The sequence below is a fragment of the Alcanivorax sp. genome (assembly GCF_040118815.1).
Classification (GTDB): Bacteria; Pseudomonadota; Gammaproteobacteria; order Pseudomonadales; family Alcanivoracaceae; genus Alcanivorax.
Map to the genome: position 1 here is coordinate 1 of NZ_JBEDTC010000022.1, position 57,671 is coordinate 57,671.

Below are 57,671 nucleotides of genomic sequence, written 5' to 3' on the forward strand. Positions count from 1 at the left end.
CGGCGCTTGGAGCCGCCATGAGAAAGCTGGTGCACATCGCTTACGGCGTACTGGCGCACCAGAAAGAATATGAACCACAACCCATGTGAGAGGGTTGTAGTTCATTAGGAGAGACGGTATCTACAAGCGTAATCCGACATTGGCCTGAAACGAAAGACGCCCCAACAGGTGGGGCGTCCAGCCGATGACAATATGTAGATCAGCCAGCCATTACACCGGCTTCACATCCCCGCTGTCGTCTCCGTTACCGTCACCGCCTTCATCGGGCTGACCGCGCAGCAGATCATCGTGCTCCGCCATTTCCCAGGGCAGTTTGCCCGGCGCCACGTTCAGGAAGTGCAGATAATTTTCGAACTGGTCGAGCATATCGCGGATGATATCCACCTCATCGTAGCCGAACACATCGTAGGAACGGCCACCGCGGCGCAAGAATACCTCTGCCCGGCAATACTCATGGGCATCGCTCACTTTCGCCTCGCGGCTGCTGTAGGCGTATTCCGGCACCGGCGTGGTAATCAGGCGAATATCATAGATAAAGCCCACATGCTCATCGCGGTTTACCACCAGCTCGGCGCGAATCAGCTGCTCATCGAAATCCACCGCTGCGTCCCAGCCTGCCTTGCGCAGTTCCTCAACCACCTTGGTCATGCTGGACATGGCCGCCTCACGGATAAAGGACTCAACCTCATCGCGAGTGGGATAACGGATCATGGCCGTCAGGCGATGGCGCCACTGGCTGCCGGTCATATGGCGACTATGGGCCATGTGTGCCTGCAAACTGGTTTCCCGATGCCCCTCAATCACCAGTGCCCGCCACATACCTACGGCCGCCAGCAAAATGATGACCGCAAAGGGTAACGCGCTCACCATGGTCATGGTCTGCAGCGCACCCAGGCCGCCAGCCACCAGCAGCACCGATGCAATGGCGCCTTCCAGCACCGCCCAAAAAATCCGCTGCCAGGCCGGCGTTTCCAGCACGCCACCGGATGCCAGGGAATCCACCACCAGGGAGCCGGAATCCGACGAGGTCACGAAGAACGTCACGATCAACAGAACCGCCAGGAAAGACACCGCTGTGGACCAGGGCAAATGATCAAACAGCTGGAACAGCGCCACCGCCTTATCCGCCTGCACCTGGGTCACCAGCTCGGTATAGCCCTGCTCCATGATCGCATTCAGCGCTGTATCGCCAAACACCGAGAACCAGAGGAAAGTAAAGATACTGGGCACCAGCATCACCCCGACCACAAACTGGCGAATGGTCCGGCCACGACTAATTTTCGCGATAAACAAACCAACAAACGGCGCCCAGGCGATGGTCCAACTGAAAATAAACAGCGTCCAGTTACCGATCCAGTCGCTGTGGGTATAGGCCTGCAGGTTAAAGGTTCGCTCGACAATATTGCTCAAATAGCTGCCGGTATTCTGCACAAAACTTTCCAGAATATGGACGGTCGGGCCGACCACGAACACAAACAGCATCAGTGCCACGGCCAGCACCATATTCAGAATCGACAACCGCTTCACGCCCTTGTCCATCCCGGCGACCACCGACACCGTCGCCATCGCCGTGACAATGGCAATCGCGGTGATCTGCACCGTATTACCCACCGGCACATCCCACAGGTAATTAAGCCCGGCATTGATCTGCGCCGCTGACAGGCCCAGCGTGGTAGCGATACCGAACATGGTACCGAGAATGGCAAACACATCGATGGCATGGCCGATAGGCCCGTAAATCTTCTCACCGATGAGCGGGTAGAAGGCCGAACGCATGGACAGCGGCAGACCATGACGGAAGGCAAAGTAGGCCATCACCAGGCCTACCAGCCCGTAAATCGCCCAGATATGAAAGCCCCAGTGGAAAAACGCAATCTGCATGGCTTGCTTGGCTGCCGCCACCGTCTGCGGATCAGCCACCGGCGGCTCGGCATAATGCAGCACCGGCTCAGCCACACCGAAAAACAGTAACGCGATGCCGTAACCCGCCGAGAACAACATGGCGAACCACTCCGGAAACGAATATTCCGCCTCGCAATGGTCTGGCCCCAGCTTGATATTGCCCCAGGAAGTCAGACTGATACCGACGATAAAAATAAAGAACAGCGCCACCACCAGCATATAGAACCAGCCGAAATTCACGGTGATCCACGACTGGGCAGCCGAGAACGCCTCCCCCGCCATTTCCGGGTCACTGATGGTGCCAATAATCAGCAATAAAGAAACGATAACCGCCGGCACAAACACCGGCACAAGAATGGTTGAGTTTCGCAATACAGCATTCTTCGCCATACATAACATCCCTATTCGGCAAACAGACTGGTCCGCGGTGCCCGCACAAACCCCAAGCTCTCTATGACCATACAGGCCGCCACCCGGCCTTGCCAACAAACCAAACTCAGCTCATCGCCTACCCTTGCGCCATGGCTGCACGTCTAACCATCTAATAGCGCTTCAAGCAGATCATCAATCTCCGCCTTGAGTTCTTTGTCTTCAATCTTGTTAGCGCTAATTTTTGCCTCTTGCAGGTTTTGTATCGCGGCATCCTTTTGGCCTATATCCACCTGCAATTTCGCCATGGAGAGCGCGATGGACGACAGGTGATCTTTAGAGTTAATCGCACGGGCCTTGCCCCTGGCTTTTTCATAACCCTCCAGCGCCATTTCCAGATCTTCTGTAAAATCTGCCAGCGTCTCCCATTGCTCCGGATGGTCTTTATCGGTTTTTTCATTGTCGGTGCAAATAGCCTTAAGCTGGGAATAAAGGGCATCAAATTCCTTTTTATTGCCCTTGCTGTCAGCCTCCATCAGCTTTTCTGCCAGCCCATATACTGCCTTATATATCTTGGTATTAATCATGTTACTCCAGCTCCGACCGATTCGAGGACACGCATCCATTCATTCTAGCAGGAATGCTCGTAATGCAGGCCGTGACGCCCGGCAACATATGAAAATAACGCACCCTCACCATTGAGCACTCTGACTTGCCCATGACAACAAACACCACACAAAAAGGCAGGAGAATCGATTCCCAGAGATAAGACTAGAATCGTATCAGTGTCACCTCCAATTGAGGCACGTCTAATTTTACCAGGCATTACAGACTTAACAGCCATACCTAACCCTGCTCTTCACGAGCGCCCACCCGATTAACCTCTTAACAGTGATTCCAAGAGGCAATTACACACGATCACTATAAGCCCTGATGACTTTGCGCTAATCTTTGGCATAATTTTTCTGCCACTTAATGCGACACCTGCCACCATGCGCCAGTCAATTCTGATTCCCTTCAGCCTTTTCTTCATGATCTCAACGGCCCATGCCTCTGAACAGGACTGCACGCTCGACATTCTTCACAGCGCCATAGGCTCCAGCCACAGCTTTAACCTGAAAGTGACCTGTGATGGCCGCTACAACACACTGACCTATTTACTTCGGGCAAAACAAAACAAGAGTGGCGCCACACTGATCGATAGCGAAAGCGGAAACCTCTACATTCGCGGCGACAGCCAGACCACCGGAGACATTACACTGGAGATGAAAGAAGGAGATCACGTCGTCGTTGAAGCCAGAATCCTTCAGGCCTGCGAAGTTTTGGGGGAAACCACACTGGAATACACGCACAATAAAAAACGTTAACGCCACCCGCCAGGCCTTAACAACATAACCTTGCCGACAGAGGCCTGCTCAGAGAAAAACGCGGATCCAACAGGCTTGCTGCCCCTCTCCACTAAGAAGGAAACACCACCACATCATCGCCCTCACGCCACGGACGATGCTTGATCATGGCCTGCAGAAAGAAAGGATGCTCCAACCAGCCATTCAGCCATGCCTGCAAATGGGGGTAAGGCAGAGCATAAAACGTATCGCGATCCACATGGGCGAATTGACGAACAAACGGCATGATTCCGATGTCCGCAAGCGTCGGGCGCTCACCCAGCAGGTAGGGGCGGTTAACCAGCAACGCCTCTAAATCCCCTAAAAAGGCTTCCCCTTTTTGCCGATAGTCTTGTTGCGACATTTCCGGATGCCGGTCGGCATATTTATAGCGATCCAGCCAATGCTTAAATTCGCTATCGTTACGTTCTATCAAGGCCTCCGCCTGCCCCAGGCTGTCAGCATCCAGCAACCCCTGCGGGTCCTGCTGCTCAAGCGCCCAGATCATTATTTCCCGGCTTTCCTCAATCACCCCGCCATCCGCCAGGGCCAAAACCGGCACCGTACCTTTTGGGCTAATCGCTAACATTGAAGCCGGTTTGTTTTTCAACTCCACCTCACGCAGCGCCACGGCCCTCTCAGCAAACAACAAACCCAAGCGGGCACGCATGGCGTAGGGGCAACGGCGAAAGGAGTACAGGCAGTGAACAGATAGCGTCATGGAAATTATTAACTTGCTAAATGGCTGGATTGTAAGAACGACAGCAAGCGTAGCCTCATTAACGCTCCGGCTCAAACAAACCTCACATCTCTACTTTACGCAGCCCATTAACTGTTTCAATCTGAAGATAGAGCTTACCCTCAGAGCGGATATATTCTACGCTCCCAGCACCTTTCAACCAAAGCTGGTGTGAAACTGTTTGTTGCAGATCACTCCCAACATTAAAGGATGCACCGTTTATTTGTATGTTGCATTCTGTACGATACATTCGCAGAACTGGGCTATCTGGGTAGTACCAGAAATCCACATATGAAAAAGTGGAACCATCATTTGAGAGGTACCCCCCAGAATAGCCACTAGGTTTGTATTCCGTGGTCCACGCTGGCTGTACATTGGGAGCAGGTGGAGACAAGTAAAAACCCTTGTATATTTTTAGAACCCACTCATCTTCCCTGCGCTCTTGCGCATTGCCTTTTGGGTGAACGATAGCACTCCATTGCTTGTTTTCAGACTGCACAGAAAACTCACTCCAATCTGGAGGCTGATCGGCAAATGAAATTGCTGACAGACTAAGAAGAAGATACAGAAACCTATTCATCAGTAAACCTAACGCCGCCAACAGCGGCCGAGCGTAGCGAGGTCCAGCGCACGTAGTGCGCGATGCTGCTTGGCCTTGTTAACTTTTTCGTATTTGCTGATTATAGAATTCAATTCGATCCTCTAAGCCCATAGACTTTGCAGCCTCTTTGAGCTTTACCCAAATTTCTTCTGGAGGCTTACTTGTTGCCTCGAGTGCAGCTCCTTCTAGCATATCCAGCGCTAGCTCTAACTCGTTGTGATCAAGGTATTCATCATACTCGGCGATATATTTGCCAACACCCTGACATTCACAAAGAACTGCGCGAGCCTCGCTCAACAAGGCGATAGTAATCTTCCACTTTTTCTCTAATTCTTCTTTGAAGCTCATATGACAGTTAACGCCCAAAGCAGCGGCGCGCGTTAGCGCGTCCAGCCCGCAGGGCGATGCTGCCTTTGTTTGTTATGTGTTTACTTGACTTCGTTGACATAGATTTTGTATTCCTTTCCACGATCATCGAAAGCCAACATATACTTTCGCTGGCTTGCTGGCCATATGAACTTTAGTGATTCAAGCTTTTCTAACTCTACATTGTGTGATGCCAAGTGCTTATTTAGTGAATCACCCCAATAGCCTATAGATTTCTTAATCCGTTCAGTTGCCATTGTGCTAGGCGTGAATTTTCTTGTTTTCCAATCTACTTCGATGTCATAGCCCTTGCGATGAATATTTTCCATTTCATCAATCACGTAGTCGCTATCCACGTAGTTCATGAGGCTCGTGAAACTATGGCCAAAATTATGGATTGCTGAGTAGATGTTCTTGTACTTCATCGATGCTCTTTACACATAACGCCCGCCATCATGCGCTTGTCGAATGCATGGCATTGTTAGCTTTTCCAGCTCTGAAAAAATGCACGAGAGCCACAGCCACAGCAACAATATTAATGTGCCAATACTCAAAGTTATGCGACGGGTTAATATGCAGGTGCCACGACCCCATAACCCCTTTTAACACCTGAAACCCATCAGGAGAAGATGCCAACACAAAATGCGCTCCTGCATAACATCTAAAAAGAAGAGCACTATTGGCCAAAGATATCATTTGAGGAAATTGATACCAAAACCCCATCCATTCGCCTCTCCCATGAAATAACCTAAAGGCGATGCAGTAGCCATAGATAAAAAACCCCATTCCCAAAAAGAATGAAGCAATAAAGAAAACACCATAGCCAAAGAAATCTCCTGCATTCAGGACAAGAGCAATAAGACCCAGAGTAGAACCAACGAAGTAGTATAGAGCCAGAAATATATTCATAAGCTAACGCCTTTGTAACGGGCCGCGTTGTGGCGAAGCCACGCTTTTAGCGGTCCAGCACGAAGTGCGTTCGTTGACAAACTTGTTAAATGTTTCTTGGCACTTACTTAGATGCATTAAACCCATTTGCAAGTGCTCCTTGGTATTGTTGTAGGCTAAAACCTGATATACGACGCTTAAGCTCATCTGTAATTTCTGGGCAGTCTGAAATACGAACATTCATACCGCCAATATGATTCCATTTACCATCACGAACTTCTTCGGCAAGTTTATAAGCCTCTCGTTGAAGCTCACTATCGCTATTTTTATTCATACTCATAAGACATTTAACGCTGCCAACACAGGTGCGAGCTAGCGAGCATCCTAGTGCTTAGACTTGTTAGGCGAACTGACTCAGATTGACAGAAATAGGTTGGCATAGCCTGTGTTCTCATTTAGGGAATTTCGTAAACCCACTAAATATTGCTGAAGCTGCTCTTCAGGAGCATTACCGCCAAACTCTTCGATTCTCGACCATGGCACAACCACATCAGTAATGCTGCTTTCACTCAGTTCTTTAATCTTATCTTGCAGCTCTTCAGGGAAGGACAAAATAAATGCTTCACCTTCTGGGGGATGAACTGGTTGAAAGCCCTTCATTAGCTCTTTGTATGTAGAGACACCAAGCATTTCACCGAGCTGCGATAACGGAATCATGTCAATATTTTTAGCGCTGAACCAATTGCCGAATAAATAAGGATTTTCGCTGTTCGCAACCTCTTCGGGATCATTCCCTTCTAGGAATACTACATCTGAAACTGGCATCAATATCTCCGTTTAATTTTCGCCTAACGCCCGGCACACGTGCCGATTTGTAGCCGCGGAGCGGCGGAGAAGCGATCACCGTGCTGCCGCTTGTTATGTTTCTACCCACACTACTGAGCCCGATGTGAGCGTATCCATAAGCGGGATCTTCGCTAGTTCAAGAAGCATCGTTTCAAAGAGCTTAACCTGGATGAACGCGGTCTTAGCAAACTCTGGAGTCAGATGCTCGTCCCACGGGCTTGCCATTGCGTGTCGCAACGCCTCGCGGTCGGATATCTCAGCCTTAGTTACAATTGGCTTCCCATGCGCCATCTGATCTCGGATAGTCTTTAAAATCTGGAGCGTGCTATAGGGTTCTGTAGAAGGATCAAATTCGAAACCGAGATTCTTCCCGAGAACTGCCATCTTCTCTTTATAGGAGGCTCGCTCGTTCCATTCAGCAATACTTTTAAAGCCTACAAAATTGGCGATTGCTTCAACCGAGAAGGCCAGTGCAATGAGGCAGCTCATGCAATCTAACCCAATTGCCTCGCTATTAGACTCGGCTTCCTTCTTCTCAACGACACCTTTATGGTAGTAGGCAAGGTTTAGCAGATCGTTGTGCGGGTAAACCTGCGCTTGATGGCCCACGATTCAATTTCTCCCAGAAACATAACAGCGTATTCAGTCGAACGATTCGACATATCTTTTTTCGACATAATTCTTAACAGGCTACAGCATGTAATGCTGAAAAACCCATAACCCTTAGCAACTTACCCCAAAAGTGAGAACCCTTCCCATCTGACAAAACTCGAACGAGCGGCCTATTTCCGGGGCTTCGTTGCACATTTAAGTCGCAACCCGAACCAAAGATCAACGGCTTAGCGAATTTTGCGATATCTCCTACGGCTATTTACGCCCCGTTCTGTTGAGCACGGGGCCTCCCCTGCTCCAGCCTGCTATGAGCAGGGAGAATATGATGAACAATAGAACCAGAGATATTCCGGTTTCCATTCCTGATAAGCCTGTAAGGCTACTGGATCAATTCCGCGCTTGGCTGCGCACCAATCATTATCGTTATCAGACTGAGCGAACCTATGTTCATTGGGTGGTTACCTATATCCGCTACCATGACCGCAAGCATCCTCGCGAAATGAGCTCCCCGGAGATACAGGCTTTTCTGACTTATCTCGCTACCCAGCGACATTGCAGCCCCGCCACGCAGAAAATAGCCTTGAATGCATTGAACTGCTTCTATCGTAAGTTTCTCAAGATTGACTTTCCTGCTCTGGAGTTTCGCCAATCACGCAAGCGTCGCAGACCACCCGTTGTTTTTACCGACGAGGAGGCGCTTGCCATCATTAAGCAACTAGCAGACCCATTCAAACTGATGGCTGAGCTTATGTATGGTTCCGGATTGCGAGTTTCCGAAGCCTTGAGGCTAAGAATCAAGGATATTGATTTCGGCCAGGACCAGCTCATTGTTCGTGAAGGAAAAGGAAACAAGGATCGCGTCACGGTACTTTCCAGCCAGTTACATGGGCGCTTGAAGCTTCAGATTGACCTGGCCACCAGTTATTACAAACAGGACAGGGAGAACGGGGTTGGCCCCGCATGGATGCCCTATGCGCTGGCGAGAAAGTACTCCGGCCAAGCATCACAGCTGGGCTGGCAATTCATTTTCCCTTCCCGCGAGCCCGCCCGGGACCCACAGACTGGCATTATTCGCCGCCATCACCATCATCCAGACACCATTCGCAAGCAGATCAAGCATGCTGCGCAGGAAACCGGGATTGTTAAGCTCTGCGGCCCACATACTTTCCGGCACTCATTTGCTACAAGGCTACTGGAGAGCGGCTACGACATTCGCACAGTGCAGGAACTACTGGGCCACAGCGATGTGTCGACCACCGAGCGTTATCTGCATGTGATGAATAGGGGTGGGCTGGGGGTGATTAGTCCGCTGGATCGGGGTTAGGTTTCTGTTTCTCGTCTGGCTTTAGACTTGGTTTCTCGCATAAAAAAACCCGGCTTTCGCCGGGTTTTAATCGCTTCAGACGTGTTGCATGAAGCGTGTTTCGCGCTGCGTCTTTTATTCGCTCCAGGTGAGGTCTAACTCTCTGGCTGCCTTCACGTCATCCAGGCGACGCACCGGTTGGGTGAAGGGAGCTTCTTTCACCATGTCAGGTTCGTTTCGCGCTTCTTCCAGGATGGCGGCCATGGCATCGACGAACTCGTCCAGGGCTTCCTTGCTTTCGGTTTCGGTGGGCTCAATAAGGAAACACTCCGGCACCAGCAGCGGGAAGTAGGTGGTGGGCGCGTGCTGATTGTAGTCCAGCAGGCGCTTGGCGATATCCATGGCGGTGACACCCAGCTCTTTCGCTTCTTTTGCAAAAGTGAGAATGAACTCGTGGCTGGCACGGCGATCCGGATAGGCAGCGGTGCAACCCACCGCTTCCAGACGCTTGAGCAAGTAGTTGGCCGCCAACGTGGAGAATTCGCCTACACGGATCATCCCTTCGCGACCCAGCGAGCGGGCGTAGAAATAAGCGCGCAGTAACACACCGGCGTTGCCCATAAAGGCACTGAGGTGACCGATGCTGTTATCCAGGGTGTCGGTATCGATCCAGTGATAACTGCCGTCATCGCGCTGGCCGGCCATCGGGGTCGGCAAGTAAGGCAGCAGACGCTCCGATACACCCACGGGGCCGGCACCAGGACCGCCGCCGCCATGAGGGGTGGCAAAGGTCTTGTGCAGATTCATGTGAATCACATCAAAGCCCATGTCACCGGGGCGCACCTTGCCAAGGATAGCGTTCAGGTTGGCGCCATCGTAATAGAGCAGGCCACCGGCTTCGTGGACGGCCTTGGCGATGTCTTCAATCTGCCGCTCGAACACGCCACAGGTGGACGGGTTGGTCATCATCAAGCCGGCGGTCTGCGGTCCGCAGGCAGCCTTGAGCGCTTCCAGATCCACGTCGCCGTCTGGACCAACCGGGACTTCACGCACCTTATAGCCACTCATCACCGCGGTGGCCGGGTTGGTGCCGTGGGCGGCGTTCGGGATCAGGATTTCGGTCCGCTGATCATCGCCACGGGCATCGTGGTAGGCACGAATCATGGCCACACCCGCGAACTCGCCCTGGGCGCCAGCCATGGGTGCCAGCGATACGCCTTGCATGCCTGTCACTTCTTTCAGGAAGTTCTGCAGTTCGAACATACAGCTGAGGAAACCCTGGCTGTGGCTTTCCGGTGCCAGCGGATGGCGATTCAAAAAGCCCGGTAGCATGGCGGCCCGATTGGCACCACGCGGGTTGTATTTCATGGTGCACGAACCCAGCGGATAGAACTGCTTATCAATGGCGAAGTTCTTGCTGGACAGGTTGGTGTAGTGACGCACCACCTGCATTTCGGACACTTCCGGCAGGCCCGGCTTTTCCTTACGACGCAGGTGCGCAGGAATGGCGGACAGCTTGTCGTCGCTCAACGCTTTGGGCGCTTGGGAGGTAGCGCTACGGCCCGGGTGTGACAGCTGGAAAATCAGTTGGGTCTCGCTCATGCCAGCACCTCCTTGAGAGCAACGGCAAACAAATTCAAATCACCTTCGCTGTGGACTTCGGTGGCGTTCACCAAAATGGCGTTGGGCAACGCATAGTCTTTCGCCAGGCTGATGCCGCCCAGCACATCTTTCTCGGCCAGCGCCGCCAGCACCTCGTCTGCCGGCTTCGGCAGCGTCAGCACCACCTCGTGGAACGTCGGCGCGGTGAAGGCACGCTCTACGCCGTCGATGGCAGTGAGTTTGTCTGCCAGTGTCTGGGTGTTGGCGTGGCAATGGGCAGCCACATTACCCAAACCATCCGGCCCCAACAGGGAGGTGTAAATCGTCGCTGCGGTCATCGCCAGGCCCTGGTTGGTACAAATGTTACTGGTGGCCTTGGAACGGCGGATATGTTGTTCGCGAGCCTGCAAGGTAAGGGTAAAGCCCTGCTTACCTTCCATGTCCACGGTGCGGCCGATGATGCGACCAGGCATCTGGCGCACGTATTTTTGCTTGCAGCACATAAAACCAAAGTACGGCCCGCCGGAAGACAGTGGCACACCCAGTGGCTGACCTTCGCCCACGACGATATCCGCGCCCTCCGCACCCCATTCACCGGGCGGGGTAATCAGCGCCATGGCGGTGGGATTCACCACGGCGATCACCAGCATGCCGTTGGCGTGAGCCCAATCGGTAAGCGCATCCACCTCTTCCAGCGAGCCGAAGAAGTTAGGCTGACTGATCACCAATGCCGCATAGTCTTCGCCTTCAAACTCTTTCAGGGCGTCAAGCGGGGTCTGGCCGCTGGCAGCATCGAATGCCACTTTATCCATCGCCACGTTCTGGTTTTCCACGATGGCCTGAGTAGCGCGGGTGTAGCGCGGGTTCAGGGCGGTGGGCACCAGCACTTTACGGGACTTGCTCTTGCGATTGGCACGCAGGCTCATCAACACCGCTTCAGCCAGACCGGAGGCGCCGTCGTACACAGAGGCGTTGCTCACTTCCATGGCGGTGAGGCGAGTCATCAAGGTCTGGAATTCGTAGATCACCTGCAGGGTGCCCTGGCTGGCTTCTGCCTGGTACGGGGTGTAGGCCGTGTAGAACTCGCCCCGGGTCGCAATTTCCCATACCGCCGCCGGAATGTGGTGCTGGTAGGCACCGGCGCCAATGAAGCTCACAGCGCCAGCGTCCTGGGCAGCACGCTCGGCCATCAGCCGGGTAACGTCCATTTCGCTCAGCCCTTCAGGCAGGGCATCCAGTTTGCCAGCGGCTTTTAGGTGCGCAGGAATTTCATCGAACAAGTCTTCGATGCTGTCGGCGCCAATGGCGTCGAGCATGGCGCGAACGTCATCGGGGGTATGGGGGATGTAGGGCATGGGGCTACCTGATGGTTTGGGTGTTGGCTGAAGCGACACTACGAAGGCCCCGTAGGAGCGGCGCTTGAACCGCGAATCCGTGCCAGGAAAGACATCGCAAGCACGTTCGCGGCTCAAGCGCCGCTCGTACGGAGTGTTATCGCGAGCGATTATTCGCTATCGATCTGCGCCTGGTACTGGTCAGCGGTGAGCAGGTTATCCAGCTCGCCTTCGTCGGTCAGCTGCACTTTGAACAACCAGCCACCTTCGAAGGGGGCGTTATTGACCAGCTCGGGCTCGTCTTCCAGCGCTTCGTTGATTTCCACGATTTCGCCGGATACCGGGCTGTAAATGTCGGAGGCCGCTTTCACGGATTCCACCACCCCGGTTTCATCACCGGCGGCCACAACCTGGCCCACTTCAGGCAGTTCCACATAGACCAGATCGCCCATGGCATCCTGCGCGTGGTCGCTAATGCCGACGGTGGCAACACCGTCTTCTACCTTGGCCCACTCGTGGCTGGAGGCATAACGCAGCTCGGCTGGAATCTCGCTCATTGTTTTCTCCTTGGTTAAACGCTTCTGGCGACACGCGTCACGCATGCCCGCTGGATTAATTGCTCTGTTTGCAGGCGCTCCCGGCCCCCAAAAGGGATGGCAGAAAACGCCTGGCGCGGCTTGCGCACGCAAAGTGCGTGTGGGCGTGCCGCGTGCTGCTAGATTTCTTTATAAACCGCTTCGCCATTCCGCACGAAAGGGGCTTTTACCACCTGGGCGACCAGGCGCTTATTGCGAATTTCCACATCGACCTTGCCGGTGGCGCCAGCGGGCAGCCGGGCAAGAGCAATGGATTTACCCAACGTGGGCGAGAAGGTACCGCTGGTGATTTCCCCTTCTTCGCCATTGGGCATCAATACTTTCTGGTGGGCGCGCAATACACCCTTGCCTTCCAGGATCAGGCCCACCTGCTCGGCATGGCCATTTTCCTTCTGATTCAACAATGGCTGGCGACCGATAAATTCCCGGTCGTTCAACATCACGGTCCACCCCATGTTGGCTTCCCACGGCGTGATGGTGTTATCCATGTCGTTGCCATACAAATTTAGGCCTGCTTCCAGGCGTAGGGTGTCACGGGCACCCAGGCCAATGGGCGATACGCCGGCCTCGAGCAACTGCCCCCACAACGCCACTGCATCCGCGTTGGGCAACATGATTTCCACGCCATCTTCGCCGGTGTAGCCGGTGCGGGCGATCATCCAGTCACCGTCTTGCGCGAAAGCAAAAATTTTCAGGCTGTTAACCGCCTCGGCACGGGCGCCGCTGAGCAGCCCCGCAAGCGTTTCACGGGCCTTCGGCCCCTGGATGGCCAGCATGGCCAGTTCCGGGCGCTCGTGAATATCCACGGCAAAACCGCCAGCCTGCTTTCCCATCCAGTCCAGGTCGGTCTCGCGGGTCGCGCAATTTACCACCAGTCGGTAGCCATTGTCCTGCTTGTAGACGATAAGGTCGTCGATCACGCCGCCATTGTCGTTAAGCATGCCGGTATACAGGGCGCGGCCCGGGTCAATGCGGTCCACATCGTTGGCCAGCAGCTGACGCAGGTAATCACGGGCACCAGCGCCGGCAATATCCACCACGGTCATGTGGGAGACATCAAACACCCCGGCATTTTGACGCACGGCGTGATGCTCCTCGATCTGGGAGCCATAATTGATCGGCATATCCCAGCCGCCGAAGTCCACCATCTTGCCGCCGGCGGCGAGATGGGCGTCGTATAAAGCTGTGCGGTGAGCCATAAAAAGCACCATGGAACGAGTGAGTGGGGAATTATATCGACACGAGGCCGGGCGGCATAGGCTGGGCCGGGAATCCGTATCCACAAAAAGGTTCATCGCGGAATTGAGTAATCAGCGGATTTCAGAGGTTATCTCTTTGCCTGGCCCTGACAACCGCTGGACGCCGGATGCCCGACGACAGACGCTTGCATTCAAAACCTGAAAACCTGGGCATCCCTCAAAAGAGGGGCCGAATAGCGACAACCATTCAGGCTATGGGATGTTTCCTCGGGCATCCGGCATCGTGCGTTTGGCAAAATGCGGGGGACTCGCGATAAACCCATCAAGCAGCCAGAAGCGTGTTACTCATTCTAATCCGCAATGAACCACAAAAAAGCCGGCCCGCAGGCCGGCTTGATGATCGCCGTCGTCGACGATGACTTACTGCGGTTTCTTGATGGACCCGCTCTGGAAGGTAAGGTTCACCCCGCCAGCAGGGATCTGCAGGTCGATGGTGGCCAATGCCCCGCCAATACGCACGTCGATGTTCTGCTCCGCCAAGCTCAGCAAACCGATGACCAGACGGCCATCGGGGAGGAAATCCACCGGACCGGACAACTGGAGGTCATCCAGCGGGTAACTGTGCAGGTTGAATGGCAGACCCAGCGGCGCCTCCATTTCCGGCGCATCGAGCAGCAAATCCAGCGTAGTGTCGAACATCAGCTGATCTTCAGCGGCGTCGTAGCGGATCCAGCCCGTTAGCGGTTGTGTCCGATTGCCATTGCCATCGGCATCGTAGCGGCCACGCATCACCAACGGTTCGGTGGGCACGTTCGGGCTTACCAGACCGGCAATCTGTGCGTAGACGTCGGTGTTGGTTGTGATCAGCACCGGTGGGTACAGCGTCACTTCCACCGCCTGTTCAACTTCGCTCCAGCCCACAATATCCGCGTTGATACCGCCGTTGAGATAGGTGAATTTATCCGCCGGACAGGTTTCGTTGATATCGCAGCCAATGTTTGCCGCAGTGGCAATCCCGCCGGTATCCGTCACCGCCAGTTTTGCCGCATTAGTGGGCGTCGGGTACTCCCCACTGCCCGGCGGCGTTTCCTGCGCTTTGATTTCGGTATCTTCCAGCGCGAAGTTGGCATTCACATCCGCCTTGGGCAGGTTACGCAGCGGCAACAACACATTGTCGGTGGCCGCGGCTCCTGTGAACGCAATCGCCATATCCGGCCCGCCTTTATCCGCATCCGGGCCCAGCAACTGTGCGGTCTGCAAAGGCATGTCATCTTGCGAACAGATTACCTCACCGGCGCAACCTGCCTGCTCATGGGACGTAAGCACATAGCGGTACAACACACCATTTTCCCAGGGCTGTTGAGGAGTAATGGTCAGCTTGCGAGTTTCCATGCTCAGGTGAGCAGGCACGGTTTCCAGGCAGTTGCCGGCCGTATCAATTTTCTCCACCCGCACGCTGCCTTGCCCACAGGTGGTGCCAAGCACCATGCTGTCGGCCGCCATATTCCGTGAGAACTGCACCTCGATGGGTCGGTTGGCTGGCAGCGTGGGCACCGGCAAGCTGTCACCGGCATCATTTTGATAGGCACTGGCGCACTCACCCTGAATACCGTTAGCCAGATCTTCCGTACCGGAATAAATGCCGCAGGGGAAGCCCGGATACACGGTGGTGGTATACGGTGTGCGTGGACTGCTCGTCGTCGCGTCCGGCATGGCGAAGTCGAGGGTTTCCGGGTTCGCCGGGTTACCGCTCAGGTCCTGCACGCCATCGGTGAACACCACTTGATAGTCCGTACCAAAGGCCAGCGGGTCATTCGGTGTTAGCACCAGTGACGCGCCATCCAGGTGCCACTGAAACGGCACGTCTGTGCCCTGCCGGGTGATAGAAACGGTGGACCCCGGAACGATGGAGTCCTGGTTCGGGGTTTCATCGAAGTTCAGCACCACCGGATCGCCGGGGCGGAAGCGGTCGGCGAAATCGCCGGGCTGCCAGCTTTGCAGGCTAGGGCCAGTAATATCGACTTCAGGCTCTGGTGCGGTGGTCTGGTCTGCGTAGGATTCCATGTGGAAGCTCAACACGCCGTAAGCGGTTTCCACGCCTAACACTTCCGGCTCGATCACCCCGATAGCGTCAATCACCATACGGCCGTCGACCACAATGGCGCGCCCCACCAACTCCACTTGCAGCAGAGTTTGGGTGAAGGCGCCGTTGGCGCGGGAATCCGCGGTGGAGAAAGCCAGATCCAGGGTCAGCTGTACTCGCCGCGGGGCTTCCTGGCTGGCACTGTAAGGCGCTGGCGACAGGGTGCCGGAGGCATCGGACAGGAAGCTGACGGTAACATCACCGGAATCGAAACCCGCCGGCAGCTGGCCGCCAATTAGCACTTCCAGCGGCTCGCCTTTGAGCAGCGAACCTTTGCTGATGCGCAGTGGCGTGGCGCCCGGGAAGTCGGGCACGAAGGCCAGTTCTGCAAACACGTTACCGGACAATTTGGACACCGTAGTGTCACCCAACAGCTTGGCAATCAGCGGCACACAATTGATCGGCTCGCCACTGAGCGGCGACAGCATAACGCCGTCCTCACCACAGGCCTTGGTAGGGTCCGCGGCCATGGCTTCAAGCACCAAGGTTTCCCGCGGGGTGGAGTCCTGCGGGGTCAGGGTAATACTGCTTTCCCCGCTGTAGGCAACACCGGTTTCACTGGTCAGCCCGGCGTCCAGTGCCAGGGTATAGGCCACGCCTGGGCTCAGATCGTCCTTCGGGTCCAGGGTCAACCGGGTGCCGCTCACCAGCAGGGTGGCATCCACCGGGTTGCCCGTATTGTCATTGAGGCTGACAGTGGTGTCGTCCACGGTGGCTCGGTCCAGCGGCTGCGAGAACTGCAGGTGGACGGTGGAAAAGTCCATGAAGGGCTGGTCGCCATCGCCGGACGGCATTTGCCGGCTGATCACCAGCTCATCGGCGTTTTGCTGCTGATCTTGCGGTCCCTTATCAGCCGAGCCGGTGGTGAAGTTCAGGGTGCCGTCACTGAAACCGTCCAGGTCGATGCCGTTCAGGCTCAGGGTGTAGTCGCTGTTGAAGGCCAGCGGCAGGCGCGGCGTGATGACCACGGAGCGGCCCTGATCGGCCTCGCTCATGTCCACGTCGACAGCACCGTCCGGGCCGGTAAGGGTGATATCCGACAAGGCCAGACCCGGTGCTTCGGAGAACTGCACCACCAATGGCGCGTGCACGGATATCTGTTCCTGCTGGTCTGCCGGGTAGCTGTAGAACACCTGCCCGCTGTTGCGGCCACTGTAATCCACGGTCTGCTCACTGCCACCACCACCGCAGGCGGTGAGCACCAGTGCGGCAGCGAAAAGTACGCTCGTTCGCATCATTGTGTTTGCCTCCTGGGCTTAAAATTTCAGGGTGATGGAGCCGCTAACCACATTCACCTCACCACTGGCTTCCACCTGCTCGCTGGGCTGCGGGTAGACGGCGGACCGGGTGTCGTAAATATCGAAGGTGCGGTCTTCCAGAATTTGGTGCTGATAGGCCAGATCGAAACGCACCGGGAAAGCCAGGAAGCGGGTTTTCTTGTATTTCGCGGTGACACCCAGGCCGATGATCCATTTATCCGTATCCAGGTAGTTCACATCCACCGAGGCATTGGATTCCAGTGGCGATTCGCTATAGGCCACCCCACCGGTAAACGAGAAATTCTCGTTTAGACGAAACTCGGTACCAATGCGCGGGATGATCACATCCTGAAAGGTAAGCTGCCCAGGCTGGCCACTGACCGCCTGATCCTTGATGGTGTCTTTCTCCAGCTCCTCTTCCAGGGCAGACCATTCCTGCCATTCGATGGTCACCCCGGTGCGCCACCGACCCGCCTGATACTGCACACCACCGGCGAGAATATTGGGCTGGTAGGAATCCAGGGTATTGATGTTGAGCATCAGGCCTGGGTTGGGAATGACGCCGGGAATCACCGCATTGGCGTTCACTTCGGTTTGGGTGTTGGAGTAACCGCGATAGGAAAAAGCGGTTTCCAGGCCATTGAACCAGCAGTCATCGCCTTCACCGCAGAAAGTCTCGCCCCAGTCCATGTTGATGCCAAAGATCGGGCGAATGGACGGTTTGGCGGAGACATCCAGCTCTTCGTACTGGGTGTTGCCGGCCAGGTCCGTGGTGGCGGACAGATCCGCCGCTGCATGCAGAGTAATTCGCGCTGTGGCCCCCACATCAATACCGCGCCATAGCTGAGTGGCACCACCCAAATTAAGAAACAGCGGCTGGCGGCCGTATTCAAAATACTGACCCTGCTGGGAGGTCGAGGAATCAAACGCCAGCATTTCTTCACCGTATTTTTCCACCCCCAGCATCAAGCCTAAATAAATCGGGTGGTTGTACTGGGTGAGCGAGGTCAGGTCGGTTTTCATGCCCAGCAGCACTTGCTGGGACGGAGAATCCTGCAGCACATCGCCATTGCGAATCGGCGCGTCTGCACCGCCCAGGCTTTGGGCACGCAGTTCATGTTCGGCGTGCATCAACCCTGTGGTGAGTTCACCACGGGAGTCCTTGGCCAAGGCGGCTGGATTGTAATAGGTGGCAGAAACTTGATCGTTGAACAGGCTGAGCGCCTGTGCGGAAGCAATATCCGAGGGCAGCACACCATAGGTGGTGCCGATATTACCCATACTGCCCAAGGCTACAGATTGCACCAACACACCACCGACAACGGCAGCGACACGTCCCGAAAAAGACACAGTCATTTGTTGTACTCCTACACTGTTTTCTTGTTGCTTTTACGTTGTCTGTCGCCGAGAAGGCGACGGAGGGGGGGCTCACCCTATGCAAAAGTGAACAGGCACTCACATAGGTAAAAAGCGTTATTTGACGTCAATCACGCCGGCAAACCGTAAAATTATTTTAAACAGTGACGGGGTAGACAGAGCATTACCCGGTGAGTTCGAGCACGTAAGTGCCAATATGGACAAATCAGAAAGGAGGCGGGGCGAGCGGTAACGCTGGCAGACCAGCAGATATAGCTGCGCCCCGACAAGCGGGGCGCAGTAAGAGGGTTGAAACGCGATCGGTTACTGGATGGACGCGCTCTGGTAGCTCAGGTTAATGCCACCCGGCGGGATCACCAGTTTCACCTTCCCGCCAGGCAGACTCGCCAAGGTAATATCCAAGTCTACATTTAACGGCCCTTGGTTTTGCAAACCGATAAACAGGCGCCCATCGGGTAGGAAGTCCAGGGGCCCCTCCAACACCACATTATCAATCGGCAAGCCTTTCACGTTGTGCTGCAGGCCCAGCGGCAAGCTCAGCTCAGGGGCATCGAACAGCAAATCAAACGTGAGCTGGAAGACCGGGCCATCCGGGGTCTCGACGATATACCCTACCGGCGGCACCGTTCGGTTACCTTGATCATCCATGTCATAGCGAACCCGCATAACATTGGGGCCGGTTGCGGTTGCGATCGGCACCAAGCCCACATCGTCAACCACAGACAGCAAGCTGTCCAACACGCCTTCGCCACCGAATTGGCCAATCAACCCCGACACAATGTCATCCACCAGCCCAAGGGTTAACTGCAATACATCACCCAGAATAGGGCCAAGAATAGGGATGGAATCCAGCGTGCTATCGTCATTCAGAACGTTCAGATTCAGCCCCACCACCGCGGTGGCATCCAGATTGGTCAGCGCCACCGTGGTCGGGTAGATCACCACCGGGACACCTTGCTCTTCCGGATCGAAGTCCAGGATTTCCGTATTCAGCAACCCACTGATGTAGAGGATACGATCACTATCACACTGGGATTGATCGTCCATTGAATACGGCGGCACACCGTCGTACCCACAACCGGTATTCGCCGTCGTCACCAAGCCTTCACCGCCACCATCACGGGGCAAAATCAGGGTGGCATTGGCCGGTGTATCCAGCGGATCAATCACATCGCCTGTAACGCGCGGCTCACCCGCGTCGATCTGGAAATTGTTGTTTACGTCCACGCTGGGCAGGTTAGCCAATTCCTGGAAGATGGTGTCGGACGATACGCCACCGCGGAACAGGATCTCCATGTCAGGGCCACCTTCCTGCATGCCACTGCCCTCCAACAGGGCGGTCTGCAGCGGCAATCCGTCCGTCGAGCACATGCCCGCACAGCCCGAGCCGCCGCCGTTGGAAGCCAGCACATAGCGGTACAGTGAGCCTTCTTCCCAAGCTTGCTCGGGCGTGAAGATCAGCGCACGGGGTTCCAGTGTCAGCTCACCGTCCACATCCTCCCAGCTGCCAGCATTGTCTTTTTGCACCAGCAGAGTGTCGCCGAAAGTAATCGTGGCGGGATCCATGTTCTGGGAGAAGCGCACTTTGATAGAGCGATTGGATGGCAACGTCACAATCGGCAACTCATCCACTTCGACCTGGTCACTTTCAGGGCTGGAGGAGACGCATACACCTTGGGTATCGGCATCAATTTCCGCCTGGCTGGCGGGTGAGCTCGCACAGGGGAAACCTGGATAGACTGTGGCCGCAAAGGGACCGCGACGCACATCACCACCATCGTCAGTGACATACTCGGGCAACGTGAAGGCAAGCGTGCTTCCCCCTTGCAGCGAGTCAAGCACCTGCAAGGCATTACCGGCCAGATCTTTGATCGCCGGCGTAGTGGTCACAGCGTATTCCACGCCATATTCCACCGGTGATTCCGGCATAATAACCACTGCATTACCGCGCAGCTCCCATTGGAACGGTTCAGGCAAGCCACCTTTGGTTAGCTGCAAAGAGTCGCCAGCCTTAATGGTCAGAGGATCCAACGCTTCATTGAAGTGAATCACAATGGGGTCGCCCGGCTCCATGCGATCGGCCACGTTACCTGGCTGCCAAGCAAGCTCCTGGCCGTTGTCGCCATCAAGAACCGGCACAAACGGGTTGATCGCATCCACCGGTTGTAGCGGTGCGTTCTCTTGATCCTGATAAGACTCCATACGGAAGCTCAGCACACCATAGCTGCTCTCCACACCCAACACGCGTGGCTCAACCACGGTAATGGCATCAACGTTAAGCCGGCCATCCTCAATCAGCCCGGTGCCCACCAGCTCCAAATGCATCAGGTTCTGGGTAAAGGCGCCGTTAGCTCGCGCATCAGCGGTGGAAGTGGCCACGTCCATGAACAACCGTAGCTGCTTAGGTGCATCGTCACTTTCCGCGTTGGGGTTGGGAAACAGATAACCGGTAGCATCCGAAATAATCTCCACGGTCACCGCACCGGAATCAAAGCCCACGGGCACTTCCCCGCCAATGAAGACTTCCAGTGCATCCCCTACCAACAAACCACCGCGCTTAACCCGCAGAGGCGTCACCTCAGGAAAGTTAGGGGCAAACGCGAGTTCGGCATAGACGTCGCCGGACTGCTTGGACACAGTTTGATCCTGCAACAGGGTACCGATAACCGGGACACAGTTAATCGGCTGGCCCGTCAACTCGGACACCCGCACGTTTTCGTCCAGGCAACCCAAGTCGTTATCCGCCGGCGGCACTTCGGTTACCAGTACCGCACGCTCACCGGTGGTGGGCGAGGTCGTGTCCTGTGGGACGGTGGAATGCGAATAGGCAGCAATATCTTCACCCAGCTGACTTTTCACACCGTTGACACTCAGCTCATAGGTGTCGCCGGGCGTCATGTCTTCCAGCGGATCCACCGTGATGGAGGACCGCCCGACCAGCAGCAAGGCGGGCACCACCTCGCCATTGTTCATCAAACTGATGGTGTCTCCGTAGACAGCGGTAGACGCATCGATCGGGTGAGTGGTGCGCAGGCGGAACGAGGAGAAGTCCATGCTATCGAACTGCTCGTCATCCGGGAAGATGGACTCCACTTCGAAGCTGGCGGCGGTCTTCTGGGTTTCAATGGGGCCTTCCAGTGCCGCACGGGTGGTGAAGTTCAGCGTGCCATCCTTGAACGTGGTGGTTTCACCCAACACGGTGACGCCATTCATGACCACCTTGTACTCGGATGCCGGCTTCAGAGCATCGTCGGGGGTCAGCACTACACCAAGGCCGTCGGCCACAGACGCCAGGGTAAACGGTACCGTTTCATTATCCGGCCCGGTCACTGTGAAATTGCTATCATCCGCTGTCACTTCATGACTGAACTGCAAAGCAATAATCGCGCGTGGAGCGACTTGCTGCTGATCATCCAGCGGATAGGTGTAGTGCAGATTGCGGGCATCAAACGTGGGAGTATTGAAACTCACACTATCGTCGCTGCCGCCACAACCGGCGGCCAGTGCGGCAGCCAGTGCGGTGAGAGCCAGTTTGTTATTTTTCATGGGGCACCTCCGTTAGAACTTCAGCGTGATAGAGCCGGAAAACACATGGACATCGCCATCGGCCGTCACGACTTCATAGGGATTGGCCACGCCGGGGCGGGTGGTGGTCAGCTCGAAATCACGCTCTTCCAGTTTCTGGAACTGGTAACCGAAATCCAGACGCACTGGGTACGCCAAGATCGGCGGATTATGAATAATCAGCGAGCTGCCTAGCCCGGCGATAATTTTGTCGCTATCCAGGTAGTTAACGCCCGGCGTTTGAATGCTTTCCAGCGGGCTTTCCTGATAAGCCACACCGGCAGACAGGATCACATTTTTATTCACCGTCCACTCGGCACCAACACGGGGAACCACAATATCCTTGAAGGTAGCAAAAGCTTGATCTTTGATGGTGTCACGGGCCAGCTCACCCTCTAGGTCTTTCCAGTTCTGCTGCTCCACCGTCACGGCCGCACGGAAGTTATCGGTGAAATGGTAAAGAATACCCGCACTAAAAATATCAGGCTGATAGGAATCAATCGTATCGATCAAAACCCCAATACCTGGATCGATGACGGTTCCAGGAATAGTCAAATTGGCATCCACAGAAGTGCGCGCTTCTGTGTGACCACGGAATGCAAATGCAGTTTCCAAGCCAGTCAACACCCCGCAATCTTCCTTGCCGCAGAACACTTTGTCCCATTCAAAGTTCATCGACAGTACTGGCCGAATAACGGGTTTAGCCGAGACGTTTAACTCTTCATACTGTGTATTACCCGCTAAATCCGCACTGGCCACCAACTTTGCATCCGCACGCAAAGCGACATGCGCGGAGGCACCAGCAGTCACACCATTAAGCAACTCAAGGCCACCACCGAGGTTCAGGAAAAGAGGCTGTCGACCATAATTCAGAAACTGCCCTTCCTCTGATGTCTGAGAATCGAAGGCCAGGAGTTCATCGCCATATTTTTCCACCCCGGCAATGATGGCGAAATAAATTGGATGCCCAGCTTTAGTCAAATCGGTGAGATCAGTTTTCAGCGCAAGAATGAACTGCTGGGAATCTGTGTCATTCAATACATCTCCGTCACGAATAACCGCCGGTGCTCCACCGCTGGGGTTACCCTGGCTCACGGCCCTAAGCTCTTGCTCACCATGCAGCATGCCCACAGTCAGCTCACCACGAGGATCCTGGGTAAGATAGGCTGGGTTGTAGTACAGCGCGGACGCCTGAGTGTTAAACATGGACAGCGCCTGAGCGGTCCCCACATCCGTCGGCAACAGGCCATAGGTGCTGGCCGTATTGCCCATAGCGGCATAAACAGGACTGGATAAGGCTGTTGAGATAATCGCAGCAGCCCCCCAGCGGGACAGGTTCTTGGTTGTCATAGCGCGTCTCCGGCGTTTGTTATTCGGTGTTTTGCCCAAGTTATACCGTCTCAGGCGCAGGGAGAACAATGCGTGAAGGCCATGCGGCCCTCGCTACCCCCCCCTGTGTATATGCAATAAGTAAAACAAAACACCCACACTCCAGCCGTTGAGAAAAGGTTCGGATTGGTTGAGAAAGGTACGCGCAAGAGCGGGATATGCAGCGAAGTGTTACGTATCTGTAACGGGGGCGATGGGTGGCAGGCAGGTTGTGGGGTGGCAATGCACACAGGGCCATCGCCTTCGTCATTAGGTGAATTGGAGGGAACCGGAGCGCAACGGTAACTTCGCTCAAGCTATTACCAAGACATAAAAAAGCCGGCCCGAAGGCCGGCTGTCAAAAGACAAACATCCGTTATTGTTTGATGGGCTCGCCCAGGTACTGGAGTTTGACGCCCCCCACCGGGATCTTCAGGTAGATCTCCGGGCTGGACAGCAACACGCTCAACACCACATTCACCGGAATCATATTGGCATTGACCTGGTTGATCACCATGCGGCCATCCGGCAGGAACGTGACCGGCCCAGAAAGCTTCATGGTTATCGGATAGCTATGCTGGTTGTGTGATCCGCCTGCGACGATATGCATGTAAGGCGCATCCAGATACAAATCCACATTGGCACGAAATTCCGGGCCATTGCCAGTCTGCACAATCCAGCCGGGGATCAATCCCTGACGTTCGATTTCATCGTAGACATAGCTGCCATCCGGATTCTGTTTACCACAGTAGTTGTCAGCATCTTCCGGCCAGGGCACACAGTGATATCGCATGCGCATAAACTGGGTTTCCGTTGGCGTTTCACTGGGAATGAAGCCCAGAATTTTCACCAGCAGGGTCACCGAAGATGCCTGAATCATGGTGGGATACAGACCAATACGAACCGCCTTCATGGGCTTATTCGTGGCGGGATCGACTACCTCTTCGCCGGTCTCCAGATCGGTATAGACCGCCGATCCGAACACTTCTGAATTCAGCGCACCAGTGACATGGATATCGCACTGTTCCGTCACGTCACACAACAGCTCCGGGTCGTACAAAAGCCCTTTTCCATCATAACCGTCGAGGATCAGATCCGTGGTATTCACCCCGGGCTCACCCCCTCCGTAACCCGGCTCACCACTATCAAAGTGGCCATTACCATTGAGATCGGCGGTGGGCAGGTTTTTCAGCGGCTGGTACACCGACGCTCTGGGCGCTGCCCCGATAAAGTGGTTCTCTATATCCGGCCCCCCCATGTCGTTGGCAGGGGCTCGCAACATGGCGGTCTGCAAGCGTTTACCATCAATAGCGCAAATGGCTTCGCCGGAGGTGCAATCATCCGGCAACTGGCCACCGGTCGCGTTCACGCTTTGCAAGGCATAGCGGTAATACACCCCTTCTTCCCAGGGCTCATCCGGGGTGAAGACCAGGCTGCGCGTCCCCACGTCCAGTGAACCGGTGACGCCGGCTTCACAGCGATACTTACGCTTTTCGCCATCGTCATAACGCATCGGCGTACCTGTCGCCGGGTTCAGCTCCACTTTCTCCACCCGGAAACTGCCCACATCACAGGCGGTGCTGTTCTCGAAAATCACGGAGTCAGCGGCGATATCTCGGGTGAAGTTAATCCGGATAGCCCGGTCTGCAGGCAGGCTGGACACCGGATTACGATCATCTTCGGTTTTACCGCCCTGACAGAAACCGTGGTTACCGAACTCGATCTCCCAATGCTCCTTGTCGCTGGCGCATGGAAAACCAGGGTAAGTGGCCAACACACGAGGAGGCGGCAAATCACCGACACGATTAGCCAGCTCGAAACTCTGGTTAACCGGGTTGACCCCATTGCCAGCCAGATCCGTCACGGAACCCTCCACCACGGCGGTATAACTTTCGCCAAAGGCCAGCGGCTGGACCGGTCGCATTACCAGGCTGGCGCCATCCAGGTACCAATCGATGTCCACATAGCTACCATTTTGCTGCAAACCAAAACTGGTGCCGGAGAGCAAGGTGGCGCTATCCAGCGGTTCGCTGAAATTCAGGATCACTGCATCACCGGGACGCGCACTCATTGCCATGCCATTGCCATCCACGGCGGGTACCATGGATTGCAGCACCGGGGCGGTCAGGTCTGGCACCGGCTCAGGTGCGTTTTCCTGATCCTCGTAGGACTTCATGTGGAAGCTGAGCAGGCCGAAGGCGGTCTCCTGCCCCAGCACCTTGGGCTCCACAATACCCACCGCATCGATTTCCATGCGGCCATCCTGCACCAGCGCCATGCCGTTCAACTCCACGTGCATTAGCGTCTGGCTGAGCGCACCGTTTGCTTGCGGGTTTTCCGCCGTCATCGACACATCCATATACAGCTTCACCTGCTTGGGCGCTTCATGGGCGTCACTGTAAGGGTTGGGCATCAGGTAGCCGGAGGCGTCAGACAGGAAGGTCACGGCGATAGCGCCGGTCTCGATGCCTGCCTTCACTTCTCCGGCCACTTTCACTTCGATGTTGCTGCCGGTGAGCAGGCTGTTGCGGGGAATCCGCAGCGGCGAGACCTCCGGGTAATTGGGCAGAAACGCCAGTTCGGCGAACACATCGCCGCCCTGCATGGTGGCGTCCTTGCTGCCCAGCAAGGTGGACTGCACCGGTACGCAGTTCATGGTGGCTCCGGTGAGCTTGGCCACCAGAGCGCCTTCCGCATTACAGGGGTCGTTCGCCGCATCGGTGGCGCGGATCACTTCCTGCACCAGCGTCGCGCGGGGCTTGGAGTCTTTTGCCACCCAGGTCTGTTCGAAACCGCCGGTCAGGCTGTCATCGGATTCGCCACGCACCGAGGTGCTGAACGACAAGGTGTAGCTCTTGCCCGGCGTCAGGTCAGCCAGCGGGTCTACCGTGACGGCATTGCCTTTTACCAGCAAGGCGGCGGGGACCAGACCATCACTGCCTTCCAGCGTGACCGAATCCCCATACACCAAGGTGCTGGCATCCAGCATTTGGTTGAACCGTACCCGCAGGGTGGAAAAATCCATGAACGGCAGCTGTTCGCCATCCGGAATCACGTTACGCACGGCCAGGTCCGGGGAGGCCATGCGGCTGGACATGGGGCCGTCGCTGGACAGCCGGGTAACGAAGTCCAGGCCGCCATCCGGGAAGACCGGGGAACCGTTTTCTGTCTCTATGCCATTCAACACCAACCGGTAGTGGCTATGGGTTTGCAACGGGGCATCCGGTTGCAACATGACACCCATGCCCTCATCTACCGACTGCGGCGCCTGTAAGGCCACCTGGTTGTCACCGGTATCGGGGCAATCCCCGTCCAGCTGGGCACACTCCAGCAAGGTAAAGTGACTGGCATCCACCGTGACCGGGTGGGAAAACCGAACCGATAGCGGCGTCTTCGGAGCCAGATCCTGCTGACCGTCGTAGGGGAAACTGTAATAGACCTCGCCGGTCTGCCAGTTTTCCAGGGTGGGCTCGTCACCGGCCTCACCGCCACAAGCCGCAAGCAAGGCCGCCGCTGTCGCCAGAGATAGCGCTTTTAATTTCATCGACATTACCTCCTAGAATTTGAGGGTGATAGAGCCAGAGAAAACGTGCACATCGCCTTCTGCTTCCACGGTTTCATAGGACTGCGGAAAGCTCGGGGAACGACGGTCGTACAGATCGAATTCACGCGGGTCGAGCTGTTGGTACTGGTAGGCCAGATCAAAACGCACCGGATAGGCCAGCACAGGCACAGACTTGTATTCCGCGGTGAGGCCCAAACCCACAATCATCTTGTCGGCATCCAGGTAATTCACTTCCAGGGATGCATTGGAATCCAGCGGTGATTCGCTGAACGCCACGCCACCGGTGAGCTTGTACGTGTCGTTGATGTGGAATTCGCCACCGATACGTGGCACGAGAATATCTTTGAAACGCAGCTCGTAAGGCGCCCCGCCGGTGTTCACCGCCTGGTCCTTGATGGTGTCGCCTTCCAGCTCTTCTTCGAGGCGCGACCATTCCTGCATTTCCAACGTTACCCCAACGCGCCAGCGCTCCTGGCCATAGGCCAGGCCGGCGGCATAGATATTCGGCTGGTAGGAATCGATGGTGGTAATGGCCAGGTTGATGCCCGGATCCAGCACCGTGCCGGGGATAGTGATGGTGGAATCCACCGTGGTGTTGGTATTGGAGTAACCGCGAAAGCTAAACGCAGTCTCCAGCCCATTGAACCAGCAGCTGTCGCCTTCGCCACAGAAGCTTTCACCCCAATCCATATTCAGCCCAAAAACCGGCCGGATGGAGGGCTTCGCAGATACATCCAGGGTTTCATAACTGGTTTCGCCAGCCAGCGTAGAGGTCGCCACTAGCTCTGCTTCCGAGTGCAGCGTGATACGTGCAGATAGGCCCATATCCAGGCCCCGCCAGATTTGGGTACCGCCACCCAAGCTCAGGAACAACGGCTGGCGGCCGTATTCGAAATACTGACCAGACGTGGAGGTCTGGGAATTAAAGGCCAGCATTTCCTCACCGTATTTTTCTACCCCGAGCATAAAACCGAAATACAGAGGATGGTCGTATTTGGTCAGCGAGGTCAGATCGGTTTTCATACCCAGCAGCACCTGCTGGGACGGCGAATCCTGCAGAATGTCACCATCACGAATCGGTGCCGAACCGCCGCCAACCGAACTGGCTCGCAATTCATGGTCCGCATGCAGCAGCCCGGAAGTCAGTTCACCGCGGCTATCCTTGGCCAAGTAAGCCGGGTTGTAATAGGTGGCGGAAACTTGGCTATTAAAGAGGGAAAGAGCCTGGGCGGAAGCCAGATCGGAGGGAAGTATTCCGTAAGTGCTGGCGATATTGCCCATGCTGGCCATGGCTGGTGACACAGACACAGCGCCGACGCCCGCCAGGACGGCAGGAAGTAATTTCCGTATTGTCATGAAGCTCTCCACAAGACGCGCCCGAAAACGGGGCCGTTGTTATTATTTACACTTTGTTCTGAGCATATTTTTGCCCAGCTTTATTGGTATTATCGTGCCAACTTGTGGAAGCTTTTAATCACGACAATGTCGCAAAACCTCACAGTGTTTACATATATACACACAAAGCAAACACTTGAACTACATTCATAATACGCCGTTCTTCGTATAAACTTCCAAAAAAGTCGCTTCTTTGTCCTGATGAGCAGCAATCGCCCACGATATAACATCGAGCCAATTGCACGACTGTTAACCGTAGGATGAGACCGCCAGGGCCGCAGTAGAAACAGAGAAAATAGGCGACCGCGGCACCGCCAGGGCAGCGGGCCATGCGCTGAGCAGAACAGAAGATAGCGTTGTGGATGATCGCGCGAAGCCGCGTTGTTAGCGGCGACGACTGAGCACAATGACAGGCACCAATCCCAGCAATACCAGGGTCAGTGACGGAGCGGCAGCGCGTTGCCACTCCCCTTCGGCGGTAAGCTCATAGATACGCACTGCCAGCGTGTCCCAACCAAAGGGCCGCAGCAGCAGGGTGGCAGGCATTTCTTTCATCACATCAATACCCACCAGTAGCAACGCGGTGAACAGCCCGGGCAACATCATCGGCAGGTAGACCCGGCGGCCCACTTCCGATTCGCTGGCACCGAGGGTGCGGGCCGCTTCCACCAGGCTGGTGCGCACCTGCTGCAACGCGTTTTCCACCGGGCCGAAGGCCACCGCCAGAAAACGCACCACATAGGCCAGGATCAACGCCGCCAGCCCGCCCACCAGCGGCACTGTCAGCCCCCACTGGTCCAACCGGGCCTCCACCGCACTGAAGCTGACCATGATGCCCACCGCCAGCACCGAGCCGGGCAACGCATAGCCCAGTGTGGCCAACTGCACAGACCCCGACACCGCGCGCGACGGCTGATGGCGTTTTACCCAGGCCAGCCAACTGGCGAGCACCAGCACCAGCGATGCGGACATCGCGCCCAGCAGGAAGGTACGCCAAATCAAGTTGAAGAAGCGGCTATCCATTCCCTCCATGCCAGTGCCGACCACCCAATACAGCAGGCGGCCTACCGGCAGCAAAAAGGCCATGAACAGCACCGCAAGGGCAAAGGAGGAAATCAGCCAGGCAAAACGCGGCCGCACCCGCACAACCTGCCGCCCGCCCAGCTCGCTGAAACGGGCCCGACGCCGGCCACGGCGTTCCAGCCACAGGGCCACCAGCACAAACAGCAACAACAACGAGGCCAGCTGCGCTGCCGCCTGCAAATTAAACAGTCCGTACCAGCTTTTATAAATCGCGGTGGTAAAGGTGTCGAAGTTGAACACCGACACCGCTCCGAAATCCGCCAGGGTTTCCATCAGTGCCAACGCCAGCCCGGCGGCAATACCCGGCCGCGCCATGGGCAGCGCCACCTTGAAAAAAGCGCGGACAGGGCCATCACCGAGAATTCGCGCCTGTTCCAGCACGGCACGACCCTGGGCTTGAAAGGCCAGCCGCGCCAGCATGTACACATAGGGGTAAAGCACCAGCGAGAGGGTCACCACCACCCACAGGGGATGACGAGCGCTGAACCCGGGAAAGGCGCCCCACCAGCTGCGCATCTGGGTCTGGATCGGCCCGGCATAATCAAGCAGATCCACCAGCACGAACGCCAACACATAGGCCGGCATGGCCATGGGCAACAGCAGCGCCCACTGCAGCCAGCGGCGACCAGGAAAATCCAGGGTGGCCACACACCAGGCCAGGGTGATGCCCAGCAGTGACACACCAATGGCCACGCCGATCATCAGAAACAGAGTATTGCCAATCAGGCGCAGCAGCACCGTGTCCATCAGGTGCTGCCAGGTGGCCCATTCCTGCTGTCGCCAGGCAGCGAGCAGCACCAGAATGGGCACCACGACCAACAGGGCCAGCGCAATGACGCTGGCCCCACTGAACGAAAACGCGCCGCGTCGAATCACCGGTTAGCGGTATCCGGCGCGGTCCATCAGTTTCACCGCCTCCACCTGGAGGGCACCGGCCACACTCACGTTCAGATCATCCGACTTGAACTCGCCCCAGGAGCGCACTTCTTCCGGCGGTTTCACTGACGCATTCACCGGGTATTCCAGGTTGCGATCGGCCAGCAGTTGCTGGGCGGCGGGCTGGGTCATCCATTCCAGCAGGGCTTTGGCTTTTTCCGGGTGCGGAGCATTCACCGTGACCCCGGCACCGGAAATGTTTACGTGTACGCCGCTGCTGTCCTGATTGGCCCAGAACAGCCCCAGCGGCAGCTGCGGGTTATCGCGCTTCATGCGGCCGTAGTAGTAGGTATTAACGATGCCCACATCACATTGCCCGGCGACGATGGCTTCCATCAACGCGGTGTCGTTGGAAAACACATCCGTGGCCAGATTCGCCACCCAACCACGCACAATCTCTTCGGCTTTTTCTTCGCCCAGACGCTCAATCATGGTCGCCACCAGAGACTGGTTATAGACCTTTTTGGACGTGCGCAGACACAAGCGACCTTTCCATTTCGGGTCAGCCAGGTCTTCGTAGGTGGACAGTTCACTGGGCTGCAACCGATCCTTGGAATACACCAACGTGCGGGCGCGAACCGTGAGGCCATACCACTGGTTTTTCGGGTCGGTGAGCGCGTCGGGCACATTATTTTTCAGCACCACGGATTCCACCGGGCTGAGCAGGCCTTTTTCTGCCGCGTTCCACAGGTTGCCCGCGTCTACGGTAATCAGCATATCCGCCGGGGAGCGATCACCCTCTGCCTGCAAACGGGCAGTGAGCGCCGAGGCATTGTCAGTGATATAGCGAATCCGCACACCGGTGGCCTCGGTGTAGGCATCGAACACCGGCTTGATCAGGTGATCGTTGCGGGAGGTATATACCACCAGCTCTTCATCGGCGGTCTGTTCGGAACACCCCCACAGGCCAGACGCCACAACCAGGGCGCCAACTATGATGCCAAACACGCGCATATCCATTCGCTCCAATTATTCTCAAACAAGAATGATTCTTAACTTCTGCCAGTATGGCAGCTAACGCGAGCTAGCTCTAGCACCAAACACTGGCGGCTTTGCCCGGGCCGGCAAGTCCGTGGTGCGCCCCATGGCCTGGCGAGCAAAAAAACCTTTCACCGGCCCGGCCTGGTTCACCCAGCGCATGCCAGTGTTGCGCAGCCAGCGCACCGGCATGGCACGCTGCTCGAACAGGGCCTGGAACCCGCGCATGGCATTCTGCATCAGCAGGTTTTCGCCGCGCCGGCGGCGCTGATAACGAGCCAAGGCCGCCGGGTCGGCACAATGACGTCCCTGCTCACAGGCCCGGACAACTTCTTCTGCCAGCACCGCCGCATCCAGCAGGCCCAGGTTCACGCCCTGCCCGGCCAACGGGTGTATCACGTGGGCCGCATCGCCCACCAATGCCAGGCCTGCCGACACATACTGGCTGGCGTGGCGCGCCTGAATCGGGAAGACTGCCCGCTCGCTGAGCAGGGTCACCGGCCCTAAGGCGTCGCCCACGGCGGCCTGCAGTTCTGCCGCGAAAGAGACCGCATCCTTGTCGCGCAGTTCCGCAATCCGTTCTGGCCAAGCAGACCAGACGATGGAGCATTGCCGTTGGCCGGCCTGTTCACTATCGGTATCCGCGTCGGTAAACAGCGGCAACAAGGCCAACGGACCGGCATCCATAAACACCTGCCGGGCACACCCCCCGTGAGGCTGCTCGGTGGCGATGGTGGCCACCAGAGCATGGTGACCACTGTCACGCGGGCCACCACTGATGCCCGCCTGTTCACGCACCTGCGAGCGGGCGCCATCGGCACCGACCAGCAAGTCCGCTTGCCAGTGCATATCGCCACTGCGCACCGCCCATTGTCCGGTGCCAGCATCGCGGCGCAGGGCATCCACTTGCACGCCGCACTGCCAATCCAGTGTCGGCAAGGTAGCCGCTTTCTGATACAACGCGGCGGCCAGGTGCCCGTTCTCCAGCAACCAGCCCAGGCTCTCGGCACCCACTTCTTCAGCCTGAAATAGCACCTCGCCGGTGCCATCCTGATCCCACACCTGCATGGCGCTGTAGGGCTGCACCCGCGAGGCATCCAAATAATCCCACACCCCGGTATTGCGCAGCAGCCAATGGCTGGCTTCGGTAAGCGTGGACACCCGCAACTGCGCCTTACCCTGCGGCATGGCGGGGGCGGGCGCACCGTCGAGCACGGTCACCTTCAAGCCCTGTTCCGCCAGCAGCACCGCCAGCAACCCACCGGTCATGCCACCGCCAACGATGATGATGTGCTGTTGATCAACCTGTTGTGTCATGGGTGCGGCTCTCAGAGGCTGTGGCCCGGATTCGTTTATTCAGTTGCGAGTGACGAGGAGCGAGCTGCGAAAGGCAAAAGCAGATTTTCGTAACTCGTAACTCGTCTTTAGGTAGTTCCCGCCTCAAGCGGTTTCGCTGTCAACTGCTCTTAAATTCCCATCGCCCGTTTCGCAAAACCGCTACGCAGGCCGGGAAGCATATCCATGGCCACCAGACCCAGCTGACGACTGTGCGCAAACAGCGGCTGCTGCACCCTGAATAATTCCGGCACCCAGCGAGATGCCTGGCTGATCAGCGCCTGATCCTTTTCCCGCTTTTGCGCGTAGGCCTGCAGGGTCGCCAGGCTCCCGGGCTCAGGATTGCCGCCCACGGTCTGCGCCAGCGCCAGCAGATCCCGCACGGCCAGATTAAAGCCTTGCCCTGCTACCGGATGCAGGGTGTGGGCGGCATTACCGACCACCACCCCATGGGGCACCACTTGGGCACAAGCATCGGTGAGTATCAACGGGTAGCGCTGACGCTCACCGATACCACCCAAGCGCGGCGCTTGCGCCGGGCAATGGCGCTGCAGCTGCGCCAGCGCCTCATCGTCCGCCAGCGACATCCACTGGCTCACCGTCTCTCGCGGGCCGGTCCATACCAGCGCCATGCGCTGATCCGGCAGCGGCAACAAGGCCAATGGGCCGTCATTCAGAAAGCGTTCGTAGGCGATTCCCTTGTGGGGCTCTTTCAGGGACAGGTTAGCGATCAACGCATCGTGACCGGTGTCGTGATCACGGGCGCTGATACCGAGCCACTCCCGGGTCTTGGACCGGGCGCCGTCGGCAGCTATCAACAAGGGGGTTTCCACCATCTCGCCACTGGCCAGAGTGGCTTGGTAACCGCCCTTCTGGCGACGAATATCCGACAGCGTCTCCGGCGCTCGCACCTGAATGCCCTCATCCGCAAACAGGGCCCCGAGCAACACAAATCCCAGCCAGCGGTTTTCCACCACGGCACCCAGCTGCTCCACCCCTTCTTCTGCGGCGGACATGCGCGTTATGCCGAGTCGCGATTGGCGCGACACATGCACCGTACCGATGGCCGCCGCGTGCTCACGAACGGGATTGCCAAGACCAAGATCATCCAGCACCGCCAACGTCCCTGTGGACAACGCGGTACTGCGGGCATCAAAACTCGGGGTCAGAGGCGGCACGTCAGGCAGGGACAACGGGTGACTTTCGACCAACATCACCGACGCGGCACCATGACGACGCAACAACAGCGCCAGCAAGGCTCCGGCCATACCACCGCCAACAATCACCAAAGGCTGTTGCGTCATTCCAACGTCCATTTTCGCTGTAGGGGCGCCACTTGAGGCGCGAATCACCAAAGTGCCGAGTTTCGAGATACGAGTAGCGAGTTACGAAAGGCAAAAAAGCCCTGGGGTTTCGATACTCGGAACTCGTTACTCGCGACTGCCCTTCATTATTTTTTCAATCTCTGCCACGTCCTTCGGCACCTCGTGGCTAAGCACTTCACAACCGGTTTTGGTCACCAGCACATCATCCTCGATGCGGATGCCAATCCCCCGCCACTGCTCATCCACGGTGTCATCATCCGGCGCCACATACAGCCCCGGCTCCACCGTCAGCGCCATGCCCGGCTCCAGCTGGCGCCACTGCTCCTGAATTCGGTAATCCCCCACGTCATGCACATCCAACCCCAACCAATGGCCAGTACGGTGCATGAAGAACTGCCGGTAACCGGCGGTTTCCACCAGCTCGTTGAATTCCCCTTTCAACAGGCCCAAATCGATCAGCCCCTGGGTAAGAATATTCACCACCTGCTCGTGGGGTACGTTCCAGTGGTTGTCCGGATGGGTGGCTTCGATGGCCGCATACTGGCTGGCCAGCACCAGCTCATACAGCGCCTGCTGCGGCTTGCTGAATGTACCGTTCACCGGGAAGGTACGGGTAATGTCGGACGCATAGTGTTCCAACTCGCAACCGGCATCCACCAACACCAGATCACCGCTTTTCAGTTTCCCGCTGTTTTCGATGTAATGAAGAATGCAGCCATTGGCGCCGCCGCCAACAATGCTCGGGTAGGCCGGGCTGCGCGAACCGTGGCGCATGAATTCATGGATGTATTCCGCTTCCAGCTGGTATTCCATCATCCCCGGCTTTACTGACTGCATGGCACGCACATGGGCACCAGCGGAAATACTCGCCGCCTTGCGCATCAGCTTGCCTTCCGCCGCGGACTTGAACAGCCGCAGGTCGTGCAGGTGGTGCGCCAGCGCCACGAATTCGCCAGGCGGGTGCGCACCACTGCGTACCCGTTCGCGAATGCTGTTAACCCAACCCATCAAGCGCCGATCAAATTCGCTATCGTGCCCCAGGTCGTAATAAACCCGCTCACTGCCTTCGATCAGGCCCGGCAGAATTTCATCGATGTCGCTGATCGGAAACGCATCGTCCGCATCGTATTCGGACACCGCGCCTTCCGGCCCCGCACGGTAGCCATTCCAGATTTCCATGGTGCGATCGCGGTCGCGACAAAACAGCACGTACTCGCCATGCTCCCGCCCCGGCAACAGCACCATCACCGCTTCCGCTTCGGCAAAGCCGGTGAGATACCAGAAGTCGCTATTCTGCCGGTAGGGGTATTCCACGTCCCGGTTACGGGTGCGCTCCGGCGCGGCGGGCAGAATAGCAATGCTGTTGGGCCCCATGATGGTCATCAGTTCCTGACGACGACGGGCGAATTCCTGGCGGCTGATACTCAAAACGGCTCCTTAGCAGGTACTCTTCGATTTTCGCGTGTAGCGTCAGGCGTGCTGCGTTCAGCGTCTCATCTCAGTGACGGGTTGGCGGCGTTTTGTCGGCCGGCGCCGCATCCGGCTTGTCCTGATGGCGCATGACCAGCTCAGTGTAAATCATCAGGGCAGACATGCGGCAGTGCTCGGCCACCTGTTCGAACATGTCTTCCTCTGCGTCACCGTCATCATCCGGGGTGGCCACCTGACTGATGGCAGCCAGATCCGACAGCGCCTCTTGCACTCCCGGCGACAGATCCTTGTCGTGGGTGTTGGCCGAGCCAGTGCCGAATCCCACCAAAAAACCTTCGCTCCACTGGGCCAGTGCAGCGACTCGCAAACCAAGATCATCTTCATCCGCCGGCAGCAGCAGGGTCAGCTCCAACCCCGTGCCCTGGAAACCGCTGTGCAACTGGTCACGGACCGTCAGCAAGGCGCCATTCATCTCGGCACCGAAGCCTTCCGGCATATCCACGTGGGCAGCCAGCACCCCAAGCAGCTCCTCATTGTGACCACCGTGGCCGGTGGCCAGCAGGCCGGCAATCACGCCCTGCAATTCACTGGGAGAATGCTTTACGCCGGCCGCAGCCAGCCCTTGGACGAGAACCTCAAAATCAATATCGTTGGACATGCGTCTTTCCGTTTTTAGCAGCCGGTGATCCGCTAGCGCGGCGGCCCCGGGAAGCAAAGTTGGGGATTACCTGAGAAGTGCGGCCTAAGTGGCTATCACACTTGAATTTCATTGACCCTTCCAGACCCCACACCTATAGTACAAAAAGCCTGCAATCCGGGTGGGGGCGCCATCACCGGAAAATACCGGTAAGGTGCAGGGGAGCTACCTTAGGCGAACAGCGACCATTTTGCCATGACGACGGAACAACAACTGAGGCAACTGGAAGCCCGAGTCGACGACTTGCTGCGCATCAGCGCGCGGCTGCGTCAAGAGAACCAGGCCTTGCATGATCGCGAGAGCAAACTGGTGGAAGAACGGGCCCAGTTACTGAAAAAAAATGATGCGGCCCGCAATAAAGTCGAGGCCATTATCTCGCGTCTGAAATCTCTCGAGCAGGAATCCTGAGCGTGATCGCCTGCCTGACTCTGACTCACAGCCAATGCGGTGTAATCCGGAATGTCTAACGAAAACTCCCTGGTAATTCATCTACTGGACAAGGAGTATCGCGTCGCCTGCCCCACTGGTGAGCAGGACAACCTGCTGGCGGCCGCCCGTTATCTGGACGAACAGATGCGTGAAGTGCGCGATGCCAATGTGATCGGTCTGGAACGCATTGCAATCATGACCGCCCTTAACATGAGCCACGAACTGCTCCGCGCCCGCCAGAGCGTCTCCCAGGATTCCGAAAGCGAAGCCCGCGTCCAAGCCCTGCTCGGCCGTCTGGAAGACGAGATTCAGGCTTTCGAAGACGCCCGCCGGAAGCTTTGAGTGACGAGTTAAAAATTCAAAGTTGAAACGCGTCCCTTCTCGCAGCCATACGACTCACGTCAACGCCGCGCCCAGCCTGCTTCTTAACCGTGATCTTCTCGCTTGTGCGCGGGCCCAAGCTTCACCGACTGGCCCCACCCCGCTTTCCGCGTTTCAACTTTGAACTTTCAACTCGCAACTCTCTTTCCTGTCAAGACTGACCCGGCCCCCGCACCACTGATATAATGATCTCAAGTGCTTCCTGGCCCGTGCGCCAGAGGGTCAAGTCCCCTTGCCGATAATGTACTACCCGGGGGCATATATTGCTTTGTCCGTGTGCATGTCCGCCTATTGAGCGGAAAGCCTGAGGGCAAAGCTGCTGCCGCCACCTTGAACCTTCGGTTCAAGGGTCAAACCCACAGCGGCGGGCCGGGAAGCACCCTTAATTATCGCCTGACGCCGGATACCGGATGCCTGACGCGAAAACCACCGACACACGACAACGCCGGCAATTGCGTCGCCAGTTCCGACAGCGCCGCCGCGCTCTGAGCATCGGCCAGCGCCGCCGCGCCAGTGCCCGCTTCGGCACCGCCCTGGCCCGGGCCATACAACACCGCCCGGCCCGCCACGTGGCCATCTACCTGCCCAATGACGGCGAGCTGGATGTGCGGCCCGCCCTGCGCCACCCCCGTTTTCAACAGGCCTCCACCTACCTGCCTTTTGTCGACGCCCTGCGACCCGGCTATCTGCAATTTCGTCTCTGGCACCACCATCACCCCATGCGGCCCAATGCCTACGGCATTCAAGAACCTGCCCTGCGCTACCGTGGCCGCGCTCTGTGGGCACTGGATGTGATTATCCTGCCGGCAGTGGCATTTGATGAAGAGGGGTATCGACTGGGAATGGGGGGCGGCTACTATGACCGCACCCTGGAACAACTGGCACGGCATCCGCGCCGGCCACGGCTGGTGGCCGCCGGATACGATTTTCAGAAAATGGAGCGAGGCGAGCTACCGGTGGCCCCATGGGACCAGCCGGTGGACAAGGTTGTTACTGCTGCGTCTGAGTGACAGTAATGCCTGCACTGTCAGCGTAACGCTGGTAATCCGGTTCATTTCCACCATGGGTCAGGCTGCTTACCAGCACACCCAACCCGAAAACAACCGCCAGTAGCACCAGGGCGTCCGGCTTTTTCTTCATTGTTCTATTCCCCAAAACGGTACAGCAATATGAAAAAAGTGACCCAAAAGTATTAACAAGATTGTCACCTTAGTCTGATTCAACAGCATAAAATGCCAAGTGGGTCAAAATTTGATCATTTCCAAATGTAAAGTCAAGCAGTTAGCTCAGGTTGCTAACACTTCTTAACAGAACCCCACGCTAACTCTCCAGCATGGCAGGGCTCACGCCACGTCAACACACACCCCATCGGCACGTCCAGACATTGTAAAATCAATAAGTTAGCAGACATTTTAACAATGGCGAGCCTGAAACAGGCCAGCGGAGGCTACGTCGATTAACTGACCGACTAAAACCCGGTTAGTTCAAAAATAGCCGGTAGGCCGGATTGTCGCTTTCCTCAACCATGGGATAGGGCACTTTCTTCAAGTCCGCCAGCAGAGCCCCCTGCTTGCTCTCTTCCACCTGAAAGCCCACCAGCACCCGGCCATAGGCCGCGCCGTGATTGCGATAGTGGAACAGGCTGATGTTCCACTTTTCTCCCAGCGACTGCAGGAATTTCATCAAGGCCCCCGGACGCTCCGGGAATTGCACCCGGAACAGGCGCTCCTGCAGGTCATGCCGTGAGGTGTGGCCTCCGACCAGGTGACGGATATGCAGTTTGGCCATTTCATTACCGCTCATATCCACCACCGGGTAGCCGCGCTCCTGCAATTCGCTCATTAACGCCTGCAGGGCCTCGCCACCCGGACGCAACTGGATGCCCACAAAGATATTGGCGTCGCGATCATCGCTGTAACGGTAGTTGAATTCGGTAATCCCGCGGCGTCCTAGCGCCTGGCAGAACGCCCGGAATGCGCCGGGCTTTTCAGGAATGGTAACCGCCAGGATCGCCTCGCGTTGCTCACCCAGCTCTGCCCGTTCGGACACATGGCGCAACCGGTCAAAATTCACATTGGCGCCACTCTGGATCGCCACCAGGGTCTGATCACGGACATCGTGTTTCGCCACCCAGTTCTTCAAACCGGCAAGCGCCAGCGCACCCGCCGGCTCACAAATGGCCCGGGTATCTTCAAACGCATCCTTGATGGCGGCACAGATTTCATCGGTGGTGGCAGTGATCACCTCATCCACGTGATCACGCAATATCTTGTAAGTTTCCTTGCCGATCTGCTTCACGGCGACTCCGTCGGCAAACAACCCCACCTCCGGCAGCGTGACGCGACGTTTTTTCTCCAGCGCCGCTTTCAGGCAGGCAGCATCCTCCGGCTCTACCGCGATTACTTTCACATCCGGGCGTACGTACTTCACGTACGCCGCCACACCGGCCGCCAGGCCACCGCCGCCCACCGGAATAAAAATGGCATCCAGATCGCGGCTTTGCTGGCGCAGGATTTCCATGCCCACGGTACCCTGCCCGGCAATCACATCCGGATCATCGTAGGGGTGAACAAAGGTCAGGCTGTCGCGCGCCTGTAGCTTCAGGGCATGGGCCAGCGCTTCATCAAAACTGTCACCGTGCAGTACCACTTTGCCGCCATGGCGGCGCACGGAACTGACCTTGATGTCCGGTGTGGTACGCGGCATCACGATGGTCGCTTTTACACCCATGGACGATGCCGCCAGCGCCAGCCCCTGGGCGTGATTGCCCGCCGAGGCACAAATTACTCCGCGGGCAAGCTGCTCTTCATTCAGCTGGCACAGCTTGTTATAGGCACCGCGCAGCTTGAAGGAAAACACCGGCTGCAGGTCTTCACGCTTGAGTAGCACCCGGTTGCCAATACGTTTGGAAATCAACGGCGCTGCATGAATGGGGGTTTCCACCGCCACGTCGTAGACGCGGGATTGCAGTATCCGTTTAACGTATTTATCCAGCATGGAGGGTTCCGGGCTCATTCTGTGAAGGGAAAGGAATAGTCTAGGGGCTGGCCGGCACAAATGCGATAGGCCGGGGTCGAGTCAGGGCCGTCACTGGCCTATAATTGGCGCACACTTCACGGTGGACACACACCCACATTACGACAGGATCGCCACATGGATCAGGATGCGCTGAAAAAGCAGGTGGCCGAAGCCGCACTGCGTTTTGTCCCCGAAGGGGAAATCATCGGCGTGGGCACCGGCTCCACCGCCAACTTTTTTATCGACGGACTGGCCAGCCTCAAGGATCGTATCAAGGGTGCCGTAGCCAGCTCCGACGCCACCGCCGAGCGGCTCAAGCAGCATGGCATTGAGGTCGTCTCCCTGAATGACGTCGGCACCCTGTCGGTCTATGTGGACGGTGCGGACGAAGTGAACGGTCACCGTGAAATGATCAAGGGCGGTGGCGGGGCACTCACTCGCGAAAAAATTGTCGCCGCCGCAGCACGGGAATTCGTCTGCATCGTGGATGCCTCCAAACAGGTGAAACGGCTCGGAGCTTTCCCTCTGCCAGTTGAAGTCATCCCCATGGCCCGTTCCTACGTGGCTCGAAAACTGGTGGCATTGGGTGGTCAGCCGGAATACCGCGAAGGCTTTGTCACGGACAACGGCAACATCATTCTGGACGTGCACAACCTGGACATCACCAACCCGATTGAACTGGAAACCACACTCAACAATATTGTCGGCGCAGTCACCAATGGCCTGTTCGCCAAACGCCCTGCGGATGTGGTTCTGGTCGGAGAAAATGGTAGCGTTAACCAGTATTGATTGAATAATCCTCAATCAAAATTCCGGCTCAGTTCGGGAATAGTCACAAAGGCAGACGCCATAAAAAAGGCCGCATTATGCGGCCTTTTTTATGGCTCAGTTCTGGAAATTAATCCCAAAAGTTATACCAGGATTTCTCTTTCTTTTTTCCTTCTACTTCACCTTCCGCCTGCACGTTGGCATCAACATCTGCCGCGCCTGCATTCATCTGCGTATTCGCATTGGCGCCGGCACCCTGCGCTCTTTCCATAGCTTCCTGGTGACGCTGACGAGTCGCCTCGCTATTTTCTTCCATGCGCTTCATGTTGGCATCATGCTTGGCGCGCGCATCGTCTTCCATGGTGTCAACGTCATTCTTAAGAGCATCACGCTTCGCCTTGGCATCATCCTTCATGGACTCCTGATGGGCCTTGGTGTCCTTTTTCAACTGATCGCGCTGCTCACGCATATCCTGCTCAGTCTGGCGGGCATTATCCCGAGCGCTGTCGCGTTGATCACGAACCGTCTGCTCTGCAGCGTTGGCATCCGCTTGTGCATTGACTGCCGCATTGGCTCCGGCATTCAGATCCGCCACTGCCGCCTGAGAAAACAGTACCGCACTGGAAGCGGCAACTAACATCCATTTAGTGTTCATGCTCTACTCCTGTAAACACGAAAAAATGTCCCGTGGCGTAACCACGTGAATCCACCCTGTTGCAAAGGGAGCATGCGCTCAAGTAACAAAGCGTAAAAGTGCCCACTAACCGAGATATTCATCAATAATTGCAAAAATTTTACGTCTGAAACCTTCATCTTCATTAGCAAGCTGGTGGCGGGCGCCTGGCAAAACATGAATATGGGGGTTTTCAAATTTTCTCTTGATGACTTCCAGGTTGTATTGCCAGTCTACGGTTTCGTCTCTATCTCCCTGAATGACAACCGGGGATACCTTGATCCGCGAGGCTTTCTCAAAGCCCGGTAGCCATTTTTTCAGCGCAGTGACCCAAATGGCAGAGATACGGCGGGCCTGCAAGGGATCCTTGTTTTCCAGAAAATCGAGAAAATCCGGATCGTTGGAATTGATGGTAAAGACCCGTTTCAGGGTTTTCGCAAACGGGCTGACAAAAGTGTGCAGCCAGCGAGCTGTGCCCCACTTGAATGGCCGCACCAGCGGTGCCAACAAGATCACCTGCTCGAACGGGTTTTCATCACCCTCGCCACGACTGACCAGGTAATCCATCACAATGGCGCCCCCTGTACTCTGGGCGATCACATGCCAGGGCTTGGGAAAATGATTGGCTGCCAGTGACAAACACTGCTCCAACACATCCCGGTAGGTACGGAAATCGTCGATCACCGCTTGCGGACCTGTGCTCAATCCATGGCCCGGCAAGTCATAGGCCAGCACCGCATAGCCTAGCTCCAGCACATGACCAATCACATGCCTGTACAATCCCACATGGTCGAAGTAACCGTGGCAAATCAGCACGGTGCCACGCGGCTGATGGGGCGCCCGGGGTCGCCAACCATGCACGGAAAGCATGTGCCCCGCCGCCTCGAAATAACCGAAGCCATGCTCCAAGTCCGGCAGGCGATCGGCAAAATTGAGACCGTAGTACGCCACATAGCGCTGGCTGGATTCACTCAGCGGGTCGAAGGCCTCCCAGTTCAAGGGCTGCCATTGCTGAATAATCTGATCACGATCGAAAGGGTTGGCCATAGCCGGCAATGCATCTCCACAGTTTACTCACGGCACCCACTGATAATACTGGGCGAGGAGGAATCACACCATGCACCTAACAACGGATACGCTCAAGGACCTGCCACGCGGCGAACGGATCAATCTGGTTAACAGCCTGTCGGGCTTCAAAAGCGCCAACCTGTTGGGCACACGCTCCTCGAGCGGCCATGAAAACCTGGCCATGATTGGTTCCTGTTTTCATATTGGCGCCGACCCGGCACTGATGGGGATGATCCTGCGGCCGCATTCGGTGGACCGACATAGCCTGGAATACCTGCAGGACAGCGGCGTTTACACACTCAATCAGGTCCATGTGGACATACTTGAAGCTGCCCACCAGACCGCCGCCCGCTACCCCCGGGACATTTCCGAATTCACCGCCACCGGGTTAAGTCCGGCCTACCTGCCCGACTTTGCCGCCCCGTTCGCGGCACAGGCGCGGATAAAACTGGGGATGGCGGTAAGGGAAGTGCAAACCCTAGCGGTGAACAATACTGTGCTGGTGATCGGCGCCATCGAGCATATCCTGCTCCCCGATGAGGTGCTGGGTGATGATGGCTTTGTGGATATTGAACGAGCCGGTACGGTGGCGCTATCGGGCCTGGACAGCTATCACCGCAGTCAGCGCATCGGTCGGCTTAGCTACGCCAAGCCGGACAGGCCGGCGCACTGGCTGACAGATGATGAATACTGATCAGGCAACGGGCGTAGCCTGGGTCAACGCCAGCCAGCCCCACCAACCAGTCAGCGCCAGGATGGGCAGTGCCAACAACAGCCCCCATAGCACCAGCCGATTGGCCCAGGGGTTCAACGCCGGATAGCGCAGCGCAAAACATGGGGACGCCGGCACAGGCAGCAGTAGAATGGCAAAGCCCCATAGCCAGCGCCGCTGACCGAACGCGGTCAACATCAAGCTCAGCCACCCCATCCACAGAATGCCTACTCCCACCGCAGACAACATGGCCAACGGCAGCGCCAACCACTGGTGTTCAATATAAAAATCCAGCAACGTATTCAGCATGGCCCGCCATCATTGCGATCAGAAAATGAAGAGAAGAGTCTGCCTGCATTGTCCTCTTCCCCCACAACCAGTCAACGCACACTGGCACGCCAACGGCCTCAACCTTGCGCCAGATCAAGCTGACCTGCGAAGTGGGAACCATATTGACCTGCGGGTAGACTAACTATTACTGAACTATTCCGCGCCACAAGGACCGACCATGACCCAATTTCGCCTTCCTCTACTGCTGGCCAGCGCAGCACTGGTGCTAACGGCCTGCACTGGCCAAACCACCAGCGGGGCACACACCATGATCGAAGAAAATCAGTTACGGGGGGACGCCTGGTCCGTCACCTCTCTAAACGGTGAGCCCGTAGACAATGCCACTCTGACCCTGAATTTTCATCAGCCCGGTCAGCTGGCCGGTAAAGCCGCCTGCAACAACTACATGGCCAGCTATGTGCAGAGCAAGGACAGCTTCACCATCAAACCCGGCGGCATGACAATGATGGCTTGCCCGCAACCACTAATGACGCTGGAACGGCAATTTATGGACGTCCTAAAAAGAGTCAATCACGCCAAAATTGACAAGCAGGGCCACCTAATTCTGACCAGCAGTGATGGCATCAGGATTGAAGCCAAACGCTAGAGAGTGCCCCTGAAGATAATCTCGTAGCGGCGCCGAAAAACAAAAGGCCGCGCCCAATTGGGCGCGGCCTTTTGTTTTGATCCGCGTGTTGCCTGCAGCGTGAAGTGTGCTGCCTCTCTCTTATTTAACGCGCGGATCCAGATCACCGGATTCATACCGCTGGAACATGGTTTCCAGGCTGATCGGCTTGATCTTGTCCGCATGGCCCGCCGTACCAAAGGCTTCATAGCGAGCGATACAGATATCACGCATGGCGGTGATGGACTCTTTCAGGTATTTGCGCGGATCAAACTCGGCCGGGTTCTGGGCCAGGAAACGACGGATCGCCCCGGTGGACGCCAGACGCAGGTCCGTATCGATGTTGACCTTACGCACGCCGTGCTTGATACCTTCCTGAATTTCTTCCACCGGCACCCCGTAGGTTTCCGGAATTTCACCACCGAATTCGTTGATGATAGCCAACCAGTCCTGCGGCACGGAAGAAGAACCGTGCATCACCAGGTGAGTATCCGGGATGCGCTTATGGATCGCCTTGATCTGCTCGATGGCGAGGATGTCACCGGTAGGCGGGCGAGTGAATTTGTACGCGCCATGGCTGGTACCGATGGCAATGGCCAGAGCATCCACCTTGGTTTTCTGTACGAAATCCGCTGCTTCTTCCGGGTCAGTCAGCATCTGCTCTTGGGTCAGCTTGCCCTCTGCACCAATACCGTCTTCTTCGCCGGCTTCACCGGTTTCCAATGAACCCAGGCAGCCAAGCTCGCCTTCCACGGAGACGCCACAGGCGTGGGCCATGTCCACGGTACGACGAGTCACGTCCACGTTATAGTCGTAATCGGTGGGGGTCTTGCCGTCTTCGCCCAAAGAGCCATCCATCATCACTGACGAAAAACCCAGCTGGATGGAGCGCTGACACACAGACGGGCTGGTGCCGTGATCCTGATGCATCACCACAGGAATGTGCGGAAACTCTTCCGTGGCCGCCAGAATCAAATGACGCAGAAAAGGCGCGCCGGCATATTTACGCGCGCCAGCGGACGCCTGCACGATGACCGGGGAATTGGTTTTGTCCGCGGCTTCCATGATGGCGCGCATCTGTTCCACGTTGTTCACGTTATAGGCCGGTACGCCGTAGCCGAACTCGGCAGCGTGATCCAGCAGCTGTCGCATGCTGATAAGTGCCATTTTACTTTCCCCTTTTCTGCTATCCGTTTGCGGTGCACTGCACCGACGTTACTCCGTTAGGTACTGCTGACACGCAACACGCTTCACGCTCTGGCCTGGTGCGTGGTGCGTGGTGCGTGGTGCGTGCCAGCATCTCAAAATCAATCCTTCGCCCGCGCCTCGAGCATGGCCACGGCCGGCAATACTTTGCCTTCCACAAATTCCAGGAAGGCGCCGCCACCGGTGGAAATGTAGCTAACATCATCGGTGATGCCGTACTTATCCACCGCCGCCAGGGTGTCACCACCGCCGGCAATGGAGAACGCATCGGAATCGGCAATGGCCAAGGCCATTTCCCGTGTGCCTTCGCCGAACTGGTCAAACTCAAACACGCCAACCGGGCCGTTCCAGATAATCGTTTTGGCTTCTTTCATCAGCGCCGCCACGATATGTGCAGTCTGCGGGCCCACATCCAGAATCATGTCATCGTCGGCCACGTCTTCCACTTTCTTGGTGACGGCCTCGGCACTCTCAGCGAATTCCTTGGCGGTAACCACGTCCACCGGAATCGGGATGTGTACTTTCTCGGCAATTTTCTTCGCTGCCGGAATCAGATCTTCCTCGTACAGTGACTTGCCCACCGGGTGACCAGCAGCCGCCAAAAACGTGTTGGCAATACCGCCGCCAACCACCAGCTGGTCCACTTTATCAGACAGGGATTCCAGCACTTCCAGTTTGGTGGAAACCTTGGAGCCACCCACGATGGCCACCAGCGGTTTTTGCGGGGCTTCCAGCGCCTTGCCCAGCGCATCCAGCTCATTGGCCAGCAGCGGGCCAGCACAAGCCACCGGCGCAAATTTGCCCACGCCGTGGGTCGACGCCTGGGCACGGTGTGCGGTACCAAAGGCATCCATCACATAGATATCACACAGCGCCGCCATTTTTTGTGACAGTGCTTCGTCGTCTTTCTTTTCGCCTTTATTGAAGCGAACGTTTTCGCACAACACCACTTGACCGTCTGCCACCTCAACGCCATCCAGCCAGTGTTTCACCAACGGCACATCACGACCAAGCAGGTTGCCCAGATGTTCCGCCACCGGCTGGAGAGAAAACTCGTCGGCGTATTCACCCTCGGTGGGGCGGCCCAGGTGAGACATCAACATCACCTTGGCGCCGGCCTTGAGTGCATGCTCGATCGTCGGCAGGGAAGCACGGATTCGCGCATCACTGGTGACCTTGCCGTCTTTCACCGGCACATTCAGGTCTTCACGGATCAGAACGCGTTTGCCTGCCAGATCCAGGTCGGTCATGCGTTTGAAGTTCATTTCGTTCCTACCTCATTAAATTCTGCCAGACGCAACACATCAGGCGTCCAGCGTCGAGCGTCAAGTCTTCTTCAAAGCCAATGCATTCACCCAGTCCAGCAAACGATTGGCATAACCCCATTCGTTGTCGTACCAGGCCACCACTTGAACCATATCGCCCTGCACCCGGGTCTGGGTTACATCGACGATGGCGGATTCCGGGCGGTGATTAAAATCCGCACTCACCAGCGGGGCGTCATTGTAGCCAATCAGGCCCTCCGACGCTGTTGCCTGTTGGTGCAACCACTGGTTGAGGCTGTCCTCATCCGGTGTCTGTTCCAGCCGCAAGGTCAGCTCTACCATGGCCACATTCAGCGTGGGCACCCGGACAGAGTCCCCGCTGATACGCCCGTTCAGCGCCGGCAACACCTGCTGCACCGCACCGATGGCGCTACTGGTGGTTGGCACAATATTCTGTGCCCCGGCCCGGCCCCTGCGCGGATCCCGGTGGACATGGTCCAGCAGGGTCTGGTCCGAGGTGTAGGCATGAATTTCTTTCATCAGCACCTGCTGGATGCCGTACTGCTGATCCAGCCGTTGCAACAACGGAGCAATGCAGTGCGTAGTGCAAGATCCCGCTGACAGGATCTGGCTATCATCACGAACCTCCTCGTGATTAACGCCATACACCACGATCTGATCCGTTTGATCAAACGGAACAGCGCCGATAATCACCTTTTTCGCACCAGCCTCTAGATGCCGGGAAGCGCCAGCATGGCTGCGAAAATGGCCGGAACACTCCAGCACCAAATCTACCCCGAGATCATCCCAGGGCAGCAGCTCTGGCTTGGGCTGTTGCATCAACATGGGGGCCTGCTTGCCAATACGCAGCATGCCTTCAATCAACTCTGCCGGCTCCGCCAACCGCCCGTGGGTGGTGTCGTAGCGGGTCAGGTAGAGCAGATCTTCCGGCCGGCCCTTGTCGTTAATGGCCGCCAACGTAAACGGCGCCTGCCAACCCGCGCCTTCGCGCTCAGCCAAGGCCCGCACAAAAGAGCGACCGATACGACCATAGCCATTGATAGCAATTCTCATCGCTGGCTCCGCCCACGCAGCACGCAACACGCCAGCACGCGGTGCACTGCTTTACCGTGTTGCGTGCAGCGTGCTGCGTGATGCATTAAAGCAACGACTCCACGGCCTGCTGGACTGCCTCGGCGGTGATATTAAAGTGTTTGAACAGGTCACCCGCAGGCGCTGAGGCGCCGAAGCTGGTCATGCCCACGACCTTGCCGTCCAGGCCCACGAAGCGATACCAGTAATCCGCAATCGCCGCTTCCACCGCGACACGAGCACGCACATCGCTGGGCAGCACGCTGTCCTGATAGCCCTTGTCCTGGGCCAGGAATTCTTCCACACAAGGCATGGAGACCACGCGAATGTTCTTGCCGGTGAGCGCCTGAGCCGCGCTTACCGCCAGCTCCACTTCGGAACCGGTGGCAATGATAATTGCATCCGGGGTGCCTTCACCGGTCTGCAGCAGGGTGTAGCCACCCTTCTCCACATCAGACAACTGTCCATTGCCGCGTTCCATGCAAGGCAGCCCCTGGCGGGAGAAGATCAGCGCCGATGGGCCATCCTGGCGTTGCACCGCTTTTTTCCAGGACACCGCGGATTCCACCGTGTCACAGGGGCGCCAGGTGCGCATGTTCGGGGTCAGGCGCAGGTTCGCCAGCTGTTCGACGGGCTGGTGGGTCGGGCCATCTTCGCCCAAGCCAATGGAGTCATGGGTGTAAACCAGAATGTTCGGCTGATGCATCAGCGCCGCCATGCGCACCGCGTTACGGGCGTATTCCATAAATACCAGGAAGGTACCGCCGTAGGGGCGCAAGCCACCGTGCAGGCACAGGCCATTCTGGATGGCGGTCATACCGAATTCGCGCACACCGTAGTGAATGTAGTTACCGCTGGCATCGTCAGCAGTGATCGACTTGCAGCCCTTCCAGATGGTGTTGTTGGAGCCGGCCAAGTCGGCGGAGCCGCCGGCCAGTTCCGGCAACAGCGGGCCGAAAGCGTCCAGAGTATTCTGGCTCGCCTTGCGGGTGGCAACCTTGTCGCCTTTTTCCTGGCACTCTCGGATATAGGCATCAGCCTTATCAGCAAAATCCGCTGGCAGCTCGCCTGCCTGGCGACGCAGGAATTCTGCCGCCAGCTCCGGGTACGCCGCCTGATACGCATCAAAGCGCTGCTGCCATTCGGCCTGGGCCTTGGCCCCGGCATCTTTGGCATCCCAGGCATCCTTGATGTCCGCCGGAATCTCGAACGGGCCATGCTCCCAGCCCAGCGCTTTGCGGGTTAGGGTAATTTCATCTTCGCCCAGGGCTGCGCCGTGGGAATCTTCCTTGCCCTGCTTGTTGGGGCTGCCGAAACCGATAATGGTCTTGCAGCAAATCAAGGTGGGCTGATCGGTATTGGCGCGGGCATTTTCCACCGCCACGGTGATCTCTTCCGGGTTGTGGCCATCCACATTGGGAATCACTTGCCAGCCGTAGGCGCGGAAGCGCTCCACGGTGTCGTCGGTGAACCAGCCTTCCACTTCACCATCGATAGAAATGCCGTTGTCGTCATAGAAGGCCACCAGCTTGCCCAGGCCCAGAGTGCCGGCCAGGGATGCCACTTCGTGAGAAATGCCTTCCATCATGCAGCCATCACCCAGGAAGCAATAGGTGTTGTGGTCCACCACGGTGTGCCCTTCACGGTTGAACTGGCCCGCCAGCATTTTCTCGGCCAGCGCCATGCCCACCGCATTGGCCAGGCCCTGACCCAGCGGGCCAGTAGTGGTTTCAATGCCCGGCGCATCACCGTATTCCGGGTGCCCGGCAGTGGCACTGCCCAGCTGACGGAAATTCTTGATGTCATCCAGGCTGACACCGTAACCGGTCAGGTGCAGCAGGCTGTACAGCAGCATGGAGCCGTGGCCGTTGGAGAGTACAAAGCGGTCGCGGTCCGCCCACGTCGGGTCCGCCGGGTTATGCTGCATGAAACCACGCCACAGCACTTCGGCGATATCCGCCATACCCATGGGTGCACCGGGGTGCCCGGAATTGGCTTTCTGTACCGCATCCATGCTCAGGGCACGGATGGCATTAGCGAGATCACGGCTGGCGGGGGCGCTGGGCATGCAGGGCTCCAAAAACTGACTGGTGGCTGAAAAGGGGCGCTATTGTCCCTCAAGGGGGTAATAGCTACAAGCGCAAGCACCCCAGCCCACGCCACCCGCGCCCTGCCCCTAACGGTTTACCTGTAGCGTGGCGCCTGCAGCGGGCTGAGGGAATACGCCAAAATCTATATCAATTTATTTTGATTTAGATTTCAAATCCCTTAAACTCCCGGCCTATGAACTCACAGGCTCCTTATCCAGCGGATGTAACCGACCGCCTGGCGGGCTTTCTCAAAGCCGCCGGGGATCCGTTACGTCTGCAGGTTTTGCAAGCGCTGGGGCAGAACAGCTTCGGCGTGCAGGAGCTGTGCGACATCATGGCCATGAAGCAGTCCGGCATGAGCCACCACTTGAAGGTGCTCACCAATGGCGGATTGGTGGAAAAGCGGCGCGAAGGCAACTCCATCTTCTACCGTCGCCGCCTGCCCCAGGCAGATAACGCCGAGGGCGACGTTCACAGCGCCTTGCTGGACGAGCTGGATGATAGGGTCCTCAACGATGAGGTCGCCGCACGGCTGGAGCAGGTCCAGCAGCAGCGAGCGGAACAGAGCCGGGCCTTTTTTGCCCGCCATGCCGAACAGCATGATGCCCAGCAGGAGCTGATCGCCGAATACGGGCAATATGCCGAACAGGCCTGCGAACTGCTGCTGCGCGCCAGCCCGGCGGGAAAACAGGTGCTGGAAATTGGCCCCGGTGACGGGCTGTTCCTGCTGGAGCTGGCCGGGCATTTTGAGCACGTTATCGGCCTGGACAATGCCGAGGCCATGCTCAAGCGGGCTCACAAGGCCGTCGCCGAGCGGTCCAATGTGGAATTGATGCTGGGAGACTGGCCGGAAGCTGCCAGCAGCCTGCCCACCGTCGACGCCGTGGTGCTGAACATGGTGCTCCATCATCTGCCCGCCCCGGCCAGCGCCATCCGCGCAGCGGCGGCACAATTACAAACAGGGGGCACTCTGCTGATCACCGACCTGTGTCGGCATGACCAGCATTGGGCCCACGAGACCTGCGGGGATTTCTGGCTCGGCTTTGAAGAAGCCGATCTGGTGGATTGGGCCGGGCGCGCCGGCCTGGAATTGCAGGAAAGCCAGTTCCTGGCATTACGGAACGGGTTTCAGGTGCAGGTAAGAACCTTCAGGAAAAACGGTAAATAAAAGCGAGAGGCTGCAAGGGACGAGTACCGCCAGTCTTTTCAGGAAGGTCATTCGCGAGTGGCGAGAAACGAGTTTCGAACGCCAAAGGCCCAGCCTTATTTGGTTTTTGCATTTCGCAACTCGTTTCTCGACACTCGAAACTAAAAAATTTCCGCGTTGCGGCGTGATGCATGCGGCGTGAAGCATTAACTACAGGGAGCACTCCAGCAATGAGTGAATATTCCATCTTTACCTCCGAGTCCGTGTCCGAAGGCCATCCGGATAAAATGGCTGACCAGATCTCGGACGCCATTCTGGATGCCATCATCAAAGATGACCCCCACGCCCGCGTGGCGGTGGAGACACTGGTAAAAACTGGCATGGCCGTGGTCGCCGGCGAAGTGCGCACCAACACCTACGTGGAACTGGAAGACATTGTTCGTCAGGTGATCCTGGATATCGGCTACGACAGCTCTGAGAAAGGCTTCGATGGCGCCAGCTGCGCCGTCCTTAACGGCATTGGCAAACAGTCCGCCGATATCGCCATCGGGGTGGACGAAGCCGAAGAGAAAGAAATGGGCGCCGGCGACCAGGGCCTGATGTTCGGCTTCGCCACTGACGAAACCGATACCCTGATGCCAGCTCCGGTGTACTACTCCCACCGTCTGGTGGAACGCCAGGCCGAACTGCGCAAGAACGGCACCCTGCCCTGGTTGCGCCCGGATGCGAAAAGCCAGGTCACCCTGCGTTACGACGACACCGGCAAACCCGTGGCCGTGGATGCGGTAGTGCTATCTACCCAGCACTCCCCGGACATCAAGCTGGCCGACCTGCGCGAAGCGGTGATGGAAGAAATCATCAAACCGGTGCTCCCGGAAGAATGGCTGCACAAGGACACCCTTTATCACGTAAACCCCACCGGGATTTTCGTGATCGGTGGCCCCATGGGCGACTGTGGTCTCACCGGCCGTAAGATCATCGTGGACACCTACGGCGGCATGGCCCGTCACGGTGGCGGCGCCTTTTCCGGCAAGGACCCGTCCAAGGTAGACCGCAGCGCCGCCTACGCCGGTCGTTACGTGGCCAAAAATATTGTGGCGGCGGGCCTGGCCAAAAAATGTGAGATCCAGGTGAGCTATGCCATTGGCGTGGCCGAGCCTACCTCCATTTCAGTCAACACCTTCGGCACCGGCAAAATCAGCGATAACGCCATCGTCGATCTGGTCCGTGAACACTTCGATTTGCGCCCACGCGGCATTATCGAAATGCTCGACCTGCGCAAGCCGATCTATCGCCCGACCGCCAGTTACGGTCACTTTGGTCGCGAAGGCTTCAGCTGGGAAAAAACCGATAAGGCCGCCGAGCTGGCCAAGGTACTTTAACGCGAAGACAGATTTGACCTGCCTTGTGAGGGGCGCTGCAGCGGCATGACCGCGAGGCTCGCAAGGCAGGCATACCCGGATTAACTGCGCCCATTCGTCAAAAACGAATGGAGAACACCATGAACGCAAAAACCGATACCTTTACCGACTATAAAGTCGCCGACATTTCCCTGGCCGCCTACGGCCGCTCGGAAATCCATATTGCCGAAACCGAAATGCCGGCGCTGATCGCCATTCGCGAAAAATACCGTGCCGAGCAGCCGCTAAAAGGTGCCAAGATCATCGGCTGTATCCACATGACCATTCAGACCGCCGTGCTGATCGAAACCTTGGTTGCCCTGGGTGCCGAAGTGCGCTGGTCCAGCTGCAACATCTTCTCCACCCAGGACCATGCCGCTGCCGCCATCGCCGCTGCCGGTGTCCCGGTGTTTGCCTGGAAAGGGGAAACCGAAGAAGAGTACATGTGGTGTATCGAGCAAACCTGTCGCGACGGCAACGGCGACGTATGGGACGCCAACATGATCCTGGATGACGGCGGCGACCTGACCGGCTATATCCACGAAAGCTACCCAGCCATGCTCGACAGCATTCACGGCATCACCGAAGAGACCACCACCGGTGTTCACCGTCTCTACGAAATGCTGAAAAAAGGCACGTTGAAAGTGCCGGCGGTCAACGTCAATGACTCGGTGACCAAGAGCAAGAACGACAACAAATACGGTTGTCGCCATTCTCTGAACGATGCCATTAAACGTGGCACCGACCACCTGCTGTCCGGCAAGAAAGCACTGGTCGTCGGCTACGGTGATGTGGGCAAGGGCTCTGCCCAGTCCCTGCGCCAGGAAGGCATGATTGTGAAAGTCACCGAAGCCGACCCAATCTGTGCCATGCAAGCCTGCATGGACGGCTTCGAAGTGGTCAGCCAGTACAACGATGGCATCAACGACGGCAGCGAAACCTCTATCAACACTGCACTGCTTGGCAACACCGACCTGCTGGTCACCACCACCGGCAACTTCAACGTCTGTGATGCCAATATGCTCAAGGCGATCAAGAAAGGCGCCGTGGTCTGCAACATCGGTCACTTCGATAACGAAGTGGACACCGCCTTCATGCGTGAAACCTGGGAATGGGAAGAAGTGAAACCGCAGGTGCACAAGGTATGGCGCGACAAGGCCGCCGGCGATTTCCTGCTACTGCTCTCCGAAGGCCGCCTGGTCAACCTGGGCAACGCCACCGGCCATCCCAGCCGCATCATGGATGGCTCTTTCGCCAACCAGGTACTGGCGCAGATGTACCTGTTCGATCAAGGCTACGCCAAGCACTCTGATGCCGTGAAAGAAAAAATGCTCAAGGTAGAGGTGCTGCCCAAACAGCTGGACGAAGAAGTGGCCCGCTACATGGTGGAAGGCTTCGGTGGCGTGATCACCAAACTCAGCAAAGAACAGGCCGACTACATCGGCGTAGACGTGAACGGCCCTTATAAGCCTGAGCACTATAAGTATTAAACGCTGGCACGCACCACGCATCATGCAACACGCGTGGTGCGTGAAGCGTGCAGCATGAAGCGAGCTCCCAATGAAACGAATCAGTTTTGAATTTTTTCCGCCGAAAACCGACGCGGGAAAAGAAAAATTACTGGCCACGCAGAAGAAGCTGCAGGTCAAGAATCCGGAATTTTATTCCTGCACCTTTGGTGCCGGCGGCTCCACCCGTGACAACACCCGTGATGCCGTGAACAAGCTGCGCGAACAGCACGCGGATACTGCACCGCACCTGAGCTGTATCGGCCAGAGCCGGGACGAAATTCTCGAGCTGGTGAACGGATATAAAGAAGCGGGCGTCACCCGCATTGTCGCCCTGCGCGGCGACCTGCCTTCTGGCATGGGCTATGCCCAGAGCGAAATCAAATACGCCGACGAACTGGTGCAATTGATCCGTCAGGAAACCGGCGATCATTTCACTCTGGAAGTCGCCGCCTATCCGGAAATGCACCCGCAAGCACGCAGCTTTGAAGACGACATTGCTCACTTCAAGCGCAAAGTCGATGCCGGTGCCAACAGCGGCTTGACCCAGTATTTCTATAACGCCGATGCCTACGGCTATTACATGGATGCGCTACACAAGGCTGGCTGTGACGCCCCCGTCTACCCGGGCATCATGCCAATCCTGAATGTCGCCAACCTGCTGCGTTTCTCCAGCACCTGTGGTGCCGATGTGCCACGCTGGCTGCAAAGCAAGCTCAACGACATCAAGGACGACGATGCGGCCGTCAAAGCCTTTGGCGAAGACGTCGTGACCCGTCTGTGCGAACAGCTACTGGCCATGGGCGCACCGGGACTGCACTTCTACACCATGAACCAGGCTGGCCCGAATCTGCGCATTCTGGATAATCTGGGAATGTAAGAAGAGACGCTGCACGCAACATGCTTCACGCTACAACGCGGGTTAGGGACGTTGCCACACGGTGTCGCCCCTGCCCGCGAAAGGTCAGTTGAAAGTTCAAAGTGAAAAGTTGAAAACGGAAAAACCCGGGGGACCTTCCGGCTTCCCCCTATCCTGTTTTGTAGCTTGTAGGCGTTCCCTTCCAGGGGACGAACCGAGCGAAGCGCGACAACCAAGAGAGGAATTCCCTTTCCGAGGGAAAGCTGACTAGCCGGCATCCCTGATCGCCCGCGCAAGCGCAGTTCGCACCCTAAACGGTGCTCCTACAGCAGCTTCGTAGAAAGCTCGGGGGCAGGTAACGTTTGCGGTTTGCCTGTTCCCATCGAGCGTAGCTCGTAGCTATTCCTTTCCGCTATAAACATTAGCGCATATCGGTATTTTCCCTCCTGCCCGCCCAGCCCTACCCTAACCTAGACACACCATCACGGAGCGTCACCTTCGCACCCGCCACCAGCGGTTTGTCAGGCCGCTCCCCAATCCCGGCCACACCATTCCGGGAGGAGGTCCACTATGCCCGCCCGCGCACTGGCAGATTTTCTCGATAACAACGGCGTGAATTATCACTGCTACAACCACCCGCCCGCCGTTACCGCTTCCGAGGTGGCACAGTCCGCCCATGTTCCCGGTCGGCATATGGCCAAGACCGTGATTGTGGACGTAGATGGCACGCTGGCCATGGCGGTGCTGCCCGCCAATCAATATCTGGACCCGGAAAAATTACGCCTGGCCCTCCATGCCAACCGCGTGGAGCTAGCCGAGGAAGAGGATTTCAAGGATTGCTTCCCACTCTGCGAACCCGGTGGCGAACCCCCGTTCGGGAATTTGTACAACATGAACGTGTATGTGGACGACACCTTACTCAGCGAAGACTGGCTTGCCTTCAATGCCGGCACACACACGGAAGTGATTAAAATGGGCATGGGCGATTTCCTTCGTCTCAGCCAGGCCCAGGCCTGCGCCTTTGCCATGCTTCACTGATTCCCTGCCACCGGTTTCCCCTTTCCCCGCCTTCCCGGCGGGGCTTTCTTTGTTCTTCTGGCCATAGAAGCCAACATCTCCACCTGTTCTGTAGGAGCGGTGGTTCCACCGCGATGCCACTGTCATCGTTCGTTCGTGCCACCGTGGTATGCTAAAGCGAAATGATTGATGGAATGATGGAAGGACACGCATGCCCTCTCGCACCCCGCAGCACCCGCTTCGCCGCACCAAGATTGTTGCCACCGTTGGCCCCGCTTCTGCACCGGAACCCATGCTCGACACCCTGATTGGTGCCGGCGTGAATGTATTTCGGCTGAATTTTTCCCATGGCACGGCAGATACCCACCGCGATACCGCCGACAAGATTCGCCGGTGCGCCGAGCTACGCGGCGAACACGTGGCGATTCTGGCGGACCTGCAGGGGCCGAAAATCCGTATTGGCTGCTTCCGCGACGGCCCCATCATGCTCACCGCCGGGCAACCCTTTACCCTGGATACCGCCCTGCCGGATGACGCTGGCGATGCTGAACAGGTCGGCGTCAGCTACCCGCCGCTGCCCACCGATTGTCAGACCGGGGACATTCTGCTACTCAATGACGGCCTGCTCGAACTGGAAGTCAACGCCATCCACGGCACTCGCGTGGAATGCACCGTGCGGGTGGGCGGCGAGCTGTCTGACCACAAGGGCGTGAACCGCAAAGGCGGCGGCCTCAGTGCCCGCGCCCTCACCGAAAAGGATCTGGCCGACATTCTCACCGCCGCCGACATGGATGTGGACTTCCTCGCCCTGTCCTTCCCTCGCGATGCCGACGATGTGGAAGAAGCCCGCCGCCGTTATCAGGCCGCCGGCGGCAAAGGGGGCATCATTGCCAAAATTGAGCGTGCAGAAGCGGTGGCCGATGACGACACCCTGGACGCTATTATTGTGGCCTCAGACGGCGTCATGGTGGCCCGCGGCGATCTGGCGGTAGAAATTGGCGATGCGGAACTGGTCGGCGTGCAGAAGCACATTATCCGCCGAGCCCGGGCGTTGAACCGTTTCGTCATCACCGCCACCCAGATGATGGAATCCATGATCCACAGCCCACAGCCGACCCGTGCCGAAGTCTCCGACGTGGCCAACGCGGTACTGGACGGCACCGATGCCGTCATGTTGTCCGCAGAAACCGCCGTAGGGGATTTCCCCAAAGAAACCGTACAGGCCATGGACCGCATCATCCTCGGCGCCGAACGTACCTGGCAGGAACGCCGCAGCGACCGACCCATCAACGAGAGCGCAGATAACATTGATGAAGTTATCGCCATGGCCGCCATGCAAGCCGCCAACCGGCTAAGCAACGTAGCGGCAATTATCGCCATGACAGAAACCGGTAACACACCGCGGCTGATGTCACGGCTACGTTCCGGCATGCCCATCTATGCCTTTACGCCCTACCCTTCAAGCCAACGACGGGTGGCCATTCTACGCGGCGTTCACGCCATTCCTTTCGACAGCCACGCCCTGGCCAGCGACACCGTCAACCGCCAGGCCGTGAGCATGCTCCAGGACATGGGCGTAGTGCAGACTGGCGACCGGGTCCTTATCACCAAGGGTAACTATGACGACGCCCACGGCGGCACCAACACACTGAAAATCGTAGAAGTAGGCAGCAACATTCAATAGGGGTGACGCTCTTCTTAACGCGTAGTCAGCCAGCGGTTTTATTTGTTGCCCTGCTCGCATAACCCAGCCGGCAAGACGCTTGACGCCAGTTGCTCGACGAAAAACAGAACCTGCAACCCTGCAGGTTTTTCAGGTCAAGCATCTGGCGCCCATACGCCAGCATTTAAATAACATTCCTACACCATTCCCATACGCAAAAAG

49 protein-coding genes, 1 other RNA gene and 1 riboswitch are annotated in these 57,671 nt (G+C 57.1%); of the genes, 15 read left to right on the plus strand and 35 right to left on the minus strand.

Going from position 1 to position 57,671, the window contains the following annotated elements:
- Positions 1-210: 210 nt before the first annotated feature.
- A complete protein-coding gene (locus tag ABNH18_RS16070) occupies positions 211-2,292 on the minus strand; it encodes a BCCT family transporter (RefSeq protein ID WP_349383805.1) in 2,082 nt (693 codons plus the stop codon).
- 143 nt (positions 2,293-2,435) lie between these two features.
- Positions 2,436-2,858, minus strand: coding sequence for a tetratricopeptide repeat protein (locus tag ABNH18_RS16075; RefSeq protein WP_349383806.1), 423 nt, complete (start codon positions 2,856-2,858; stop codon positions 2,436-2,438).
- A gap of 405 nt (positions 2,859-3,263) precedes the next feature.
- On the opposite strand from ABNH18_RS16075, the gene ABNH18_RS16080 reads away from it, so the two are divergent.
- Positions 3,264-3,638: a hypothetical protein gene (locus ABNH18_RS16080; protein WP_349383807.1), complete on the plus strand. Its 375-nt coding sequence runs from the start codon at positions 3,264-3,266 to the stop codon at positions 3,636-3,638.
- 91 nt (positions 3,639-3,729) lie between these two features.
- Here the strand turns inward: ABNH18_RS16080 and ABNH18_RS16085 are convergent, their stop codons facing one another.
- The 8 genes from ABNH18_RS16085 to ABNH18_RS16120 form a co-directional block, all read right to left on the minus strand.
- On the minus strand, positions 3,730-4,377 hold the full coding sequence (locus ABNH18_RS16085) for a glutathione S-transferase (protein WP_349383808.1): 648 nt from the start codon (positions 4,375-4,377) through the stop codon (positions 3,730-3,732).
- Between the two features lie 82 nt (positions 4,378-4,459).
- Positions 4,460-4,975: a hypothetical protein gene (locus ABNH18_RS16090; protein ID WP_349383809.1), complete on the minus strand. Its 516-nt coding sequence runs from the start codon at positions 4,973-4,975 to the stop codon at positions 4,460-4,462.
- Positions 4,976-5,053: 78 nt separating this feature from the next.
- Positions 5,054-5,344, minus strand: coding sequence for a hypothetical protein (locus tag ABNH18_RS16095; RefSeq protein WP_349383810.1), 291 nt, complete (start codon positions 5,342-5,344; stop codon positions 5,054-5,056).
- An 80-nt stretch (positions 5,345-5,424) separates the two neighbouring features.
- The gene (locus ABNH18_RS16100) at positions 5,425-5,718 is read right to left on the minus strand and encodes a hypothetical protein (protein ID WP_349383811.1); all 294 of its coding nucleotides are present in this window, start codon (positions 5,716-5,718) and stop codon (positions 5,425-5,427) included.
- A 97-nt stretch (positions 5,719-5,815) separates the two neighbouring features.
- Positions 5,816-6,271, minus strand: coding sequence for a hypothetical protein (locus ABNH18_RS16105; RefSeq protein WP_349383812.1), 456 nt, complete (start codon positions 6,269-6,271; stop codon positions 5,816-5,818).
- A gap of 103 nt (positions 6,272-6,374) precedes the next feature.
- Positions 6,375-6,590, minus strand: a complete 216-nt coding sequence (locus ABNH18_RS16110; protein WP_349383813.1) for a hypothetical protein — start codon at positions 6,588-6,590, stop codon at positions 6,375-6,377.
- 74 nt (positions 6,591-6,664) lie between these two features.
- A complete protein-coding gene (locus ABNH18_RS16115; protein ID WP_349383814.1) occupies positions 6,665-7,075 on the minus strand; it encodes a hypothetical protein in 411 nt (136 codons plus the stop codon).
- A 93-nt stretch (positions 7,076-7,168) separates the two neighbouring features.
- The gene (locus ABNH18_RS16120) at positions 7,169-7,705 is read right to left on the minus strand and encodes a hypothetical protein (RefSeq protein WP_349383815.1); all 537 of its coding nucleotides are present in this window, start codon (positions 7,703-7,705) and stop codon (positions 7,169-7,171) included.
- Positions 7,706-8,033: 328 nt separating this feature from the next.
- Here ABNH18_RS16120 and ABNH18_RS16125 point away from each other — a divergent pair, with 328 nt between their 5' ends.
- Positions 8,034-9,032 (plus strand): integron integrase, encoded by a 999-nt coding sequence (locus tag ABNH18_RS16125; RefSeq protein ID WP_349383816.1) that lies wholly within the window; start codon positions 8,034-8,036, stop codon positions 9,030-9,032.
- A gap of 114 nt (positions 9,033-9,146) precedes the next feature.
- Here ABNH18_RS16125 and gcvPB read toward each other — a convergent pair whose 3' ends face one another.
- The 16 genes from gcvPB to ABNH18_RS16205 form a co-directional block, all read right to left on the minus strand.
- Positions 9,147-10,613: an aminomethyl-transferring glycine dehydrogenase subunit GcvPB gene (gene gcvPB / locus ABNH18_RS16130; RefSeq protein WP_349383817.1), complete on the minus strand. Its 1,467-nt coding sequence runs from the start codon at positions 10,611-10,613 to the stop codon at positions 9,147-9,149.
- The gene (gene gcvPA, locus ABNH18_RS16135) at positions 10,610-11,968 is read right to left on the minus strand and encodes an aminomethyl-transferring glycine dehydrogenase subunit GcvPA (RefSeq protein ID WP_349383818.1); all 1,359 of its coding nucleotides are present in this window, start codon (positions 11,966-11,968) and stop codon (positions 10,610-10,612) included. Before gcvPA ends, gcvPB begins: the two co-directional genes overlap by 4 nt.
- 149 nt (positions 11,969-12,117) lie before the next feature.
- Entirely contained in the window at positions 12,118-12,504 is a 387-nt protein-coding gene (gene gcvH / locus ABNH18_RS16140; protein WP_349383819.1) for a glycine cleavage system protein GcvH, read from the minus strand.
- A 158-nt stretch (positions 12,505-12,662) separates the two neighbouring features.
- Positions 12,663-13,742: a glycine cleavage system aminomethyltransferase GcvT gene (gene gcvT / locus ABNH18_RS16145; RefSeq protein ID WP_349383820.1), complete on the minus strand. Its 1,080-nt coding sequence runs from the start codon at positions 13,740-13,742 to the stop codon at positions 12,663-12,665.
- 420 nt (positions 13,743-14,162) lie between these two features.
- On the minus strand, positions 14,163-17,123 hold the full coding sequence (locus ABNH18_RS16150; RefSeq protein ID WP_349383821.1) for an Ig-like domain-containing domain: 2,961 nt from the start codon (positions 17,121-17,123) through the stop codon (positions 14,163-14,165).
- An 18-nt stretch (positions 17,124-17,141) separates the two neighbouring features.
- Positions 17,142-18,500: an OmpP1/FadL family transporter gene (locus tag ABNH18_RS16155; protein WP_273010135.1), complete on the minus strand. Its 1,359-nt coding sequence runs from the start codon at positions 18,498-18,500 to the stop codon at positions 17,142-17,144.
- Between the two features lie 324 nt (positions 18,501-18,824).
- On the minus strand, positions 18,825-22,067 hold the full coding sequence (locus ABNH18_RS16160; protein ID WP_349383822.1) for an Ig-like domain-containing domain: 3,243 nt from the start codon (positions 22,065-22,067) through the stop codon (positions 18,825-18,827).
- Between the two features lie 12 nt (positions 22,068-22,079).
- Positions 22,080-23,435 (minus strand): outer membrane protein transport protein, encoded by a 1,356-nt coding sequence (locus ABNH18_RS16165; RefSeq protein ID WP_349383823.1) that lies wholly within the window; start codon positions 23,433-23,435, stop codon positions 22,080-22,082.
- Between the two features lie 394 nt (positions 23,436-23,829).
- Positions 23,830-26,997 carry an Ig-like domain-containing domain gene (locus tag ABNH18_RS16170; protein ID WP_349383824.1) on the minus strand — a complete coding sequence of 1,056 codons (3,168 nt, stop codon included), beginning with the start codon at positions 26,995-26,997 and terminating at the stop codon, positions 23,830-23,832.
- A 12-nt stretch (positions 26,998-27,009) separates the two neighbouring features.
- Entirely contained in the window at positions 27,010-28,374 is a 1,365-nt protein-coding gene (locus ABNH18_RS16175; RefSeq protein ID WP_349383825.1) for an OmpP1/FadL family transporter, read from the minus strand.
- 423 nt (positions 28,375-28,797) lie between these two features.
- Positions 28,798-30,372: an ABC transporter permease gene (locus ABNH18_RS16180; protein WP_349383826.1), complete on the minus strand. Its 1,575-nt coding sequence runs from the start codon at positions 30,370-30,372 to the stop codon at positions 28,798-28,800.
- Between the two features lie 3 nt (positions 30,373-30,375).
- Positions 30,376-31,392 (minus strand): extracellular solute-binding protein, encoded by a 1,017-nt coding sequence (locus tag ABNH18_RS16185; protein WP_349383827.1) that lies wholly within the window; start codon positions 31,390-31,392, stop codon positions 30,376-30,378.
- A 54-nt stretch (positions 31,393-31,446) separates the two neighbouring features.
- Positions 31,447-32,727 (minus strand): UbiH/UbiF/VisC/COQ6 family ubiquinone biosynthesis hydroxylase, encoded by a 1,281-nt coding sequence (locus tag ABNH18_RS16190; RefSeq protein ID WP_349383828.1) that lies wholly within the window; start codon positions 32,725-32,727, stop codon positions 31,447-31,449.
- Positions 32,728-32,876: 149 nt separating this feature from the next.
- Positions 32,877-34,049 carry an FAD-dependent monooxygenase gene (locus tag ABNH18_RS16195; RefSeq protein ID WP_349383829.1) on the minus strand — a complete coding sequence of 391 codons (1,173 nt, stop codon included), beginning with the start codon at positions 34,047-34,049 and terminating at the stop codon, positions 32,877-32,879.
- A gap of 126 nt (positions 34,050-34,175) precedes the next feature.
- Positions 34,176-35,498, minus strand: coding sequence for a Xaa-Pro aminopeptidase (gene pepP, locus ABNH18_RS16200; RefSeq protein WP_349383830.1), 1,323 nt, complete (start codon positions 35,496-35,498; stop codon positions 34,176-34,178).
- 70 nt (positions 35,499-35,568) lie between these two features.
- Positions 35,569-36,159, minus strand: coding sequence for a UPF0149 family protein (locus tag ABNH18_RS16205; protein WP_349383831.1), 591 nt, complete (start codon positions 36,157-36,159; stop codon positions 35,569-35,571).
- Between the two features lie 234 nt (positions 36,160-36,393).
- On the opposite strand from ABNH18_RS16205, the gene ABNH18_RS16210 reads away from it, so the two are divergent.
- The 4 genes from ABNH18_RS16210 (at position 36,394) to ABNH18_RS16225 (ending at position 38,018) form a co-directional block, all read left to right on the plus strand.
- Entirely contained in the window at positions 36,394-36,606 is a 213-nt protein-coding gene (locus ABNH18_RS16210) for a TIGR02449 family protein (protein WP_063521026.1), read from the plus strand.
- A gap of 51 nt (positions 36,607-36,657) precedes the next feature.
- Positions 36,658-36,969, plus strand: a complete 312-nt coding sequence (locus tag ABNH18_RS16215; RefSeq protein WP_349383832.1) for a cell division protein ZapA — start codon at positions 36,658-36,660, stop codon at positions 36,967-36,969.
- Between the two features lie 235 nt (positions 36,970-37,204).
- Positions 37,205-37,388: non-coding RNA, 6S RNA (gene ssrS / locus ABNH18_RS16220), on the plus strand.
- 30 nt (positions 37,389-37,418) lie between these two features.
- Positions 37,419-38,018, plus strand: a complete 600-nt coding sequence (locus ABNH18_RS16225; RefSeq protein ID WP_349383833.1) for a 5-formyltetrahydrofolate cyclo-ligase — start codon at positions 37,419-37,421, stop codon at positions 38,016-38,018.
- Here ABNH18_RS16225 and ABNH18_RS16230 read toward each other — a convergent pair.
- Together ABNH18_RS16230 and ilvA are read right to left on the minus strand one after the other, a co-directional pair.
- Positions 37,999-38,148, minus strand: coding sequence for a hypothetical protein (locus ABNH18_RS16230; RefSeq protein ID WP_155131698.1), 150 nt, complete (start codon positions 38,146-38,148; stop codon positions 37,999-38,001). The genes ABNH18_RS16225 and ABNH18_RS16230 overlap by 20 nt on opposite strands.
- A gap of 339 nt (positions 38,149-38,487) precedes the next feature.
- Positions 38,488-40,023 carry a threonine ammonia-lyase, biosynthetic gene (gene ilvA, locus ABNH18_RS16235; RefSeq protein ID WP_349383834.1) on the minus strand — a complete coding sequence of 512 codons (1,536 nt, stop codon included), beginning with the start codon at positions 40,021-40,023 and terminating at the stop codon, positions 38,488-38,490.
- A 138-nt stretch (positions 40,024-40,161) separates the two neighbouring features.
- On the opposite strand from ilvA, the gene rpiA reads away from it, so the two are divergent.
- Positions 40,162-40,815, plus strand: coding sequence for a ribose-5-phosphate isomerase RpiA (gene rpiA, locus ABNH18_RS16240; protein WP_349383835.1), 654 nt, complete (start codon positions 40,162-40,164; stop codon positions 40,813-40,815).
- A 109-nt stretch (positions 40,816-40,924) separates the two neighbouring features.
- On the opposite strand, the gene ABNH18_RS16245 is transcribed toward rpiA, so the two are convergent.
- Together ABNH18_RS16245 and ABNH18_RS16250 are read right to left on the minus strand one after the other, a co-directional pair.
- Entirely contained in the window at positions 40,925-41,449 is a 525-nt protein-coding gene (locus tag ABNH18_RS16245; RefSeq protein WP_349383836.1) for a hypothetical protein, read from the minus strand.
- A gap of 105 nt (positions 41,450-41,554) precedes the next feature.
- A complete protein-coding gene (locus ABNH18_RS16250; RefSeq protein WP_349383837.1) occupies positions 41,555-42,514 on the minus strand; it encodes an alpha/beta hydrolase in 960 nt (319 codons plus the stop codon).
- 70 nt (positions 42,515-42,584) lie between these two features.
- Here ABNH18_RS16250 and ABNH18_RS16255 point away from each other — a divergent pair, with 70 nt between their 5' ends.
- Entirely contained in the window at positions 42,585-43,229 is a 645-nt protein-coding gene (locus tag ABNH18_RS16255; protein WP_349383838.1) for a flavin reductase family protein, read from the plus strand.
- Here ABNH18_RS16255 and ABNH18_RS16260 read toward each other — a convergent pair whose 3' ends face one another.
- Entirely contained in the window at positions 43,230-43,556 is a 327-nt protein-coding gene (locus tag ABNH18_RS16260) for a hypothetical protein (RefSeq protein ID WP_349383839.1), read from the minus strand.
- A gap of 199 nt (positions 43,557-43,755) precedes the next feature.
- Here ABNH18_RS16260 and ABNH18_RS16265 point away from each other — a divergent pair, with 199 nt between their 5' ends.
- Complete coding sequence (locus ABNH18_RS16265) at positions 43,756-44,184, plus strand: META domain-containing protein (protein ID WP_349383840.1); 429 nt, start codon at positions 43,756-43,758, stop codon at positions 44,182-44,184.
- Between the two features lie 120 nt (positions 44,185-44,304).
- On the opposite strand, the gene fba is transcribed toward ABNH18_RS16265, so the two are convergent.
- From fba to tkt, 4 genes are all read right to left on the minus strand, one after another.
- Positions 44,305-45,369, minus strand: coding sequence for a class II fructose-bisphosphate aldolase (gene fba / locus ABNH18_RS16270; protein ID WP_349383841.1), 1,065 nt, complete (start codon positions 45,367-45,369; stop codon positions 44,305-44,307).
- Between the two features lie 140 nt (positions 45,370-45,509).
- Entirely contained in the window at positions 45,510-46,673 is a 1,164-nt protein-coding gene (locus ABNH18_RS16275; protein ID WP_349383842.1) for a phosphoglycerate kinase, read from the minus strand.
- 60 nt (positions 46,674-46,733) lie between these two features.
- Complete coding sequence (locus tag ABNH18_RS16280; protein ID WP_349383843.1) at positions 46,734-47,747, minus strand: type I glyceraldehyde-3-phosphate dehydrogenase; 1,014 nt, start codon at positions 47,745-47,747, stop codon at positions 46,734-46,736.
- A gap of 85 nt (positions 47,748-47,832) precedes the next feature.
- Complete coding sequence (tkt, locus tag ABNH18_RS16285; RefSeq protein ID WP_349383844.1) at positions 47,833-49,833, minus strand: transketolase; 2,001 nt, start codon at positions 49,831-49,833, stop codon at positions 47,833-47,835.
- Positions 49,834-50,048: 215 nt separating this feature from the next.
- Between tkt and ABNH18_RS16290 the strand changes: the two genes are divergently transcribed.
- The 6 genes from ABNH18_RS16290 to pyk all read left to right on the plus strand — a co-directional run bounded on the left by ABNH18_RS16290 (position 50,049) and on the right by pyk (position 57,470).
- Entirely contained in the window at positions 50,049-51,023 is a 975-nt protein-coding gene (locus ABNH18_RS16290) for an ArsR/SmtB family transcription factor (protein WP_349383845.1), read from the plus strand.
- Positions 51,024-51,232: 209 nt separating this feature from the next.
- Entirely contained in the window at positions 51,233-52,384 is a 1,152-nt protein-coding gene (metK, locus tag ABNH18_RS16295) for a methionine adenosyltransferase (RefSeq protein WP_349383846.1), read from the plus strand.
- A gap of 21 nt (positions 52,385-52,405) precedes the next feature.
- Positions 52,406-52,483, plus strand: a riboswitch (S-adenosyl-L-homocysteine riboswitch).
- 20 nt (positions 52,484-52,503) lie between these two features.
- Positions 52,504-53,892: an adenosylhomocysteinase gene (gene ahcY / locus ABNH18_RS16300; protein WP_349383847.1), complete on the plus strand. Its 1,389-nt coding sequence runs from the start codon at positions 52,504-52,506 to the stop codon at positions 53,890-53,892.
- A 70-nt stretch (positions 53,893-53,962) separates the two neighbouring features.
- A complete protein-coding gene (gene metF, locus ABNH18_RS16305; protein WP_349383848.1) occupies positions 53,963-54,790 on the plus strand; it encodes a methylenetetrahydrofolate reductase [NAD(P)H] in 828 nt (275 codons plus the stop codon).
- A 549-nt stretch (positions 54,791-55,339) separates the two neighbouring features.
- Positions 55,340-55,807 carry an aminoacyl-tRNA deacylase gene (locus tag ABNH18_RS16310; RefSeq protein WP_349383849.1) on the plus strand — a complete coding sequence of 156 codons (468 nt, stop codon included), beginning with the start codon at positions 55,340-55,342 and terminating at the stop codon, positions 55,805-55,807.
- Positions 55,808-55,997: 190 nt separating this feature from the next.
- The gene (gene pyk, locus ABNH18_RS16315) at positions 55,998-57,470 is read left to right on the plus strand and encodes a pyruvate kinase (RefSeq protein WP_349383850.1); all 1,473 of its coding nucleotides are present in this window, start codon (positions 55,998-56,000) and stop codon (positions 57,468-57,470) included.
- Positions 57,471-57,671 lie beyond the last annotated feature (201 nt).

Excerpts from the sequence above, each read along its gene's own strand:
- ABNH18_RS16070 (WP_349383805.1), bottom strand. The coding sequence starts at position 2,292 with ATGGCGAAGAATGCTGTATTGCGAAACTCAACCATTCTTGTGCCGGTG.
- ABNH18_RS16075 (WP_349383806.1), bottom strand. The coding sequence starts at position 2,858 with ATGATTAATACCAAGATATATAAGGCAGTATATGGGCTGGCAGAAAAG.
- ABNH18_RS16080 (WP_349383807.1), top strand. The coding sequence starts at position 3,264 with ATGCGCCAGTCAATTCTGATTCCCTTCAGCCTTTTCTTCATGATCTCA.
- ABNH18_RS16085 (WP_349383808.1), bottom strand. The coding sequence starts at position 4,377 with ATGACGCTATCTGTTCACTGCCTGTACTCCTTTCGCCGTTGCCCCTAC.
- ABNH18_RS16090 (WP_349383809.1), bottom strand. The coding sequence starts at position 4,975 with ATGAATAGGTTTCTGTATCTTCTTCTTAGTCTGTCAGCAATTTCATTT.
- ABNH18_RS16095 (WP_349383810.1), bottom strand. The coding sequence starts at position 5,344 with ATGAGCTTCAAAGAAGAATTAGAGAAAAAGTGGAAGATTACTATCGCC.
- ABNH18_RS16105 (WP_349383812.1), bottom strand. The coding sequence starts at position 6,271 with ATGAATATATTTCTGGCTCTATACTACTTCGTTGGTTCTACTCTGGGT.
- ABNH18_RS16110 (WP_349383813.1), bottom strand. The coding sequence starts at position 6,590 with ATGAGTATGAATAAAAATAGCGATAGTGAGCTTCAACGAGAGGCTTAT.
- ABNH18_RS16115 (WP_349383814.1), bottom strand. The coding sequence starts at position 7,075 with ATGCCAGTTTCAGATGTAGTATTCCTAGAAGGGAATGATCCCGAAGAG.
- ABNH18_RS16125 (WP_349383816.1), top strand. The coding sequence starts at position 8,034 with ATGAACAATAGAACCAGAGATATTCCGGTTTCCATTCCTGATAAGCCT.
- gcvPB (WP_349383817.1), bottom strand. The coding sequence starts at position 10,613 with ATGAGCGAGACCCAACTGATTTTCCAGCTGTCACACCCGGGCCGTAGC.
- gcvPA (WP_349383818.1), bottom strand. The coding sequence starts at position 11,968 with ATGCCCTACATCCCCCATACCCCCGATGACGTTCGCGCCATGCTCGAC.
- gcvH (WP_349383819.1), bottom strand. The coding sequence starts at position 12,504 with ATGAGCGAGATTCCAGCCGAGCTGCGTTATGCCTCCAGCCACGAGTGG.
- gcvT (WP_349383820.1), bottom strand. The coding sequence starts at position 13,742 with ATGGCTCACCGCACAGCTTTATACGACGCCCATCTCGCCGCCGGCGGC.
- ABNH18_RS16150 (WP_349383821.1), bottom strand. The coding sequence starts at position 17,123 with ATGATGCGAACGAGCGTACTTTTCGCTGCCGCACTGGTGCTCACCGCC.
- ABNH18_RS16155 (WP_273010135.1), bottom strand. The coding sequence starts at position 18,500 with ATGACTGTGTCTTTTTCGGGACGTGTCGCTGCCGTTGTCGGTGGTGTG.
- ABNH18_RS16160 (WP_349383822.1), bottom strand. The coding sequence starts at position 22,067 with ATGAAAAATAACAAACTGGCTCTCACCGCACTGGCTGCCGCACTGGCC.
- ABNH18_RS16165 (WP_349383823.1), bottom strand. The coding sequence starts at position 23,435 with ATGACAACCAAGAACCTGTCCCGCTGGGGGGCTGCTGCGATTATCTCA.
- ABNH18_RS16170 (WP_349383824.1), bottom strand. The coding sequence starts at position 26,997 with ATGAAATTAAAAGCGCTATCTCTGGCGACAGCGGCGGCCTTGCTTGCG.
- ABNH18_RS16175 (WP_349383825.1), bottom strand. The coding sequence starts at position 28,374 with ATGACAATACGGAAATTACTTCCTGCCGTCCTGGCGGGCGTCGGCGCT.
- ABNH18_RS16185 (WP_349383827.1), bottom strand. The coding sequence starts at position 31,392 with ATGGATATGCGCGTGTTTGGCATCATAGTTGGCGCCCTGGTTGTGGCG.
- ABNH18_RS16190 (WP_349383828.1), bottom strand. The coding sequence starts at position 32,727 with ATGACACAACAGGTTGATCAACAGCACATCATCATCGTTGGCGGTGGC.
- ABNH18_RS16195 (WP_349383829.1), bottom strand. The coding sequence starts at position 34,049 with ATGACGCAACAGCCTTTGGTGATTGTTGGCGGTGGTATGGCCGGAGCC.
- ABNH18_RS16205 (WP_349383831.1), bottom strand. The coding sequence starts at position 36,159 with ATGTCCAACGATATTGATTTTGAGGTTCTCGTCCAAGGGCTGGCTGCG.
- ABNH18_RS16210 (WP_063521026.1), top strand. The coding sequence starts at position 36,394 with ATGACGACGGAACAACAACTGAGGCAACTGGAAGCCCGAGTCGACGAC.
- ABNH18_RS16215 (WP_349383832.1), top strand. The coding sequence starts at position 36,658 with ATGTCTAACGAAAACTCCCTGGTAATTCATCTACTGGACAAGGAGTAT.
- ABNH18_RS16225 (WP_349383833.1), top strand. The coding sequence starts at position 37,419 with ATGCCTGACGCGAAAACCACCGACACACGACAACGCCGGCAATTGCGT.
- ABNH18_RS16230 (WP_155131698.1), bottom strand. The coding sequence starts at position 38,148 with ATGAAGAAAAAGCCGGACGCCCTGGTGCTACTGGCGGTTGTTTTCGGG.
- ilvA (WP_349383834.1), bottom strand. The coding sequence starts at position 40,023 with ATGAGCCCGGAACCCTCCATGCTGGATAAATACGTTAAACGGATACTG.
- rpiA (WP_349383835.1), top strand. The coding sequence starts at position 40,162 with ATGGATCAGGATGCGCTGAAAAAGCAGGTGGCCGAAGCCGCACTGCGT.
- ABNH18_RS16245 (WP_349383836.1), bottom strand. The coding sequence starts at position 41,449 with ATGAACACTAAATGGATGTTAGTTGCCGCTTCCAGTGCGGTACTGTTT.
- ABNH18_RS16250 (WP_349383837.1), bottom strand. The coding sequence starts at position 42,514 with ATGGCCAACCCTTTCGATCGTGATCAGATTATTCAGCAATGGCAGCCC.
- ABNH18_RS16255 (WP_349383838.1), top strand. The coding sequence starts at position 42,585 with ATGCACCTAACAACGGATACGCTCAAGGACCTGCCACGCGGCGAACGG.
- ABNH18_RS16260 (WP_349383839.1), bottom strand. The coding sequence starts at position 43,556 with ATGCTGAATACGTTGCTGGATTTTTATATTGAACACCAGTGGTTGGCG.
- ABNH18_RS16265 (WP_349383840.1), top strand. The coding sequence starts at position 43,756 with ATGACCCAATTTCGCCTTCCTCTACTGCTGGCCAGCGCAGCACTGGTG.
- fba (WP_349383841.1), bottom strand. The coding sequence starts at position 45,369 with ATGGCACTTATCAGCATGCGACAGCTGCTGGATCACGCTGCCGAGTTC.
- ABNH18_RS16275 (WP_349383842.1), bottom strand. The coding sequence starts at position 46,673 with ATGAACTTCAAACGCATGACCGACCTGGATCTGGCAGGCAAACGCGTT.
- ABNH18_RS16280 (WP_349383843.1), bottom strand. The coding sequence starts at position 47,747 with ATGAGAATTGCTATCAATGGCTATGGTCGTATCGGTCGCTCTTTTGTG.
- tkt (WP_349383844.1), bottom strand. The coding sequence starts at position 49,833 with ATGCCCAGCGCCCCCGCCAGCCGTGATCTCGCTAATGCCATCCGTGCC.
- ABNH18_RS16290 (WP_349383845.1), top strand. The coding sequence starts at position 50,049 with ATGAACTCACAGGCTCCTTATCCAGCGGATGTAACCGACCGCCTGGCG.
- metK (WP_349383846.1), top strand. The coding sequence starts at position 51,233 with ATGAGTGAATATTCCATCTTTACCTCCGAGTCCGTGTCCGAAGGCCAT.
- ahcY (WP_349383847.1), top strand. The coding sequence starts at position 52,504 with ATGAACGCAAAAACCGATACCTTTACCGACTATAAAGTCGCCGACATT.
- metF (WP_349383848.1), top strand. The coding sequence starts at position 53,963 with ATGAAACGAATCAGTTTTGAATTTTTTCCGCCGAAAACCGACGCGGGA.
- ABNH18_RS16310 (WP_349383849.1), top strand. The coding sequence starts at position 55,340 with ATGCCCGCCCGCGCACTGGCAGATTTTCTCGATAACAACGGCGTGAAT.
- pyk (WP_349383850.1), top strand. The coding sequence starts at position 55,998 with ATGCCCTCTCGCACCCCGCAGCACCCGCTTCGCCGCACCAAGATTGTT.